General features: G+C 67.6%; 61 protein-coding genes and 1 pseudogene (1 of these 62 only partly in view). 56 read left to right on the top strand and 6 right to left on the bottom strand.

The window, feature by feature from the left end:
• From nusG to ABZ910_RS19750, 10 genes are all read left to right on the top strand, one after another.
• A protein-coding gene (gene nusG / locus ABZ910_RS19795) for a transcription termination/antitermination protein NusG (protein WP_361366427.1) crosses the window boundary here: on the top strand, window positions 1-287 show its 3' end. The gene continues 541 nt to the left of window position 1, outside the view; only the last 287 of its 828 coding nucleotides appear in the window; its start codon lies off the left edge, out of view; it ends in the stop codon at window positions 285-287.
• Between the two features lie 180 nt (window positions 288-467).
• Window positions 468-902, top strand: coding sequence for a 50S ribosomal protein L11 (gene rplK / locus ABZ910_RS19790; protein WP_033528316.1), 435 nt, complete (start codon window positions 468-470; stop codon window positions 900-902).
• Between the two features lie 99 nt (window positions 903-1001).
• Window positions 1002-1727: a 50S ribosomal protein L1 gene (gene rplA, locus ABZ910_RS19785; RefSeq protein ID WP_361366424.1), complete on the top strand. Its 726-nt coding sequence runs from the start codon at window positions 1002-1004 to the stop codon at window positions 1725-1727.
• A 186-nt stretch (window positions 1728-1913) separates the two neighbouring features.
• The gene (locus tag ABZ910_RS19780; protein WP_361366422.1) at window positions 1914-2819 is read left to right on the top strand and encodes a hypothetical protein; all 906 of its coding nucleotides are present in this window, start codon (window positions 1914-1916) and stop codon (window positions 2817-2819) included.
• A gap of 145 nt (window positions 2820-2964) precedes the next feature.
• Complete coding sequence (locus ABZ910_RS19775) at window positions 2965-3804, top strand: LppX_LprAFG lipoprotein (RefSeq protein ID WP_361366419.1); 840 nt, start codon at window positions 2965-2967, stop codon at window positions 3802-3804.
• Window positions 3805-4087: 283 nt separating this feature from the next.
• Window positions 4088-4618 (top strand): 50S ribosomal protein L10, encoded by a 531-nt coding sequence (gene rplJ / locus ABZ910_RS19770; RefSeq protein ID WP_361366416.1) that lies wholly within the window; start codon window positions 4088-4090, stop codon window positions 4616-4618.
• A gap of 113 nt (window positions 4619-4731) precedes the next feature.
• On the top strand, window positions 4732-5118 hold the full coding sequence (rplL, locus tag ABZ910_RS19765; RefSeq protein ID WP_361366413.1) for a 50S ribosomal protein L7/L12: 387 nt from the start codon (window positions 4732-4734) through the stop codon (window positions 5116-5118).
• A gap of 617 nt (window positions 5119-5735) precedes the next feature.
• Window positions 5736-9221: a DNA-directed RNA polymerase subunit beta gene (gene rpoB, locus ABZ910_RS19760; RefSeq protein WP_361366411.1), complete on the top strand. Its 3486-nt coding sequence runs from the start codon at window positions 5736-5738 to the stop codon at window positions 9219-9221.
• A 97-nt stretch (window positions 9222-9318) separates the two neighbouring features.
• Window positions 9319-13218, top strand: a complete 3900-nt coding sequence (locus tag ABZ910_RS19755) for a DNA-directed RNA polymerase subunit beta' (RefSeq protein WP_361366408.1) — start codon at window positions 9319-9321, stop codon at window positions 13216-13218.
• 140 nt (window positions 13219-13358) lie between these two features.
• The gene (locus tag ABZ910_RS19750; protein ID WP_361366405.1) at window positions 13359-13880 is read left to right on the top strand and encodes a DUF1707 and DUF4190 domain-containing protein; all 522 of its coding nucleotides are present in this window, start codon (window positions 13359-13361) and stop codon (window positions 13878-13880) included.
• Window positions 13881-13907: 27 nt separating this feature from the next.
• On the opposite strand, the gene ABZ910_RS19745 is transcribed toward ABZ910_RS19750, so the two are convergent.
• The gene (locus tag ABZ910_RS19745; protein ID WP_361366403.1) at window positions 13908-15248 is read right to left on the bottom strand and encodes a glycosyltransferase family 39 protein; all 1341 of its coding nucleotides are present in this window, start codon (window positions 15246-15248) and stop codon (window positions 13908-13910) included.
• A gap of 147 nt (window positions 15249-15395) precedes the next feature.
• On the opposite strand from ABZ910_RS19745, the gene ABZ910_RS19740 reads away from it, so the two are divergent.
• From ABZ910_RS19740 to tuf, 5 genes are all read left to right on the top strand, one after another.
• A complete protein-coding gene (locus tag ABZ910_RS19740) occupies window positions 15396-16403 on the top strand; it encodes a glycosyltransferase family 2 protein (RefSeq protein ID WP_361366401.1) in 1008 nt (335 codons plus the stop codon).
• Window positions 16404-16694: 291 nt separating this feature from the next.
• Entirely contained in the window at window positions 16695-17066 is a 372-nt protein-coding gene (gene rpsL / locus ABZ910_RS19735) for a 30S ribosomal protein S12 (RefSeq protein ID WP_003948652.1), read from the top strand.
• 2 nt (window positions 17067-17068) lie between these two features.
• Window positions 17069-17539 (top strand): 30S ribosomal protein S7, encoded by a 471-nt coding sequence (gene rpsG, locus ABZ910_RS19730; protein WP_003992340.1) that lies wholly within the window; start codon window positions 17069-17071, stop codon window positions 17537-17539.
• A gap of 39 nt (window positions 17540-17578) precedes the next feature.
• Window positions 17579-19705: an elongation factor G gene (fusA, locus tag ABZ910_RS19725; RefSeq protein WP_361366398.1), complete on the top strand. Its 2127-nt coding sequence runs from the start codon at window positions 17579-17581 to the stop codon at window positions 19703-19705.
• A gap of 155 nt (window positions 19706-19860) precedes the next feature.
• Window positions 19861-21054 carry an elongation factor Tu gene (tuf, locus tag ABZ910_RS19720; protein WP_361366395.1) on the top strand — a complete coding sequence of 398 codons (1194 nt, stop codon included), beginning with the start codon at window positions 19861-19863 and terminating at the stop codon, window positions 21052-21054.
• A 117-nt stretch (window positions 21055-21171) separates the two neighbouring features.
• Here the strand turns inward: tuf and ABZ910_RS19715 are convergent, their stop codons facing one another.
• Both ABZ910_RS19715 and ABZ910_RS19710 read right to left on the bottom strand, forming a co-directional pair.
• A complete protein-coding gene (locus ABZ910_RS19715; RefSeq protein WP_361366393.1) occupies window positions 21172-21621 on the bottom strand; it encodes a hypothetical protein in 450 nt (149 codons plus the stop codon).
• Window positions 21622-21809: 188 nt separating this feature from the next.
• A complete protein-coding gene (locus ABZ910_RS19710; RefSeq protein WP_361366390.1) occupies window positions 21810-22355 on the bottom strand; it encodes a hypothetical protein in 546 nt (181 codons plus the stop codon).
• 290 nt (window positions 22356-22645) lie between these two features.
• Here ABZ910_RS19710 and ABZ910_RS19705 point away from each other — a divergent pair, with 290 nt between their 5' ends.
• A complete protein-coding gene (locus ABZ910_RS19705) occupies window positions 22646-23488 on the top strand; it encodes a methyltransferase domain-containing protein (RefSeq protein WP_361366388.1) in 843 nt (280 codons plus the stop codon).
• Between the two features lie 55 nt (window positions 23489-23543).
• Here the strand turns inward: ABZ910_RS19705 and ABZ910_RS19700 are convergent, their stop codons facing one another.
• A complete protein-coding gene (locus tag ABZ910_RS19700) occupies window positions 23544-24014 on the bottom strand; it encodes a hypothetical protein (protein WP_361366385.1) in 471 nt (156 codons plus the stop codon).
• Window positions 24015-24560: 546 nt separating this feature from the next.
• Here ABZ910_RS19700 and ABZ910_RS19695 point away from each other — a divergent pair.
• Window positions 24561-25907, top strand: coding sequence for a sugar transferase (locus ABZ910_RS19695; RefSeq protein WP_361366383.1), 1347 nt, complete (start codon window positions 24561-24563; stop codon window positions 25905-25907).
• Here ABZ910_RS19695 and ABZ910_RS19690 read toward each other — a convergent pair.
• Window positions 25901-26878, bottom strand: a complete 978-nt coding sequence (locus tag ABZ910_RS19690; protein WP_361366380.1) for a GDP-L-fucose synthase — start codon at window positions 26876-26878, stop codon at window positions 25901-25903. The genes ABZ910_RS19695 and ABZ910_RS19690 overlap by 7 nt on opposite strands.
• A gap of 108 nt (window positions 26879-26986) precedes the next feature.
• Between ABZ910_RS19690 and ABZ910_RS19685 the strand changes: the two genes are divergently transcribed.
• The 5 genes from ABZ910_RS19685 (at window position 26987) to ABZ910_RS19665 (ending at window position 31823) form a co-directional block, all read left to right on the top strand.
• Entirely contained in the window at window positions 26987-27517 is a 531-nt protein-coding gene (locus tag ABZ910_RS19685) for a putative colanic acid biosynthesis acetyltransferase (RefSeq protein WP_361366378.1), read from the top strand.
• Entirely contained in the window at window positions 27514-28647 is a 1134-nt protein-coding gene (locus tag ABZ910_RS19680; protein ID WP_361366375.1) for a glycosyltransferase, read from the top strand. The genes ABZ910_RS19685 and ABZ910_RS19680 overlap by 4 nt, the downstream gene beginning before the upstream one ends.
• Before the next feature lie 131 nt (window positions 28648-28778).
• Window positions 28779-30005: a nucleotide sugar dehydrogenase gene (locus ABZ910_RS19675; protein ID WP_361366372.1), complete on the top strand. Its 1227-nt coding sequence runs from the start codon at window positions 28779-28781 to the stop codon at window positions 30003-30005.
• Window positions 30006-30092: 87 nt separating this feature from the next.
• The gene (locus ABZ910_RS19670) at window positions 30093-31115 is read left to right on the top strand and encodes an NAD(P)-dependent oxidoreductase (RefSeq protein ID WP_361366369.1); all 1023 of its coding nucleotides are present in this window, start codon (window positions 30093-30095) and stop codon (window positions 31113-31115) included.
• Between the two features lie 3 nt (window positions 31116-31118).
• Entirely contained in the window at window positions 31119-31823 is a 705-nt protein-coding gene (locus ABZ910_RS19665) for a CDP-alcohol phosphatidyltransferase family protein (protein WP_361366366.1), read from the top strand.
• A gap of 72 nt (window positions 31824-31895) precedes the next feature.
• Here the strand turns inward: ABZ910_RS19665 and ABZ910_RS19660 are convergent, their stop codons facing one another.
• Complete coding sequence (locus tag ABZ910_RS19660) at window positions 31896-33134, bottom strand: glycosyltransferase (protein ID WP_361366364.1); 1239 nt, start codon at window positions 33132-33134, stop codon at window positions 31896-31898.
• A 158-nt stretch (window positions 33135-33292) separates the two neighbouring features.
• On the opposite strand from ABZ910_RS19660, the gene ABZ910_RS19655 reads away from it, so the two are divergent.
• From ABZ910_RS19655 to ABZ910_RS19490, 34 genes and pseudogenes are all read left to right on the top strand, one after another.
• Window positions 33293-34711: a hypothetical protein gene (locus ABZ910_RS19655; protein WP_361366361.1), complete on the top strand. Its 1419-nt coding sequence runs from the start codon at window positions 33293-33295 to the stop codon at window positions 34709-34711.
• 10 nt (window positions 34712-34721) lie between these two features.
• Window positions 34722-36347, top strand: coding sequence for a hypothetical protein (locus ABZ910_RS19650; RefSeq protein ID WP_361366358.1), 1626 nt, complete (start codon window positions 34722-34724; stop codon window positions 36345-36347).
• Window positions 36344-37888 (top strand): oligosaccharide flippase family protein, encoded by a 1545-nt coding sequence (locus ABZ910_RS19645; protein ID WP_361366355.1) that lies wholly within the window; start codon window positions 36344-36346, stop codon window positions 37886-37888. Before ABZ910_RS19650 ends, ABZ910_RS19645 begins: the two co-directional genes overlap by 4 nt.
• 122 nt (window positions 37889-38010) lie before the next feature.
• A complete protein-coding gene (locus tag ABZ910_RS19640) occupies window positions 38011-39555 on the top strand; it encodes a fibronectin type III domain-containing protein (protein WP_361366352.1) in 1545 nt (514 codons plus the stop codon).
• Window positions 39555-40016, top strand: a complete 462-nt coding sequence (locus ABZ910_RS19635) for an adenylyltransferase/cytidyltransferase family protein (protein ID WP_361366349.1) — start codon at window positions 39555-39557, stop codon at window positions 40014-40016. Before ABZ910_RS19640 ends, ABZ910_RS19635 begins: the two co-directional genes overlap by 1 nt.
• 485 nt (window positions 40017-40501) lie before the next feature.
• Complete coding sequence (gene rpsJ / locus ABZ910_RS19630; protein ID WP_003948644.1) at window positions 40502-40810, top strand: 30S ribosomal protein S10; 309 nt, start codon at window positions 40502-40504, stop codon at window positions 40808-40810.
• Window positions 40811-40827: 17 nt separating this feature from the next.
• On the top strand, window positions 40828-41472 hold the full coding sequence (gene rplC / locus ABZ910_RS19625) for a 50S ribosomal protein L3 (protein ID WP_279548913.1): 645 nt from the start codon (window positions 40828-40830) through the stop codon (window positions 41470-41472).
• Between the two features lie 8 nt (window positions 41473-41480).
• On the top strand, window positions 41481-42134 hold the full coding sequence (rplD, locus tag ABZ910_RS19620; protein WP_361366346.1) for a 50S ribosomal protein L4: 654 nt from the start codon (window positions 41481-41483) through the stop codon (window positions 42132-42134).
• Window positions 42134-42553 (top strand): 50S ribosomal protein L23, encoded by a 420-nt coding sequence (gene rplW / locus ABZ910_RS19615; RefSeq protein WP_361366343.1) that lies wholly within the window; start codon window positions 42134-42136, stop codon window positions 42551-42553. The genes rplD and rplW overlap by 1 nt, the downstream gene beginning before the upstream one ends.
• A 40-nt stretch (window positions 42554-42593) precedes the next feature.
• Window positions 42594-43430, top strand: a complete 837-nt coding sequence (gene rplB / locus ABZ910_RS19610; RefSeq protein WP_020941674.1) for a 50S ribosomal protein L2 — start codon at window positions 42594-42596, stop codon at window positions 43428-43430.
• Window positions 43431-43442: 12 nt separating this feature from the next.
• Complete coding sequence (gene rpsS, locus ABZ910_RS19605) at window positions 43443-43724, top strand: 30S ribosomal protein S19 (protein WP_030619138.1); 282 nt, start codon at window positions 43443-43445, stop codon at window positions 43722-43724.
• Window positions 43725-43767: 43 nt separating this feature from the next.
• On the top strand, window positions 43768-44115 hold the full coding sequence (gene rplV / locus ABZ910_RS19600) for a 50S ribosomal protein L22 (protein WP_030619142.1): 348 nt from the start codon (window positions 43768-43770) through the stop codon (window positions 44113-44115).
• Entirely contained in the window at window positions 44115-44942 is an 828-nt protein-coding gene (gene rpsC / locus ABZ910_RS19595) for a 30S ribosomal protein S3 (RefSeq protein ID WP_361366339.1), read from the top strand. Before rplV ends, rpsC begins: the two co-directional genes overlap by 1 nt.
• A 5-nt stretch (window positions 44943-44947) precedes the next feature.
• Window positions 44948-45367: a 50S ribosomal protein L16 gene (gene rplP / locus ABZ910_RS19590; RefSeq protein WP_361366337.1), complete on the top strand. Its 420-nt coding sequence runs from the start codon at window positions 44948-44950 to the stop codon at window positions 45365-45367.
• On the top strand, window positions 45367-45591 hold the full coding sequence (rpmC, locus tag ABZ910_RS19585; RefSeq protein ID WP_007494763.1) for a 50S ribosomal protein L29: 225 nt from the start codon (window positions 45367-45369) through the stop codon (window positions 45589-45591). Before rplP ends, rpmC begins: the two co-directional genes overlap by 1 nt.
• Entirely contained in the window at window positions 45591-45872 is a 282-nt protein-coding gene (rpsQ, locus tag ABZ910_RS19580; RefSeq protein ID WP_361366334.1) for a 30S ribosomal protein S17, read from the top strand. Before rpmC ends, rpsQ begins: the two co-directional genes overlap by 1 nt.
• A gap of 98 nt (window positions 45873-45970) precedes the next feature.
• Window positions 45971-46339 (top strand): 50S ribosomal protein L14, encoded by a 369-nt coding sequence (gene rplN / locus ABZ910_RS19575; RefSeq protein ID WP_003992364.1) that lies wholly within the window; start codon window positions 45971-45973, stop codon window positions 46337-46339.
• Window positions 46340-46341: 2 nt separating this feature from the next.
• Window positions 46342-46665: a 50S ribosomal protein L24 gene (rplX, locus tag ABZ910_RS19570; RefSeq protein WP_361366332.1), complete on the top strand. Its 324-nt coding sequence runs from the start codon at window positions 46342-46344 to the stop codon at window positions 46663-46665.
• Window positions 46665-47222 (top strand): 50S ribosomal protein L5, encoded by a 558-nt coding sequence (rplE, locus tag ABZ910_RS19565; protein ID WP_019753095.1) that lies wholly within the window; start codon window positions 46665-46667, stop codon window positions 47220-47222. Before rplX ends, rplE begins: the two co-directional genes overlap by 1 nt.
• 5 nt (window positions 47223-47227) lie before the next feature.
• On the top strand, window positions 47228-47413 hold the full coding sequence (locus ABZ910_RS19560) for a type Z 30S ribosomal protein S14 (RefSeq protein ID WP_003948630.1): 186 nt from the start codon (window positions 47228-47230) through the stop codon (window positions 47411-47413).
• A gap of 212 nt (window positions 47414-47625) precedes the next feature.
• Complete coding sequence (gene rpsH / locus ABZ910_RS19555) at window positions 47626-48024, top strand: 30S ribosomal protein S8 (protein ID WP_007384075.1); 399 nt, start codon at window positions 47626-47628, stop codon at window positions 48022-48024.
• A gap of 24 nt (window positions 48025-48048) precedes the next feature.
• Entirely contained in the window at window positions 48049-48588 is a 540-nt protein-coding gene (gene rplF / locus ABZ910_RS19550) for a 50S ribosomal protein L6 (protein WP_361366328.1), read from the top strand.
• A 3-nt stretch (window positions 48589-48591) separates the two neighbouring features.
• Window positions 48592-48975 carry a 50S ribosomal protein L18 gene (gene rplR, locus ABZ910_RS19545; protein WP_361366326.1) on the top strand — a complete coding sequence of 128 codons (384 nt, stop codon included), beginning with the start codon at window positions 48592-48594 and terminating at the stop codon, window positions 48973-48975.
• Between the two features lie 41 nt (window positions 48976-49016).
• The gene (gene rpsE, locus ABZ910_RS19540; protein WP_003992370.1) at window positions 49017-49622 is read left to right on the top strand and encodes a 30S ribosomal protein S5; all 606 of its coding nucleotides are present in this window, start codon (window positions 49017-49019) and stop codon (window positions 49620-49622) included.
• Entirely contained in the window at window positions 49622-49804 is a 183-nt protein-coding gene (gene rpmD, locus ABZ910_RS19535; RefSeq protein ID WP_095748087.1) for a 50S ribosomal protein L30, read from the top strand. Before rpsE ends, rpmD begins: the two co-directional genes overlap by 1 nt.
• Before the next feature lie 2 nt (window positions 49805-49806).
• A complete protein-coding gene (rplO, locus tag ABZ910_RS19530; RefSeq protein WP_361366322.1) occupies window positions 49807-50262 on the top strand; it encodes a 50S ribosomal protein L15 in 456 nt (151 codons plus the stop codon).
• Between the two features lie 234 nt (window positions 50263-50496).
• Complete coding sequence (gene secY, locus ABZ910_RS19525) at window positions 50497-51810, top strand: preprotein translocase subunit SecY (RefSeq protein WP_361366320.1); 1314 nt, start codon at window positions 50497-50499, stop codon at window positions 51808-51810.
• Window positions 51810-52475, top strand: coding sequence for an adenylate kinase (locus tag ABZ910_RS19520; RefSeq protein ID WP_361366317.1), 666 nt, complete (start codon window positions 51810-51812; stop codon window positions 52473-52475). Before secY ends, ABZ910_RS19520 begins: the two co-directional genes overlap by 1 nt.
• A gap of 100 nt (window positions 52476-52575) precedes the next feature.
• Window positions 52576-53412: a type I methionyl aminopeptidase gene (gene map / locus ABZ910_RS19515; protein ID WP_361366314.1), complete on the top strand. Its 837-nt coding sequence runs from the start codon at window positions 52576-52578 to the stop codon at window positions 53410-53412.
• A gap of 179 nt (window positions 53413-53591) precedes the next feature.
• Window positions 53592-53813, top strand: coding sequence for a translation initiation factor IF-1 (gene infA, locus ABZ910_RS19510; protein ID WP_004927214.1), 222 nt, complete (start codon window positions 53592-53594; stop codon window positions 53811-53813).
• A gap of 60 nt (window positions 53814-53873) precedes the next feature.
• The gene (gene rpmJ, locus ABZ910_RS19505; protein ID WP_003998809.1) at window positions 53874-53987 is read left to right on the top strand and encodes a 50S ribosomal protein L36; all 114 of its coding nucleotides are present in this window, start codon (window positions 53874-53876) and stop codon (window positions 53985-53987) included.
• Window positions 53988-54176: 189 nt separating this feature from the next.
• Window positions 54177-54557 (top strand): 30S ribosomal protein S13, encoded by a 381-nt coding sequence (rpsM, locus tag ABZ910_RS19500; RefSeq protein WP_030811707.1) that lies wholly within the window; start codon window positions 54177-54179, stop codon window positions 54555-54557.
• Between the two features lie 65 nt (window positions 54558-54622).
• The gene (gene rpsK, locus ABZ910_RS19495; protein ID WP_003956432.1) at window positions 54623-55027 is read left to right on the top strand and encodes a 30S ribosomal protein S11; all 405 of its coding nucleotides are present in this window, start codon (window positions 54623-54625) and stop codon (window positions 55025-55027) included.
• A 123-nt stretch (window positions 55028-55150) separates the two neighbouring features.
• Window positions 55151-55356, top strand: a pseudogene (locus ABZ910_RS19490) (DNA-directed RNA polymerase subunit alpha); the annotation flags it as partial.

The raw sequence follows: 55356 nt of genomic DNA, 5'->3' as shown, positions 1-55356 counted from the left end.
TGACCCTGGACGAGATCGTCAAGATGCTCGCCCCGGAGGCCGAGGAGAAGGCCGCCCGCGAGGCCGCCGAGGCCGAGGGCAAGCCCGCCCCGCAGCGCAAGGTCGAGGTCCAGGTGCTGGACTTCGAGGTCGGCGACTCGGTCACCGTCACCGACGGCCCGTTCGCCACGCTCCAGGCGACCATCAACGAGATCAATCCCGACTCGAAGAAGGTCAAGGGCCTGGTGGAGATCTTCGGCCGCGAGACGCCGGTCGAGCTCTCCTTCGACCAGATCCAGAAGAACTAGTTCTCCGACTGTTCTCACTGGAACCATCGCTTCCGTGCAGGTCAGGCGGGCTCTCGCAGCCGGTCTGACCTGCACGGTTTTTGGCCGCGCATCTATACCCGTTATCGTTGTGCGGTATGCCTGCGTCCGGGTTGGTCCCCATACGCAGGCAGGACCCGAACCGAAAGGACCCGGAGAGCTATGCCTCCCAAGAAGAAGAAGGTCACGGGGCTCATCAAGCTCCAGATCCAGGCCGGTGCCGCCAACCCGGCTCCGCCGGTCGGCCCGGCGCTGGGTCAGCACGGCGTCAACATCATGGAGTTCTGCAAGGCCTACAACGCCGCGACCGAGTCGCAGCGTGGCTGGGTCATCCCGGTGGAGATCACGGTCTACGAGGACCGTTCGTTCACCTTCGTGACCAAGACGCCGCCGGCCGCGAAGATGATCCTCAAGGCCGCGGGCATCGAGAAGGGCTCCGGCGAGCCGCACAAGACCAAGGTCGCCAAGATCACCGAGGCGCAGGTCCGCGAGATCGCCACGACGAAGATGCCCGACCTCAACGCCAACGACCTGGACGCCGCCGCGAAGATCATCGCCGGTACCGCGCGTTCCATGGGCGTCACGGTCGAGGGCTGAACCGCACCTTCGTCAATCCAGCGGCCGTAGAAAGCCGCACGTGGTAGGGCCTGCTCGGCCCGTACACCACGACTCCTCACCGAACACACAGGAGCAGTTGTGAGCAAGCGCAGCAAGGCTCTCCGCGCTGCGGACGCCAAGATCGACCGGGAGAAGCAGTACGCCCCGCTCGAGGCCGTCCGTCTCGCCAAGGAGACCTCCACGTCCAAGTTCGACGGCACCGTCGAGGTCGCCTTCCGTCTGGGTGTCGACCCGCGCAAGGCCGACCAGATGGTCCGTGGCACCGTGAACCTTCCGCACGGCACCGGTAAGACCGCCCGGGTCCTGGTCTTCGCGACCGGTGACCGTGCCGAGGCCGCGCGTGCCGCGGGCGCCGACATCGTCGGTGCCGACGAGCTGATCGACGAGGTGGCGAAGGGCCGTCTGGACTTCGACGCCGTCGTCGCCACCCCGGACCTCATGGGCAAGGTCGGCCGCCTCGGCCGCGTCCTCGGCCCGCGTGGTCTGATGCCGAACCCGAAGACCGGCACCGTGACCCCGGACACCGCCAAGGCTGTGACCGAGATCAAGGGCGGCAAGATCGAGTTCCGCGTCGACAAGCACTCGAACCTGCACTTCATCATCGGCAAGACGTCGTTCGACGACACCAAGCTGGTCGAGAACTACGGCGCCGCGCTGGAGGAGATCCTCCGTCTGAAGCCGTCCGCCGCCAAGGGTCGCTACATCAAGAAGGCCGCCATCTCCACCACGATGGGCCCCGGCATCCAGATCGACCCGAACCGCACCCGCAACCTCCTCGTCGAGGAGGACCCGGCCGCCGTCTGAGCCCTGAGCTCACCCGGTAGCCGCGTCAGGCGCGCGTGAACGAGGGCGGGCCCCGCACCCTTTCGAGGTGCGGGGCCCGCCCTGTTTTTGTCACGACCTCTCCTGCGGCTGTCAGTGCGCTGCGTTAGCGTGCGAGCACCGGCTCGCACGCGGGCAGGGGCAGGACTCGTACAGGGGTGGGACGGGATGAAGAGCACGACCGTGCGCCGCGCGGCCCTCTCGATCACGGTGGCGACCGCCCTGGCGGGGATGGCTGCCTGCAGCTCACCGGGCTCCTCCGGTGACGCGGGCGACGAGGCGGGCGGGAGGAGCACGGCGCGCGTCAGCCCCCTGGCCGCCCTGCGCACCGCGGCGAGGTCCACGGACCGGGCCGGGTCGGTCCGGGTCCGCTCCACGACCACCCTGGGACCCCTGATGTCGCTGCGGGCCGACGGCCCCCTCGGCTGGCGCGACGGCGTCACCGGCACGCTCACCATCACGTACACCGGCGGCACGATGGCCCACGCGATGCGCCGCCTGGGTGCGACGTCGATGGAGGCCCGCTATCTGCCCGACGCCTACTACGCGCGGATGGGCGACGGATTCGCCGAGCGGGCGGGCGGCAGGCACTGGATCAGGTACGCGTACGACGACCTGGCCGGCCTCGGCGGCGGCTCCGGCGCACAGCTCAGGGACCAGATGCGCGACACCACGCCGAATCAGGCCGTACGGCTGCTGCTGGCCTCCGCGGACGCACGGAAGGTCGGCGAGGAGAGGGTCCTCGGTGCGCGCGCCGCGCACTACGCCGGCACGGTGGACGTCGCCCGCCTCGCCACCCGGAACTCCGGCCTCGACGCGGACGCCCTGGCCGGCCTGAAGAAGCGGCTCACCCGGGCCGGCGTCACCTCGGAGACCGTCGACATCTGGGTGGACGACCGGGACCTGCTGGTCAAGAAGGTCGAGCGGGCCGCCATGGCCACCGGCGCGACGACCCAGACCGTGTACTACAGCGACTACGGCGTGAAGGTTCCGGCCCAGGAGCCCCCGACGGGCGACACCGCGGACTTCCCGGACCTCGTGAGGAAACCGAACGGCGCCGAACGGACGTCCTGACTCCGGGAGGCCGGAAGAACCCGGAGGATCTTGTGAACCCCGCCCCGGGGTACGCTCGGCTCGGCTGTGAACCGTCCATGCGCTCCTTGAGTTCGTATTGCTGGTCTCCGTTGCCCTGTTTCTGCTGTGACCCTTGGGGGGATCGATGAAGTCTTCAGTGCGTGCCACCGCTCTCATCGCCGTGATCGTCGCCGGAGCCGCGGTGGGGTGCGGTCCGAACAAGGGGTCGGCCGAGGGGTCGCCCGCCCTGACGCCGGCGGCGGCCGTCGCCAAGGCCGCCAAGAACGCGGACGAGATCACCTCCCTCCACTACCGGATGACCGGCAAGGTTCCGGGGCAGGGCCAGGTCAAGGGCGACGCGCGGTTGAGCCTCAAGCCGCTGGCCATGAGCATGAAGATGACGGCCCCGGGCAAGGGCGCCGCCGGCCAGGTCGAGCTCCGGATGGTCGACAAGGTCATGTACATCGGCGGCAGCCCCCAGATGGCCGCCCAGATGCACGGCAAGAAGTGGCTCAAGTTCGACATGTCAGCCCTGGGCAAGGGGACGGACGCCAACCAGTTCGGCGCCGGCCAGGCCAACGACAACCCGGCCGCCCAGGCCACCTTCCTCAGCGGGGCCAAGGACGTGAAGAAGGTCGGCACCGAGACCGTCGAGGGCGTGAAGACCACGCACTACCAGGGCACGGTCACCCTCGACCAGCTCCGCTCCTCCCTCAAGGGCGGCGACAAGGCCGTCCGTGAGCAGCGCGAGAAGAGCATCGCGCAGTTCGAGAAGCTCGGCGTGAACAAGATGAACATGGACATGTGGATCGACGGCGGCGACCACGCCAAGCAGTTCCGCATGCAGGGCGCCGCCGACAAGGGCCCGCTCGACATGACCATCACCTTCCTCGACGTCAACAAGCCGGTGACGGTCACGGCCCCGCCCGCCAAGGAGACCACCGACCTGGCCGCGATGATGAAGGGTGCCGCCGCCGGCAACTGAGCCGTACGAGCGGATTTGCTCGACCGTGCCCCGTTCCCGTACTCTCCTACAGAAGCCAAAGACCGCTGGTCGTTGCCGCATCCTCGCAAGAGGGGCGGTGGCCGAAGGATCCGCTGATATGCGGACGACCCGCGCAGGTGACTGTGGAAGTGCTCCCGGAGTTCGCTGCCTCAAAGTGTGCGAACAGCCGGTCGAGCTACGCCCCGAGCGCCTGCGCCGGGGCGTTTCGTTTACCTCAGCCCCTTCCGAGCGGTCCCATCACCCGGAAGGAGGCCGACGCTCTATGGCAAGGCCCGACAAGGCTGCCGCGGTAGCCGAGCTCGCGGAGCAGTTCCGCAGCTCGAACGCCGCCGTGCTGACCGAGTACCGGGGTCTCACCGTGGCGCAGCTCAAGACGCTGCGTCGTTCGCTCGGTGCAGACGCCCAGTACGCCGTGGTGAAGAACACGCTGACCAAGATTGCGGCCAACGAGGCCGGGATCACTTCGCTCGACGACCTGTTCAACGGTCCGACGGCGGTTGCCTTCATCGCCGGTGACCCGGTGGAGTCGGCGAAGGGTCTTCGTGACTTCGCCAAGGAGAACCCGAACCTCGTCATCAAGGGCGGTGTCCTTGACGGCAAGGCGCTGTCCGCCGACGAGATCAAGAAGCTTGCGGACCTCGAGTCCCGCGAGGTTCTGCTCTCCAAGCTGGCGGGTGCCTTCAAGGGCAAGCAGTCCCAGGCTGCTTCGCTCTTCCAGGCGCTTCCGACGAAGCTCGTCCGCACCGTGGACGCTCTTCGCGCCAAGCAGGACGAGCAGGGCGGTGCCGAGTAACTCGGCTCGCTATCTGACCGCCGCCTGAGCGGCGACGGTCGCAGCGGGCCGAACGTACGCCCGCCTCACATGTACATCCGGCACCAGCCGAATTAGTGGAAGGATCGCCCATCATGGCGAAGCTCAGCCAGGAAGACCTGCTCGCGCAGTTCGAGGAGATGACCCTCATCGAGCTCTCCGAGTTCGTGAAGGCGTTCGAGGAGAAGTTCGACGTCACCGCCGCCGCCGCCGCGCCGGTCGTCGTCGCCGGTGGTGCCGCTGGTGGCGCCGCCGAGGCCGCCGAGGAGAAGGACGAGTTCGACGTCGTCCTCACCGGCGCCGGCGACAAGAAGATCCAGGTCATCAAGGTCGTGCGTGAGCTGACCTCCCTGGGCCTGAAGGAGGCCAAGGACCTCGTCGACGGCACCCCGAAGCCGGTCCTCGAGAAGGTCAACAAGGAGGCCGCTGAGAAGGCCGCCGAGTCCCTCAAGGCTGCCGGTGCGGCCGTCGAGGTCAAGTAAGACCTTTCGGAGCCTCCCAGGCTTCTCTGCGCGCTGATCACGGCCCCCGTAGGGCTGTAACGCGAACGCACCGAAGAGCGATCATCCATCCGGGTGGTCGCTCTTCGGCGTTTGCGAGGGCCCGGCGGCGGCTGCCTTGCGCCCACGGTCGTTGAGGGTATGGTGATCTTCGTCGTGCCCCTCCAGCGCCCCTGGTGGCAGGCCGTACGTGACGAGCGCGGCACCCGGTTTGAGCAAGGGGGCCTTGACGAACCGCACGCAGCGCGCAATTCTCAGGACGCGTCGTCACAAGGATCCGGAATCCGAGGCATGGATCGACGACGAAGAGGGCAGTATCACCGTGCGTTGAGGGCGGCAGGCATCCCGAGGGCGTTGAGAACAACGAGGGTCTCGAAAAACCCGCACTGGACATCAGTGTGCCAAGTGGCTACACTGACCCTTTGCGCTGCCTGTTAGCTGTCCCCTGCCCGTCACCAGGGGCATGCCCTCGCTTGAGCACAGACGACCGGATCATCCCTGACCTGGCCTTTTAGCCAAATCGGGAACTGTCTGTCTTCGTGCACGGGAGAGGGGCCGGTACGCGCGTAGTGAGTCCGAGCCCTCGGAAGGACCCCCTCTTGGCCGCCTCGCGCACTGCCTCGACCGCGAATACGAACAACGGCGCAAGCACCGCCCCGCTGCGCATCTCCTTTGCAAAGATCAAGGAGCCCCTCGAGGTTCCGAACCTTCTCGCGCTGCAAACCGAGAGCTTCGACTGGCTGCTCGGCAACGACGCGTGGAAGGCTCGCGTCGAGCAGGCTCTGGAGAACGGTCAGGACGTCCCCACCAAGTCCGGTCTGGAGGAGATCTTCGAGGAGATCTCCCCGATCGAGGACTTCTCCGGGTCGATGTCCCTGACGTTCCGGGACCACCGCTTCGAGCCGCCGAAGAACTCCATCGACGAGTGCAAGGACCGCGACTTCACGTACGCGGCCCCGCTCTTCGTCACCGCCGAGTTCACCAACAACGAGACCGGCGAGATCAAGTCCCAGACCGTCTTCATGGGCGACTTCCCGCTCATGACGAACAAGGGCACTTTCGTCATCAACGGCACCGAGCGTGTCGTGGTGTCCCAGCTGGTTCGTTCCCCCGGTGTCTACTTCGACTCCTCCATCGACAAGACGTCCGACAAGGACATCTTCTCGGCCAAGATCATCCCGTCCCGGGGTGCCTGGCTGGAGATGGAGATCGACAAGCGCGACATGGTCGGTGTGCGCATCGACCGTAAGCGCAAGCAGTCCGTCACCGTCCTCCTGAAGGCGCTCGGCTGGACCACCGAGCAGATCCTCGAGGAGTTCGGCGAGTACGAGTCCATGCGCGCCACCCTGGAGAAGGACCACACCCAGGGCCAGGACGACGCGCTGCTCGACATCTACCGCAAGCTGCGCCCGGGCGAGCCCCCGACGCGTGAGGCCGCGCAGACGCTGCTCGAGAACCTCTACTTCAACCCGAAGCGCTACGACCTGGCGAAGGTCGGCCGCTACAAGGTCAACAAGAAGCTGGGTGCGGACGCTCCGCTCGACGCGGGTGTCCTGACCGTCGAGGACGTCATCTCGACGATCAAGTACCTGGTGAAGCTGCACGCCGGTGAGACCGAGACGGTCGGCGACAGCGGCCAGTCGATCGTCGTCGAGACCGACGACATCGACCACTTCGGCAACCGTCGTCTGCGCAGCGTCGGCGAGCTCATCCAGAACCAGGTCCGCACGGGTCTGGCTCGTATGGAGCGCGTCGTCCGCGAGCGCATGACCACGCAGGACGTCGAGGCGATCACGCCGCAGACCCTGATCAACATCCGGCCGGTCGTCGCCTCCATCAAGGAGTTCTTCGGCACCAGCCAGCTGTCCCAGTTCATGGACCAGAACAACCCGCTGTCCGGGCTGACGCACAAGCGTCGTCTGTCCGCGCTCGGTCCGGGTGGTCTCTCCCGTGAGCGGGCCGGCTTCGAGGTCCGAGACGTGCACCCGTCCCACTACGGACGTATGTGCCCGATCGAGACCCCTGAAGGACCGAACATCGGTCTGATCGGTTCGCTGGCCTCCTACGGCCGGGTCAACGCGTTCGGCTTCGTGGAGACCCCGTACCGCAAGGTCATCGACGGCCAGGTCACCGACGAGGTGGACTACCTGACCGCCGACGAAGAGGACCGGTTCGTCATCGCGCAGGCCAACGCGCCGCTGACCGACGAGCTCCGCTTCGCCGAGAACCGCGTCCTGGTCCGCCGCCGTGGCGGCGAGGTCGACTACGTCGGTGGCGAGGACGTCGACTACATGGACGTCTCGCCGCGCCAGATGGTGTCGGTCGCGACCGCCATGATCCCGTTCCTCGAGCACGACGACGCCAACCGTGCCCTCATGGGCGCGAACATGATGCGTCAGGCCGTGCCGCTGATCAAGTCCGAGGCCCCGCTCGTCGGCACCGGCATGGAGTACCGCTCCGCCGTCGACGCCGGCGACGTGGTCAAGGCCGAGAAGCCGGGTGTGGTCCAGGAGGTCTCCGCGGACTACGTCACGACCGCGAACGACGACGGCACGTACATCACGTACCGCCTGCACAAGTTCTCGCGCTCCAACCAGGGCACCTCGGTCAACCAGAAGGTCATCGTCAACGAGGGCGACCGGATCATCGAGGGCCAGGTCCTCGCCGACGGTCCGGCCACCGAGAACGGTGAGATGGCCCTCGGCAAGAACCTGCTCGTGGCGTTCATGCCGTGGGAGGGTCACAACTACGAGGACGCGATCATCCTGTCGCAGCGCCTCGTGCAGGACGACGTCCTCTCCTCGATCCACATCGAGGAGCACGAGGTCGACGCCCGTGACACCAAGCTCGGCCCCGAGGAGATCACCCGGGACATCCCGAATGTCTCCGAGGAGGTCCTCGCCGACCTCGACGAGCGCGGCATCATCCGCATCGGCGCCGAGGTCACGGCGGGCGACATCCTCGTCGGCAAGGTCACCCCGAAGGGTGAGACCGAGCTGACGCCGGAGGAGCGCCTGCTGCGCGCGATCTTCGGTGAGAAGGCCCGTGAGGTCCGTGACACCTCGCTGAAGGTGCCGCACGGTGAGACCGGCAAGGTCATCGGCGTGCGCGTCTTCGACCGCGAGGAGGGCGACGAGCTGCCGCCGGGCGTGAACCAGCTGGTCCGCGTCTACGTCGCGCAGAAGCGCAAGATCACCGACGGTGACAAGCTCGCCGGCCGTCACGGCAACAAGGGTGTCATCTCCAAGATCAACCCGATCGAGGACATGCCGTTCCTCGAGGACGGCACCCCGGTCGACATCATCCTCAACCCGCTGGGTGTGCCGTCCCGAATGAACCCGGGACAGGTCCTGGAGATCCACCTCGGCTGGCTCGCCAGCCAGGGCTGGGACGTCTCCGGTCTCGGCGAGGAGTGGGCGAAGCGTCTCCAGGCGATCGGCGCCGACGACGTCGCCCCGCGCACCAACGTCGCGACCCCGGTCTTCGACGGCGCGCGCGAGGACGAGCTGGCCGGTCTGCTGGAGAACACCCGCCCGAACCGCGACGGCGACCGCATGGTCCTCCCGACCGGTAAGGCGAAGCTGTTCGACGGCCGCTCCGGTGAGCCGTTCCCGGACCCGATCTCGGTCGGGTACATGTACATCCTCAAGCTGCACCACCTGGTCGACGACAAGCTGCACGCCCGCTCGACCGGTCCGTACTCGATGATCACCCAGCAGCCGCTGGGTGGTAAGGCTCAGTTCGGTGGACAGCGCTTCGGTGAGATGGAGGTGTGGGCCCTCGAGGCCTACGGCGCCGCGTACGCCCTCCAGGAGCTGCTGACCATCAAGTCCGACGATGTCACCGGCCGCGTGAAGGTCTACGAGGCCATCGTCAAGGGCGAAAACATCCCCGAGCCCGGCATCCCCGAGTCCTTCAAGGTGCTCATCAAGGAGATGCAGTCCCTGTGCCTCAACGTGGAGGTGCTGTCCTCGGACGGCATGTCCATCGAGATGCGCGACACCGACGAGGACGTCTTCCGCGCTGCGGAGGAGCTCGGTATCGACCTGTCCCGGCGCGAGCCGAGCAGCGTCGAAGAGGTCTGACGGGAGTCCGGCAGGCCTTGAGCGATCAAGGCCTGCCGGCCCCAGGACCCCCGTATCAGACCCCAAGACTTACGACCCTGAGAGGGATTGACGCATAGTGCTCGACGTCAACTTCTTCGACGAGCTCCGGATCGGCCTGGCCACCGCTGACGACATCCGTCAGTGGAGCCACGGCGAGGTCAAGAAGCCCGAGACCATCAACTACCGCACCCTGAAGCCCGAAAAGGACGGACTCTTCTGCGAGAAGATCTTCGGTCCGACCCGGGACTGGGAGTGCTACTGCGGCAAGTACAAGCGTGTCCGCTTCAAGGGCATCATCTGTGAGCGGTGCGGCGTCGAGGTCACTCGCGCCAAGGTGCGCCGTGAGCGGATGGGCCACATCGAGCTGGCCGCTCCCGTCACCCACATCTGGTACTTCAAGGGCGTTCCGTCGCGTCTGGGCTACCTGCTCGACCTCGCCCCGAAGGACCTCGAGAAGGTCATCTACTTCGCGGCGTACATGATCACGTACGTCGACGAGGAGCGCCGTCAGCGCGACCTGCCCTCGCTGGAGGCCCACGTCTCCGTCGAGCGTCAGCAGATCGAGAACCGCCGCGACTCCGACCTCGAGGCCCGCGCCAAGAAGCTCGAGACCGACCTGGCCGAGCTCGAGGCCGAGGGTGCCAAGGCCGACGTGCGCCGCAAGGTGCGCGAAGGTGCCGAGCGTGAGATGAAGCAGCTGCGCGACCGTGCGCAGCGCGAGATCGACCGTCTCGACGAGGTGTGGAACCGGTTCAAGAACCTCAAGGTCCAGGACCTCGAGGGCGACGAGCTGCTCTACCGCGAGCTGCGCGACCGCTTCGGCACGTACTTCGACGGCTCGATGGGTGCCGCGGCGCTGCAGAAGCGCCTGGAGTCCTTCGACCTCGAGGAGGAGGCCGAGAAGCTCCGCGAGATCATCCGTACCGGCAAGGGCCAGAAGAAGACCCGTGCGCTCAAGCGCCTGAAGGTCGTCTCCGCGTTCCTGCAGACCAGCAACAGCCCCAAGGGCATGGTGCTCGACTGCGTGCCGGTCATCCCGCCGGACCTGCGTCCGATGGTGCAGCTGGACGGTGGCCGCTTCGCGACCTCCGACCTCAACGACCTGTACCGCCGTGTGATCAACCGCAACAACCGTCTGAAGAGGCTCCTCGACCTCGGCGCGCCCGAGATCATCGTCAACAACGAGAAGCGCATGCTTCAGGAGGCTGTTGACGCCCTCTTCGACAACGGTCGTCGCGGCCGCCCGGTGACCGGTCCCGGTAACCGCCCGCTGAAGTCCCTCAGCGACATGCTGAAGGGTAAGCAGGGTCGATTCCGTCAGAACCTGCTCGGTAAGCGTGTGGACTACTCCGCGCGTTCCGTCATCGTCGTCGGTCCGCAGCTGAAGCTGCACCAGTGCGGTCTGCCCAAGGCCATGGCGCTGGAGCTCTTCAAGCCGTTCGTGATGAAGCGCCTGGTCGACCTGAACCACGCGCAGAACATCAAGAGCGCCAAGCGGATGGTCGAGCGCGGCCGCACGGTCGTGTACGACGTCCTCGAAGAGGTCATCGCCGAGCACCCGGTTCTGCTGAACCGTGCGCCCACCCTGCACCGCCTCGGCATCCAGGCCTTCGAGCCGCAGCTGGTCGAGGGCAAGGCCATCCAGATCCACCCGCTCGTCTGCACCGCGTTCAACGCGGACTTCGACGGTGACCAGATGGCCGTGCACCTGCCGCTGTCCGCGGAGGCGCAGGCCGAGGCCCGCATCCTGATGCTGTCCTCGAACAACATCCTCAAGCCCGCCGACGGCCGTCCGGTGACGATGCCGACCCAGGACATGGTCCTCGGTCTGTTCTTCCTCACCACCGACGGCGAGCTGCGTGACACCAAGGGCGAGGGCCGGTCCTTCGGCTCCACGGCCGAGGCGATCATGGCGTTCGACGCCGGCGAGCTCGCGCTGCAGTCGCCGATCGACATCCGCTTCCCGGTGGGCACCATCCCGCCGCGCGGCTGGACCCCGCCGGCGCGCGAGGAGGGCGAGCCCGAGTGGCAGCAGGGTGACTCGTTCCGCCTGCGTACGACTCTGGGCCGCGCGCTCTTCAACGAGCTGCTGCCCGAGGACTACCCGTTCGTCGACTACTCGGTGGGCAAGAAGCAGCTCTCCGAGATCGTCAACGACCTGGCCGAGCGCTACCCCAAGGTCATCGTGGCGGCGACGCTCGACAACCTGAAGGCGGCCGGCTTCTACTGGGCGACCCGTTCCGGTGTCACCGTGGCCATCTCCGACGTCGTCGTTCCCGAGGCGAAGAAGGAGATCGTCAAGGGCTACGAGGCGCAGGACGAGAAGGTCCAGAAGCAGTACGAGCGCGGTCTGATCACGAAGGAAGAGCGCACTCAGGAGCTCATCGCGATCTGGACCAAGGCGACCAACGAGGTCGCCGAGGCGATGAACGAGAACTTCCCCAAGACGAACCCCATCTTCATGATGGTTGACTCGGGTGCCCGAGGAAACATGATGCAGATGCGGCAGATCGCCGGTATGCGTGGTCTGGTGTCGAACGCCAAGAACGAAACCATCCCGCGTCCGATCAAGGCGTCCTTCCGTGAGGGCCTGTCAGTGCTGGAGTACTTCATCTCCACGCACGGTGCCCGTAAGGGTCTCGCGGACACCGCCCTTCGTACCGCCGACTCGGGTTACCTCACCCGTCGTCTGGTGGACGTCTCGCAGGACGTCATCATCCGCGAGGAGGACTGCGGCACCGAGCGCGGTCTGAAGCTGCGGATCGCCTCGCGCGGCGAGGACGGCGTGCTGCGCAAGGCCGACGACGTCGAGACCAGCGTCTACGCCCGCATGCTCGCCGAGGACGTCGTCATCGACGGCAAGGTGATCGCGCCGGCCAACGTGGACCTCGGCGACGTCCTCATCGACCAGCTGGTGGCCCACGGCGTCGAGGAGGTCAAGACCCGTTCGATCCTGACCTGCGAGTCCGCCGTCGGCACCTGCGCCATGTGCTACGGCCGCTCGCTGGCCACCGGCAAGCTGGTCGACATCGGTGAGGCGGTCGGCATCATCGCCGCCCAGTCCATCGGTGAGCCCGGTACCCAGCTGACGATGCGTACCTTCCACACCGGTGGTGTGGCCGGTGACGACATCACCCAGGGTCTGCCCCGTGTCGTCGAGCTCTTCGAGGCTCGTACGCCGAAGGGTGTCGCCCCGATCTCCGAGGCCTCCGGCCGCGTGCGGATCGAGGAGACCGAGAAGACCAAGAAGATCGTCGTCACCCCGGACGACGGCAGCGACGAGACGGCGTTCCCGATCTCAAAGCGTGCCCGTCTGCTGGTCAGCGAGGGCGAGCACGTCGAGGTGGGCCAGAAGCTCACCGTGGGTGCCACCAACCCGCACGACGTGCTGCGCATTCTGGGTCAGCGTGCCGTCCAGGTCCACCTGGTCGGCGAGGTCCAGAAGGTCTACAACTCGCAGGGTGTGTCGATCCACGACAAGCACATCGAGATCATCATCCGGCAGATGCTGCGCCGTGTGACGATCATCGAGTCGGGCGACGCGGAGCTGCTGCCCGGCGAGCTGGTCGAGCGCTCGAAGTTCGAGACCGAGAACCGTCGGGTCGTGACGGAAGGCGGCCACCCGGCCTCCGGTCGTCCGCAGCTGATGGGTATCACCAAGGCCTCGCTGGCGACGGAATCCTGGCTGTCGGCCGCCTCCTTCCAGGAGACGACCCGAGTCCTGACGGACGCGGCGATCAACGCCAAGTCCGACAGCCTCATCGGCCTCAAGGAGAACGTCATCATCGGTAAGCTCATCCCGGCCGGTACGGGTCTGTCCCGCTACCGCAACATCCGGGTCGAGCCGACCGAGGAGGCCAAGGCCGCGATGTACTCGGCCGTCGGTTACGACGACATCGACTACTCGCCGTTCGGCACCGGCTCCGGCCAGGCCGTTCCGCTGGAGGACTACGACTACGGTCCGTACAACCAGTGAGTGGTTGACATGAGTTGAAGGGCGGTCACCCCGTGGGGGTGACCGCCCTTCGGCGTTTTCCGGTGCGTCGGCGGAACCGGAGGTGGATGCTGTGCGTTGGAGAGGGTGGACGCAGTCCGTGCCGTCCGGGGGAGGTGTTCGTGTCGTATCCGTCGCCATGGCAGCCGTGGCAGCAGCAGAGCAGCCCCTCGATGCTCGCCTCCCACGCGGACCGCGAGCGTGCCGTGGACGTGCTCCGGGCGGGGTTCAGTGAAGGCCGCCTTCAGCAGGCCGAGTTCGACCGGAGGGTGGGCCGGGCGTACGAGGCCCGGACGGTCGGTGAGCTGGCGCTGCTCGTCGCCGACCTGCCCCAGGGGCCGCTGGCGATACCGCCGTCGGTCTCGCCCCCGCAGCTCTTCGCGCCCGTGCCGCGCACCTTCCTGCCCGCCCCGCCCACCAACGGCAAGGCGGTCGGCGCCCTGGTGTGCGGTGTCCTCACGATGGTGACGGCGGGGCTCACCGGCATCCCCGCGGTGGTCCTCGGCCACTCCGCCCGCGCGGAGATACGCCGCACCGGCGAGGGCGGGGACGCGTTCGCCCTGGCCGGCCTCGTCCTGGGCTGGCTGTCCGTGGCGGGCTGGGCGGCGTTCCTGACGATCCTGATCCTCGCGGCGGCCCTGTAGCGCGGGCCGCGCCTCGGCGGTCGTCGTCTACGGAATCCCCAACTCGAAGATGACGTAGTGCGCGTACCAGCCCGACGCGAGCGCCGCCGTGGAGAAGAACACCGCCAGGCTCGGCCACTTCAGCCGGTTCATCGCGGCCGCCGGGGCCAGCAGTAGCGGGAAGGCGGGCAGCAGGTAGCGCATGGTGTTGCCGAACATCTGCTGAGTGCCCAGCACGGCGACGACGGTCGCCAGGGTGTACGCGGCCAGGACCAGCGGCGGCCGCCTGCGCAGCATCAGCACGACCAGGAACGGCAGTGCCAGCACCAGTTGTACGGAGAGCAGGTCCGAGGTGGCGAAGGCGAAGAGGTAGTCGTGGTGGCCGACCGCCTGGTTGGCCAGGACGTCGAAGGTGTAGGAGCCGAAGTCGAAGTAGTGCGCCCATCCTTCGCGCTGGAGCGTGAAGTACGCCATGGGCTCACCCGTGGCCCATCCGACCCAGGCGACATAGGCGATCAGGCCCAGGGGAGCGATGACCATGGCGAGAAGGGGCCCCGGTACGCCGTGCTCGCGCCGGCTCTCCCGCCGGAGCAGCGTCATCAGGGCGGCGAGGCCCACGGCGCCGATCAGCGCGGCGGACGTCGGCCGGTTGAGGCCGGCCAGCAGGGCGAGCAGTCCGGCCGTCTTCCAGCGCCGGGTCATCACGCAGTAGCAGGTCCAGGCGGCGAGGGCGACGTACAGGGACTCCGAGTACACCGCCCACTCGACGCCGGCGCCGGGGGCCACGGCCCACAGTCCGGCGGCGATGGTGCCCGCCCGGGCGCCCGCGAGCAGGCGGATCACGGCGAAGATCCCGGCGGCCGCGACGAACGACGCGAGCACCGAGACCAGGATCGCCGAGCCATACAGGCCGAGTCCGGTGATCCCGGAGGTCAGCCGGATCATCTCCGGGAACAACGGGAAGTAGGCCACCGAGTTCTGCTGGACCGTGAACAGCCCGCCCGAGGCGAGCCGTTCCAGCCGCGGGTGGTAGCCGTACTCGGCGACCTGGAGGTACCACCAGCCGTCCCAGGTGGCGAGGACGTCCCACCAGTGGGCGCCGCCGCCGAAGCGCGGAGGCTTCCCGTGGAAGTCCCCGGCGCTCTCCAGCAGGCCGGCGAAGACGGCGAGGCCGACGAGCTTCGTGACGCCGTACAGGACGAGCGGCGCCAGATACGGCCGCGCGCGCACCGCGAGCGGCCGGCGCCCGCCGCCGCGCGGCAGTTCTTCCCGCTCTTCCCGCCCCTCGGCAGGCACACCCGGCGACGTTTTGGCCGACGCCTCGGTGTCCTCTGCGTCCGTGGCCTCCGCGGATGCCTCGGTGTCCGCGTTTCCGGCAGTCGCGTTCATGGCCGACGCCCCCTGTCCCCTGACCCCCACAGGCCCCTCCGCCGCTCCCGAGTACGCAAGAGTCGGGAGGGACTGTGAGCTTCCTGTCATACGATCGAACCAGAGTCGCATATCCGTGCGCGCCGGGGGGCCCGGGGAGGGATAAGGGTGGGCGAAGTAGCGGAACCGACGACCGTGCTGTCGGTCGTCGTACCCATGTACAACGAGGAGGCGGCGCTGCCCGCCCTGGTCTGCCGGCTGCGTCCGGTGCTGTCGGACCTGGGGGTCGCCTACGAGGTCGTCGCGGTGGACGACGGCAGCAGCGACCGTACGGCCGAACTCCTCACCGCCTTCCGGCAGGGCTGGCCCGAGTTGCGTGTGATCACGCTGCGCCGGAACTCCGGCCACCAGGCCGCCCTCACCGCCGGCCTGGACCGCGCGGTCGGTGCCTATGTGGTGAGCCTGGACGCGGATCTCCAGGACCCGCCCGAGAAGATCCCGGACATGCTCGCGCTGGCCCGCGCCGAGGGCCTCGACATCGTCTACGGCGTCCGCGCCGACCGCAGCAGCGACACCCGGTTCAAGCGCTGGACGGCGGGCGGCTACTACCGGCTGATGCGCCGGCTCGCGGGCCACTCGGTGCCCGCACAGGCCGGCGACTTCCGGTTGCTCAGCCGCGCCGCCGTGGAGGCCCTGAAGGAACTGCCGCACCAGCAGCGGGTCTACCGCCTGCTCGTACCCTGGCTGGGCTTCCCGAGCGGCGAGGTGACCTACGAGCGTGCCCCGCGCTCCGCGGGCACCACCAAGTACCCCCTCAGCCGGATGGTCCGGCTCACCGTCGACAGCGTCACCGGCTTCTCCGCCGCGCCGCTGCGGCTGGCCACCTGGCTGGGCACCGGCGCCTTCCTGGTCTGCATGGCGCTGCTCGTCTACACCCTCGGCGCCTACGCCCTGGGCCTGACGGTGCCCGGCTGGACCTCGCTGTTCACCGGCATCGTGTTCATCGGGGCGGTCCAGCTGATCTGCCTCGGGCTGCTCGGCGAGTACGTCGCGCGGATCTACACGGCCGTGCAGAACCGGCCGGCGTACTTCGTCGGTCACGACTCGGCGGTGCCCCGGGCGGACCGCGTACCGGCGCCTGCTCGCCCGCGTGAGGACGTCCTGACGCGGGAGTGAACCGGACCTCCTGCCGCAATGGGTCATTCGGAGCAATCCGGGCGGGCCCCCCGGTCCCGCCCATTTGTTTTGACCGCAGCGAATGCGGTAGGTACGCTCAGACCTTGTGCCTGGGGTGTGCCCTGGCTCCCGTGCGTGCCTTCAACCGCAGGGCGAGCCGACACCGGCCACCGTGATCCGCGCCCTTTCTGCCTTGCGGCGGAGGTTTGCGGGATTCGACACACCCGACCGCGTGGGTCGGCGACGTTCCAGGTTAGCTTCACCATTCGGCACACAGAAACCGGAGAAGTAGTGCCTACGATCCAGCAGCTGGTCCGTAAGGGCCGGCAGGACAAGGTCGAGAAGAACAAGACGCCCGCACTTGAGGGTTCCCCTCAGCGTCGTGGCGTCTGCACGCGTGTGTTCACGACCACCCCGAAGAAGCCGAACTCGGCCCTGCGTAAGGTCGCGCGTGTGCGTCTGACCAGCGGCATCGAGGTCACGGCCTACATTCCGGGTGAGGGACACAACCTGCAGGAGCACTCCATCGTGCTCGTGCGCGGCGGCCGTGTGAAGGACCTGCCGGGTGTTCGCTACAAGATCATCCGCGGCTCCCTCGACACCCAGGGTGTCAAGAACCGCAAGCAGGCCCGCAGCCGCTACGGCGCCAAGAAGGAGAAGTAAGAATGCCTCGTAAGGGCCCCGCCCCGAAGCGCCCGGTCATCATCGACCCGGTCTACGGTTCTCCTCTGGTGACCTCCCTCATCAACAAGGTGCTGCTGAACGGCAAGCGCTCCACCGCCGAGCGCATCGTCTACGGCGCCATGGAGGGTCTGCGTGAGAAGACGGGCAACGACCCGATCATCACGCTGAAGCGCGCGCTGGAGAACATCAAGCCGACCCTCGAGGTCAAGTCCCGCCGCGTCGGCGGTGCGACGTACCAGGTTCCGATCGAGGTCAAGCCCGGTCGCGCCAACACGCTCGCGCTGCGCTGGCTCGTCGGTTACTCCCGCGCCCGTCGCGAGAAGACCATGACCGAGCGTCTGCTCAACGAGCTGCTCGACGCCTCGAACGGCCTCGGTGCGGCCGTGAAGAAGCGCGAGGACACCCACAAGATGGCCGAGTCCAACAAGGCCTTCGCGCACTACCGCTGGTAGTCGCTACCCACATCGAGACCGAGAGAAGACTGAAGCCTTATGGCTACCACTTCACTTGACCTGGCCAAGGTCCGCAACATCGGGATCATGGCCCACATCGACGCGGGCAAGACGACCACCACCGAGCGGATCCTGTTCTACACCGGCGTTTCGTACAAGATCGGTGAGGTCCACGACGGCGCTGCCACGATGGACTGGATGGAGCAGGAGCAGGAGCGTGGCATCACGATCACGTCTGCTGCGACCACCTGCCACTGGCCGCTCGAGGGCGACGACTACACCATCAACATCATCGACACCCCGGGTCACGTCGACTTCACCGTCGAGGTGGAGCGCTCCCTGCGCGTGCTCGACGGTGCCGTGACGGTGTTCGACGGTGTCGCCGGTGTCGAGCCGCAGTCCGAGACGGTGTGGCGTCAGGCCGACCGTTACGGCGTGCCGCGCATCTGCTTCGTCAACAAGCTGGACCGTACCGGCGCCGAGTTCCACCGCTGCGTGGACATGATCTCGGACCGCCTGGGCGCCCAGCCGCTCGTCATGCAGCTCCCCATCGGCGCTGAGGCCGACTTCAAGGGCGTCGTGGACCTGGTCCGCATGAAGGCGCTCGTGTGGTCCGCCGAGGCCGCCAAGGGCGAGATGTACGACACCGTCGACATCCCCGACACGCACGTCGAGGCTGCCGAGGAGTGGCGCGGCAAGCTGGTCGAGGCCGTCGCGGAGAACGACGAAGAGATCATGGAGCTCTTCCTCGAGGGCCAGGAGCCCACCGAGGAGCAGCTGTACGCCGCGGTCCGTCGCATCACCATCGCGTCCGGCAAGTCCAGCGACACCACGGTCACCCCGGTGTTCTGCGGTACCGCGTTCAAGAACAAGGGTGTTCAGCCCCTGCTCGACGCGGTCGTCCGCTACCTCCCGACGCCGCTCGACGTCGAGGCCATCGAGGGCCACGACGTCAAGGACGCCGAGGTCGTCGTCAAGCGCAAGCCGTCGGACGAGGAGCCCCTCTCCGCGCTCGCGTTCAAGATCATGAGCGACCCGCACCTCGGCAAGCTCACCTTCGTCCGGGTCTACTCGGGCCGCCTGGTGTCCGGCACCGCGGTGCTGAACTCCGTCAAGGGCAAGAAGGAGCGCATCGGCAAGATCTACCGCATGCACGCCAACAAGCGTGAGGAGATCGAGTCGGTGGGCGCCGGTGACATCGTCGCCGTCATGGGCCTGAAGCAGACCACCACCGGTGAGACGCTGTCCGACGACAAGAACCCGGTGATCCTGGAGTCCATGGACTTCCCGGCGCCGGTCATTCAGGTCGCCATCGAGCCCAAGTCCAAGGGTGACCAGGAGAAGCTGGGTGTCGCCATCCAGCGTCTCGCGGAGGAGGACCCCTCCTTCCAGGTCCACTCGGACGAGGAGACCGGCCAGACCATCATCGGTGGTATGGGCGAGCTGCACCTCGAGGTGCTGGTCGACCGTATGCGCCGTGAGTTCAAGGTCGAGGCCAACGTCGGCAAGCCGCAGGTCGCGTACCGCGAGACGATCCGCAAGGCCGTCGAGCGCGTGGACTACACCCACAAGAAGCAGACCGGTGGTACCGGTCAGTTCGCCAAGGTGCAGATCGCGATCGAGCCCATCGAGGGCGGCGACGCCAGTTACGAGTTCGTGAACAAGGTCACCGGTGGCCGTATCCCGAAGGAGTACATCCCTTCGGTGGACGCCGGTGCTCAGGAGGCCATGCAGTTCGGCATCCTGGCCGGCTACGAGATGACGGGCGTTCGCGTCACGCTCATCGACGGTGCCTACCACGAGGTCGACTCCTCCGAGCTCGCCTTCAAGATCGCCGGTTCGCAGGCCTTCAAGGAGGCCGCGCGCAAGGCCAGCCCCGTGCTGCTCGAGCCGATGATGGCCGTCGAGGTCACCACGCCCGAGGACTACATGGGTGAGGTCATCGGCGACATCAACTCCCGCCGCGGCCAGATCCAGGCCATGGAGGAGCGTCACGGTGCCCGCATCGTGAAGGGCCTCGTGCCCCTCTCGGAGATGTTCGGCTACGTCGGAGACCTCCGCAGCAAGACGTCGGGTCGCGCAAGCTACTCGATGCAGTTCGACTCCTACGCCGAGGTTCCGCGGAACGTCGCCGAGGAGATCATCGCGAAGGCCAAGGGCGAGTAACGCACCGCGTTTCCACGCTTTAGGCTTGACTCCGGAGCCTCAAGGGGTATTCAGCCGCATTCCCGGATGAATGCCCCGGGTTCCGGGCTTTCCAGCAAAGATCACCTGGCGCCGATGAAGTAAGGCGTACAGAACCACTCCACAGGAGGACCCCAGTGGCGAAGGCGAAGTTCGAGCGGACTAAGCCGCACGTCAACATCGGCACCATCGGTCACATCGACCACGGTAAGACGACCCTCACGGCCGCCATTACCAAGGTGCTGCACGACGCGTACCCGGACCTGAACGAGGCCTCGGCCTTCGACCAGATCGACAAGGCTCCTGAGGAGCGCCAGCGCGGTATCACCATCTCGATCGCGCACGTCGAGTACCAGACCGAGACGCGTCACTACGCCCACGTCGACTGCCCCGGTCACGCGGACTACATCAAGAACATGATCACGGGTGCCGCGCAGATGGACGGCGCCATCCTCGTGGTCGCCGCCACCGACGGCCCGATGCCGCAGACCAAGGAGCACGTGCTCCTGGCCCGCCAGGTCGGCGTTCCGTACATCGTTGTCGCCCTGAACAAGGCCGACATGGTGGACGACGAGGAGATCCTGGAGCTCGTCGAGCTCGAGGTCCGTGAGCTCCTCTCCGAGTACGAGTTCCCGGGCGACGACGTCCCGGTCGTCAAGGTCTCGGCGCTCAAGGCGCTCGAGGGCGACGCCGAGTGGGGCAAGTCGGTCCTGGACCTGATGAAGGCCGTCGACGAGTCGATCCCGGAGCCGGAGCGCGACGTCGACAAGCCGTTCCTCATGCCGATCGAGGACGTCTTCACGATCACCGGTCGCGGTACGGTCGTCACCGGCCGTATCGAGCGTGGTGTCCTGAAGGTCAACGAGACCGTCGACATCATCGGCATCAAGCCGGAGAAGACCACCACCACGGTCACCGGCATCGAGATGTTCCGCAAGCTGCTCGACGAGGGCCAGGCCGGTGAGAACGTCGGTCTGCTGCTCCGCGGCATCAAGCGCGAGGACGTCGAGCGCGGCCAGGTCATCATCAAGCCGGGCTCGGTCACCCCGCACACCGAGTTCGAGGCCCAGGCCTACATCCTGTCCAAGGACGAGGGTGGCCGCCACACGCCGTTCTTCAACAACTACCGTCCGCAGTTCTACTTCCGTACGACGGACGTGACCGGCGTTGTGACCCTCCCCGAGGGCACCGAGATGGTCATGCCGGGTGACAACACCGAGATGAAGGTGGAGCTCATCCAGCCCGTCGCCATGGAAGAGGGCCTGAAGTTCGCCATCCGTGAGGGTGGCCGCACGGTGGGCGCCGGCCAGGTCACCAAGATCAACAAGTGAGCCCAGCTCTCTTGAGGGTCTGACCCTCTGGGTCGACTGACCTGAAGAGGCCCGTACGACGATTTCGTCGTACGGGCCTCTTCGCATTCCGGTGCCGGACTATCGGCCTCCGCGCGGTCAGGCGGTGCCGGTGCCGGTGCCGTTGTACGGGCTCGGGATGATGCAGAAGTCGATGGACGTGATGTCGTAGAAGCCCCCCACGTTCCCGATCGGGGCGTGGAGATGCGTGTCGAACGCAACCCCGCTGGGGAAGCCGGTGCCCGCGTCGTACGTGTAGCGGTTGGCGGTGACGTTGCTGTGGACGATGACCTGGCGAGCGGCGAGGGGGCCGCTGATCGAGAAGTCGAACGTCTGGGTGTCACTGGTGAGGGTGACGACGATCTGTCCGACGGTGTCGACGTTATGAGCCGACTCCCCGTCCGGCACGGGCTTCACCAGAAAGCTGCTGGTGCCGACGGGGCAGGTGGTGTCGTTCCCCACTTCCTCGGGCAGTACGTCCTGACCGCTCGGGGGGCCCGGGTCCAGCTGCCGGGCCGACGCGGGGCTGCCGACGACGCCGAGAACCACGGCTGTGGTCAGGCCGGCGCCGAGGAGCCGGGCTCCCCATCTCGCGCGTCGCGGCTGTCTCCTTGCTCGGGTGGCTACTCGCATACGAATACTTCTCCCTGTTTCCTGGGTGTACCGGATTATTTGGGTCGACTGACCTGAAGAGGCCCGCACGGCGTGGTGCGGGCCTCTTCGCGTTCCCGGCGCGGTCAGGCGGTGCCGGTGCCGTGGCCGTTGTACGGGCTGTTGATGAGGCAGAACACGATGCTTGTGAGGTTGTTGAACGCGCCCCCGGCTTCCGCGCTCGGGGCGTGGAGAAGCCCGTCCTGGGCACGGCCGTTGGGGAAGCCGGTGCCCGCGTCGTAGCTGTACCGGTTGGCGCTGGGAGTGCTGTGGACGATGATCTGGCGGGCGGCGAGGGGGCCGGTGATCGAGAAGTTGAACGTCTGGGTGGTACTGGTGACGTCGACGGCGATGTGTCCGACGTCGAGGATCTCGAACTCGTTGTGCCCGGTCGGGATTGGGCTCAGCAGCGAGAAGGTGATGTCGGTGCCGTCGGGGCAGAACGTGCCGTTCCCGACTTCCTCGGGCTGCACGTTTCCGGGGCTGCTCGGGGCTCCCGGGTCAAGTTGCCGGGCCGACGCGGGGCTGACGGCGACGCCGAGCGCCACGACGGTGGTCAGGCCGGCGCCGAGGAGCCGGCCTCCCCATCTCGCGCGTCGCGTCTGTGTCCTTGCTCGGGTGGCTACTCGCATGGCGAGTACTCCTCCTTGTTTTCTGGGTGTACCGGACCTTGCCCGCGCGGACCCTCACGGCTTATCGGTCGGCAGTTTGAATGGTGAACATCTATCCGCAGCCGGGTTGCATTACATTCGCATGATCAGACCGCCGTGGCGCTGCACGACTCCCTGTTTCTGAGCCGTTCGGATTTCATAACGGGCCGGAAAGGTGACGCGCGCCGTCGCGGCGCGGTACCCCACACGTCCGCCGTTACGATGCCGAATTGTCAGCCTGTCCCGACGGCACCGAATGAGGTACTACATCGATGCAGGGGTACATCGAGGTCGACACCGAGATGGAACGCGCGATGACACAGGTCATCGATGCGTTTCCGTTCCGCGGTTATTTCGATCCGGCGATCTCCGGACACATCTCCATCGCCCAGACCGTTCAGCGGTTCCTCAAACCGGGATCGCGGATCCTGGACTTCGGTGCGGGCCCGGCGGACAAGACCGCTGTGCTCGCGGCGCTGGGGTACGAGTGCACCGCCGTCGACGACCTCCAGGACGAATGGCACAAGCGGGGCCGCGCCCGCCAACTCATCCTCGAATTCGCCGAGAAGATGGGCATCGAGTACATCCCTCTCGACGGCGGCCCTCTTCCCGACACCGAACCCTTCGACCTGGTGATGCTGCACGACGTACTGGAGCATCTGCACGACTCGCCGCGTGATCTGCTGAACGGCCTGCTGGAGCGGGTCCGCAACGAGGGCTATCTGTTCGTCACGGTCCCCAACCACGTCAACCTGCGCAAGCGCCTCGACGTACTGCGCGGCAGGACCAGCCATCCGCAGTTCGAGCTCTACTACTGGTACCCCGGCAACTGGCGCGGCCATGTGCGCGAGTACACCGAGGGCGACTGCGTGGGGCTCGCCAAGGCGCTGGGGCTGAAGCCGCGTGAGGTGCGCGGTGCCCACCACATGCTCTGCAAGGTGCCGCCGCGGTTCCGGCGGGCCTATCTGGCCGCGAGCCGGTTCATGCCGTCGACCAGGGACACGTGGTCGATGGTCGCGCAGAAGCCGCCGGGGTGGGTGGCCAAGCCGGAGCTCGACGACACGGAGTTCCGCGAGCTGACCGGCCTCAAGTCGTGGGGCGAACTGGCCCACTGAGGCGCGTTCGAGCGTGGGGGCCCGGGATGTTCCGGGCCCCCACGCTTCGTGTGGTTCAGCTGCCGTTCGACGGAATGAAGCAGAACCTGATGTGGTTGATGTGGGGATCTGAGTCGGGGGCGACGAGTTGCTCGTCCGACGCCATGCCGTTGGGCCGGTAGTCGTAGGCGTTGGTGTCCCTGCCGCCCTTGACGAGCACCACGCCGGCGACAAGCTGACCGTGGAAGTCGAACCTCTCCAGGGTGCGCCCGTCATCGCTGAGGTTGATGTCGAGGGTGCCGGTCAGCGTCCCGTCGTCGCTGGTGACCGGGATGCCGGTCGCGTCCTTGGGGGCCAGGTTGACGTCACCTACGAAGCCGTCCGGGACGTCGTCACACGTCGGGTTTCCCGAGAGGACGGTGGGGTCCACCACGGCCACACGCTGCTGCTGTGCCGCCGCGGGACCGGCGAGGCCGAGCGACAGCGCCGTGGTCAGGCCGAGGCCGATCGCCGCCAGCCGCGCCCCCCTGGACTGTGTCTTTCGCATGAAGATTGCTCCTTCTTTCTTCTGGGTCTACCGGGCCCTTGGTCCTGGGTGTACCGGAACGCGCCCTCGCGAACTCCCGTGCCTTTTCTGAGGCAGTCCGAGTGATGAACCTCTGTCCGTCGCCGGGCATTTATACGTTTGCATGACTGGACCGCCAAGGCGTGCCGCGGCTCCTCATTCCTCATCCATTCGGACTTCGTTAAGATCCGTAAAGGTGATTAATTCCGGGGCTGGGCCGAACGAGGGATTCCCATCTGACGTGTCGTCAGGCGTGTCGTGGTCAACTGCCGTGCTCCCGTGGGACGTCGCCCGCCTCTACCCAGTAGTAACTCCACAAAGTAGGACATGTGTATGTAAAAGTTGATATACACATCGCATGAGGCGCGCTCAGCGCCTACTTCGGGGTCACAGGGGAGAACCATGCGGCAGTCCACCCGTGCGGCATCACGGCAGGCGGTGCCTCACGCACCGAACCGGGCCGCAGCGCGTTCAGGTCCGTGGGCCGGGCGGTACGTTCCGGTCGCGGTCTGTGCCGACATCGCAGGAGTGACGCTGCCGACGGCGGCGGCCTTCCGGGTGATCGGCGAATCTCACTTCGTACACCAGGCCGTGGTGATCGGCCTCGTCTGGCTGCTCGTGCGCGTCGTCGCGCGGCGGTACGCGTCCTGGAGCTGGGACGAAGGCGCGCCGATCGGACCCGTCGTACGGGACTGGCTGGTGCTGTTCGGTGCCCTGGCCGCTCTGCACACCGTGTCCGGTTTCGGTGGCGCACCCGCTCCCGCGGCGGCCGCGCTGTGTCCGGCGCTGGTAGTCGCCGTGCTCTGCCGCAAGGCGGTTCACCGCCGTGTGCTGGCCGCGCGCCGACACGCCCGGGCGCTCCGACGCGTCCTCGTCATCGGCGAGGCCGGGACGGTGGACGCCGTGGTCGCCCAGTTGGCCGAGCGTACCGATCACGGGTACGTGGTGGTCGGGGCGTGTGCGGTGGGGGAGGGGGACGTGGCGTCCGGCGTGCGGGTCTGCGCCCGGCTGTCCGCCGACGAGCCGGACGGGCTCGACGCGGATGCCGTACCGGTGCGGGAAGCGGTCGAGTCGCTCGGTGCCGATCTGGTCTTCGTGGCCACGAGCCGGCGTCTGTCCGGCGCCCGGCTGCGACGGCTCTCCTGGGCCCTGCACGACCGGGGCTGCCCGCTGATGGTCCTGCCGGGCATCACCGAGGTGGCCCGGCGCCGGGTCAGGCTCACGTCGGCGGCGGGGCTGACCCTGCTGCACATCGCGCCGCCGGCGCGCCGCGGTACGGCGACGCTGCTCAAGGGCGCCACGGACCGGGCGGGTGCGCTGCTCCTGCTCCTCGCGCTGTCTCCGCTGTGCGCCGTCCTGGCGCTCGCCGTGCGCATGGGCTCGCCCGGGCCGGTGATCTACCGTCAGACGCGCGTCGGGCGGGACGGAGCGCCCTTCCCCATGTGGAAGTTCCGGACCATGGTCGTGGACGCGGACCGGATGAAGAGCGACCTGGCGGCGGTGAACGAGCACGACGGCCACATGTTCAAGATGCGCCGGGACCCGCGTGTCACGTCCGTCGGCCGCCTGCTGCGCCGCTCCTCGCTCGACGAACTGCCCCAGTTGGTCAACGTGCTGCTCGGCCACATGTCGCTGGTGGGCCCCCGCCCGCCGCTCCCCGAGGAAGTCGCCCGCTACGACGAGGTCGAGATGCGCCGGCTGAGCGTCAAGCCCGGCCTCACCGGGCTCTGGCAGGTGAGCGGACGGTCCGACCTGACGTGGCACGAGACCGTCTCGCTCGACCTGCGGTACGTGGACAACTGGTCGTGGACCTGGGACATGGCGGTCATGGCCCGCACGGTCCGGGCCGTGCTGGACGGGCGCGGGGCCTACTGAGCGGTGACGAGCGGGCGGGGCTCGGCCGCCTCGGATTCCTCCGTGCTCAGCCATGACGCGTAGGTGGACGCGATCCCGTCCCGCAGGGCGATCTTCGGCCGCCAGCCGAGCTCGGTCATGCGGGAGAGGTCCAGCAGCTTGCGCGGCGTACCGTCCGGCTTCGTGGTGTCGAAGGTGGTCCGGCCCCGGTAGCCGACGACCTCCCCGACGGTCCGGGCCAGTTCGCGGATCGTCAGGTCGTCGCCGCATCCGACGTTGACGGGCAGGTCATCGTCGTAGTGGCGCAGCAGCGTCACGCACGCGTCGGCGAGGTCGTCGACGTGCAGGAACTCCCGGCGCGGCGTGCCGCTTCCCCAGAGGACCACCTCGTCCTGGCCGTCCCGCTTCGCCTCGTGGAAGCGGCGGATGAGGGCCGGCAGGACGTGCGAGGACTCCGGGTCGAAGTTGTCGCCGGGGCCGTAGAGATTGGTCGGCATGGCGCAGATGTACGAGGCGTCGTACTGCCGTCGGTAGGACTGCACCTGGACGATGCCCGCGATCTTGGCCAGCGCGTACGGCTGGTTGGTCGGCTCCAGGGGGCCGGTGAGCAGGGCCTCTTCGCGGATCGGTTGCGGCGCGAGCCGGGGGTAGATGCAGGACGACCCCAGGAACAGCAGACGGCGTACACCGGCGGCGTACGCCGCGGAGATCACGCTCAGCTGGATGCGCAGGTTGTCCTCGATGAACTGCACCGGATGGGTGCTGTTGGCCATGATGCCGCCCACTCTGGCCGCGGCCAGGACGACGGCGTCCGGCCGGGTGTCATGCAGGAACGCGGCGGTGGCGGTCGCGTCGCGGAGGTCGAGTTCGGACCGGGTCCGGGCGAGGACCTCGTATCCGTCGGCCGTCAGGCGGCGGACCAGCGCGGAGCCGACGAGACCGCGGTGACCGGCGACGTACACACGGGCGGATGAGGGGAGTAGATCTTCCATGTGGGGCATTTTGCACCACATCGGCATGATTGCGGTGATTCTTTCCGACACTTCACGGAGACTCGCAGGGCTGGGCACGCACATGATCGACCTCAGGAGGACCACGCGATGGAGCGTTCCCTACGGGGATTCACGGGAGCCGGTTACGACAAGGGCCGTCCCCTGCTCGTTCAGGCGGCCTGGTTCGCCGTCCTCAACCTTGTCTTCGTCAAGTGGTGGTTCCCGGCCCGCTGGCGCCCGGCCCTGCTGCGGGCCTTCGGTGCGCGGATCGGGCAGCGCGTCCTGATCCGTCAGCGGGTGCGCGTGCACTGGCCGTGGCGGCTGGACGTCGGCGACGACGTGTGGATCGGCGACGGCGCCTGGCTGCTGAACCTGGAGCGGATCACGATCGGCAGCGACGTGTGCGTGTCCCAGGACGCGCTGCTGTGCACGGGAAGCCACCAACGGCTCAGTCCCACCTTCGAATTCGACAACGGGCCCATCCGGCTGGAGCCCGCGTCCTGGATCGGCGCGCGGGCCGTCGTCCTGCGCGGTGTCACCGTCGGCCGCGGGGCCGTGGTGGGCGCCGCGGCGGTCGCCCGCCGCGATGTCGCTGCGGGCTCGGTCCTCGCGAGGGAAGCGACAGGAGCGGCGGCATGAGGCTCGTCCATGTGGTGACGCTCGTCAGCGACGACGGCGCGTACGGCGGTCCCACGAGCGTGGCCACCGGGCAGCTCGAAGAGTGCGCCGCGCGAGGACATGACGTCACGCTCGTGTCCCTGTGGCAGGGCAACTCCCCGGCACCGGCCCGCATCGGCTCGGTGCCCCTGCGGACCCGCCCCGCGCGCTCCCTCCTTCCCGGGCGCTTCACCGGGCTCATGCACCCGCTGCTGGTGAGGGACATGTGGCGGGCCATGGGCGCGGCCGACGTGGTGCACATCCATGCCGGGCGCGACCTCGTCTCCCTCGCCGCGCTCACCGTCGCGACCCTGCGGCGCAAGAGGTTCCTGGCGCAGACGCACGGCATGGTGGCGCCCCGCCGCGCGGCCGCCGTCCGGCTCTTCGACCGCGTGTACGTGCCGCTCCTGCGCCGGGCGCGCGGCTGCCTGGTCCTCACCGAGCAGGAGCGGCAGGCGCTGGCCGAGGTCATCGGCCCGGGCGGCCCGTCGCTGCTGACGCTGCCCAACGGGGTGCGTGCGGCGGACGACGGCGGTGTGGTGCGGCGAGGGCGCGGCCGGGAGGTGCTCTTCCTCGCCCGGCTCCATCCGCGCAAGCGCCCCGAGGCGTTCGTCGAGATGGCCGCCCTGGTCCACCGGAAGCTGCCCGACGCCCGGTTCACCCTCCACGGGGCGGACGAGGGGTCGCTGCCGGCGGTGCGCAGGCTCATCGCCTCCCATGGACTCCAGGACGTCGTCTCCTACGGCGGTGCGCTGGAACACGCCGAGGCGGTACGGGCCTACGGCAGGGCGGACGTCTATGTGCTGCCCGCTGTCGACGAGCCGTTCGGGATGACCGTGATCGAGGCGCTGTCCGCGGGCACCCCGGTGGTGGTCACCGACGGCTGCGGCATCGCGGACGAACTGGCCCGCCGAGGTGCGGCGGTGGTCACCGACGGCAGTCCGCGCGAGCTGGCCGAGGCGGTGTGCGGGGTGCTCGCCGACGAGGAACGGGGCGATGCCCTGGCTAAAGCCGGTCGTCGCGTCGTGGCGGAGACCTATTCCATCCACGCGGTGACGGACCGGCTTGAGGAGATCTATCGGCGTACGTGTCATTTCGGCTGTCTGGAGTAACTGTCCCGTGCGGCGCCCTGTTTCCGGATTATTCTCGCCGGAGAACCCTTATAAGGTCCCTACATCATTGCCTGCTCACAGCATTGTCCGCCCCGCCACCGGTGAACTAACAACGGAGACGAGTTCTACGCATGATCCAGCAATTGCGTGGCGACACACAGAATGCGCGGCCCGCCACGGATGTGGTCATCATCGGGGGGTGCGGCCGGGTGGGACTTCCCCTCGGAATCGCGCTCGCCGCGCACGGAATGCTTTCGGTGACGCTCTACGACATCGACGCCGCCGCCGTCGACAAGGTCAATCGGGGAGAGCTTCCGTTCCTGGAGAAGGAGGCCGCCGAGCCGCTGCGCGCGAGCGTGCGCGACGGTCTGCTGCGGGCCACGACCGACGGCGCCAGCGTCGCCACGACGGAGAACCTCATCGTGGTGGTGGGGACGCCCGTGGACGAGCATCTCAACCCGGATCTCGGCGCCGTCCCCAGGGCGTTGGAGCGCTGCGCGGAGCATCTGCGCGACGGCCAGCTCGTCATGCTCAGGAGCACGGTGCATCCCGGGGTCACGGCGCTGACCGAGCGGCTGCTGGAGCGCCTCGGCCGCTCGGTGGACGTGGCCTTCTGCCCGGAGCGCATCGCCGAGGGCGCCGCCATGACCGAGCTGTTCGAGCTGCCGCAGCTGGTGGCGGCCCGCACGCAGCGGGCCGGTGACCGGGCCGAGAAGTTCTTCCGCACGCTCACGGACAGGATCGTCCGGGTGGAGCCGGAGGAGGCCGAGCTCGCCAAGCTGTTCGCCAACACCTGGCGCTACATCAAGTTCGCGACGGTCAACCAGTTCTGGATGATGGCGAACGATTTCGGGCTCGACTTCGAGCGCATCCGTCAGGCGATCACGTACGAATATCCGCGTGCCGCCGACATGCCGGGAGCGGGATTCGCCGCAGGCCCCTGCCTGCTCAAGGACACGCTGCAGTTGGCGGCGTTCACCGGCAACAATTTCGTGCTGGGGCACGCGGCCATGCTCGTCAACGAGGGACTGCCGCTCTATCTCGTGTCGCGTCTGGAAAACAGATTTCCGCTCGCGGACACGCGGGTCGGCGTACTCGGCATGGGATTCAAGGCCGGCAGCGACGATATGCGCGAAAGCCTGTCGTTCAAGCTGCGCAGAATTCTGATGGCCAAGGCACGGGAAACGCTCTGCACCGACCCGTACATCAGCGACGCGCGCTTCGTGGAGCTGAGCGAGGTCATGGACCGGGCCGACGTCCTGGTCATCGCCACACCGCACCGCGAGTACCGGGATCTGGCGACGGATAAACCGGTCGTGGACCTCTGGGGCGTCACCGGCAGAGGCGTTCGGGTCTGACCGGACGTACGGCGAAGGCAACCCCACACCAGGCCCGGTGCCCCGCCCGGGGCACCCGGCACGCACACCGCACCAGAAAGGTCACCCGTGAAGGTTCTCGTCACCGGCGCGTCCGGTCTGATCGGCAGTTACCTCGTCCGGGAGCTGCTCCACCAGGGGCACACCGTCGTGGGCCTGGACAACTTCTCCAAGTACGGCGCCGCCCGCCGCACCGCGGTCGAGGATCCGCGCTACCGGCTGGTCGAGGGGGACGCCCGCGACACGGACCTGCTGGCGGACCTGCTGGCCGACTGCGATCACTTCGTCGCCGGGGCAGCCATGATCGGCGGAATCTCCTACTTCCACACCTACGCCTACGACCTCCTGGCCACCAACGAGCGCATCACCGCCGCCGCCTGCGACGCCGCGATCCGGGTCCACGGCAACGGGCCGCTGCAGAAGGTGACGTACCTGAGCTCCTCGATGGTGTACGAGAACACCGACACCTGGCCGTCCCGGGAGGGCGACGAGCAGCGCATCCCGCCGCCGTCGTCGTCGTACGGCTTCCAGAAGCTGGCGGTGGAGTACTTCGCGAGGGCCGCCTACGACCAGCACGGCCTCCCGTTCACCATCGTGCGGCCCTTCAACTGCGTGGACGTCGGGGAGGAGCGGACCGTCGGGCAGAGCGAGGAGCGCTCCGGCGACCTCAAGATCAGCATGTCGCATGTCGTTCCCGACCTGGTGCAGAAGGTGCTGAAGGGGCAGGACCCCCTCCACGTCCTCGGCAGCGGCGCCCAGGTGCGGCACTTCACCTACGGCGGGGATCTGGCCCGCGGCATCTGCGCGGCGATCCTCCACCCCGAGGCGACGGGCGAGGACTTCAACCTGGCGAGCGCGGAGCCGACCAGCGTGCTGGAGCTGGCGGAGCGGATCTGGCACAAGGTCAAGGGGCCCGACGAGCCGTTCCGGTACACGACCGACCGGCCCTTCGAGCACGATGTGCAGCGCCGTACCCCCGACGTGTCCAAGGCCAGGGACGTCCTCGGCTTCACCGCGACGACCACGCTGGACGAGATCCTCGACAAGGTCATCCCCTGGGTGCGCCAGGCGATCGTCGAAGGCCGGCTCTGACACATGGACTTCTCCAGCGCACTGAGGGAGCTCTCGCAGGTGCAGAAGCCGGCCCGCGGAGCTCCCTTCTACGCGCGGTTCGTCAACCGGCCGGCCGGCCGGGTGCTCGCGGCCACGGCGCACCGTATAGGGCTCTCGCCCAACCAGGTGACCGTGGCCAGTGCGACGGTCACCTTCTCGGCCCTCGCCGCGACCGCCGTGTGCCCCCCTACCCACGCGCTCGGCGCCTGGGTCACCCTCGCCCTGCTCCTCGGCTTCGCGCTCGATTCCGCGGACGGCCAGCTCGCCAGGCTGCACCGGTCGGCCAGCCCGTCCGGTGAGTGGATGGACCATGTCGTCGACTGCGCGAAGCTCCTCGGCATCCACGCGGCGCTGCTGATCTCGTTCTACCGCTTCTTCGACCTGCCGCGTCCCACCGCGCTGTTCGCCCCGATCGGCTTCCAGTTCGCCGCTGTCGTGCTCTTCTTCGGGGGAACCCTGAAGGACCAGCTGAGACGGCGAGGGGCCGACGCGCCTGCCGGTCCCGGGGCGCAGCCCTCCGCCGTGCGCGGGCTCGCGCTGCTCCCCGTGGACTACGGCCTGCTGTGCCTGATCTTCCTGTTCCTGGGCAACCACAAGCTGTTCCTCGCGCTGTACCTCGCCCTGCTCGCGGCGCACGTGGTGCTGGTGCCGGCGTGCCTCGCCAAGTGGTTCTGGGAGCTCTCCTGACGGAGCCGGGCCCGCCGAGGAGTCGGCGGGCCGCTTCCCGGGCCGGTCGTCACCGGATTCCCCGGCCGGCCGTCACCGGGCCAGAGCCTCCGACAGCATCGCGGTGATCCGGCCCAGCCCGGCCTCCGGGCTCAGCCGCTCTCGTACGTAGGCGGGTCCGTGTGCGCCGAGCTCGGCCGACCGCTCGCGATCCCGCATCAGTTCCGATACGGCACCGTGCAGCGCGTCGGCGTCCTCCGCGCGGACGACGACTCCGGCACCCGAGCGCCGTACCTCCTGCGCCGTGCCGCCCTGTGGGGCCACCGAGGCCACGACGGGACGTCCGCTCGCGAAGTACGACGTCAGCTTGGAGGGCAGGCTCATGTCGAGCACGGACGCCCGCTGCGTGACCGCGAGGACGTCCGCCGCGGCCAGCACGTCGGGGAAGTCCGCGTCGGACGCGGGCGGCAGGAAGCCGAGGTTCGGCAGGCCCGCGGCGAGGCGCTCCAGGTGGCTGCGGCAACTGCCGTCGCCCATGAGGAGGATGCGCAGGCGCGGGGTGGCGCGGGCCGCGAGGCGAGCGGTCTCGACCAGCACCTCCAGGCCCTGCTTGAGCCCCATGTTGCCCGAGTGCAGCAGGACGAACTCCTCGTCCTTCCAGCCGAGTTGCGCCCGTACCGCCTGGCGGTCGCCGGACGGGGGCGTCACGTGGGTCCAGTTGGGGACGACCCGGACGCGCGGCTTCGGCACGCCCATGGCGGTGACGCGGTCCACGAACGACTCGTGCACCACGCCGATCAGCGCGGCCGTGCGCAGGATCCGCGACTCCGCTCCGGCCACCAGGGACGCCACATGGCCGCCGCCCCTGATCCCGCTCTGCGCGGCCGCCGCACCCATGAGGTCCTGCACCACGACCACGTGCGGCACCCTGTGGCGGCGGGCGATCCGGCCGCCGAGCACGCCGCCCGCGAGCGTGGGGATCTGACTCAGCACCAGGTCGGGCCGTGCGGCCGGCGGCCGGATCGAGCCGTGCGCCAGGAAGGTGGCCTCGTAGGCCGCCCTCAGCAGTGCGGTCTGGCGTGCGGGGACGAAGCCGCGGCGCCGATGGACCCGGACACCTCCCCGGTTCTCCACCATGCGCCAGCGCCCTCGGTAGTCACCGTGGACCCGCCAGCCCGGATAGTGCGGCATTCCCGCCAGGACGTCGACGTCGGCGCCGCGAGCCGCGAGGTGTTCCGCGGTCAGCGTCGAGTAGGGCGCGATCCCGGCGTGCTCGGGCGCGTAGTTGGTCGACACGAGGAGAACGCGGCGACCTTCGAACGTTTCAGTCATTTGAGGAAAATACGGCACAAATGTGGAAACTCTTGGCGAGAAACGCCCTCGGTCTCGCCCTTTATGTCTGTTAAGTGAGCTATAAATCGGTCTGCTGATTCATTCGGTTTGCTGCCTTGGATGAGGGGATGCAGGTGCAGGACGGTCAAGTCCGTTGCATGGCCGCGGTCTGGTTCTGGGCCCTGGTGCTACTCGTCCTTCTGCCGGGGCTGGTGCTGCAGAACCCGGGGGCGCGCTCCGAGGTGGTGCTCGCGGGACAGTGCATCGTCGTGGCGCACGCCGGCGGAGCGCTCACCCGCCTGCTCACCGCTCCGTCGGTCAGGCTCGTCGCCCTGGGCTTCTGGCTCTTCGCCTACGTCTGGCTCGGGCTGGCGCCGCTCGCGATGCTCGCCACCGACACCTACCCCCTCGGCTACCGGACCAGCGACACCACGGCGCTCGCCGCCGTCGCCCTGACCGAGCTCGGGCTCCTCGCCTACAGCGCCGGAACGGTGCTCGCCGCCCGGCACGCGGGCGGCCGGTCGCTCGTCCTCGAACCATTGCTGTCGCGCAGGTTCGCCCCCATGCCGGTGCTGGTGCTGTGCGGACTGGCGCTCGTACTCGCGGTCGTGCTGATCCCCGAGCAGGAAGGGGGCTGGCACGCCTTCTTCGCCAGCAGGCAGGCCGTACGGCAGTCGGGAGTCGCCTCGGACGTGTCGCGTGTGATGCGCGTCTGGGTCCTGTCCGTCCCCGCCTTCTGGGCCCTGGTGGGACTGGTCCTGCTGGCCCGCCGGGCCAAGGGCGACCGGCTGCTGCGTTGGCTGCGCTGGGCGCTGCTCCCGTTCCTCGCCCTCGTCAACGTCATCGTCAACAACCCGATCAGCAGGCCGCGTTTCTGGGCCGGAACCGTCCTGCTGGTGCTGCTCTTCTCCTGGCGCCGGTTCAACACCCGCCGCGCCTTCCGCGTCACCGCCGCGGCGATGACGGTCGCCCTGCTGCTGGTCTTTCCGTACGCCGACTACTTCCGTTACGACAAGCGGGAAGCCATCCATGTGGTGTCGGTGACGGAACAGCTCACCACGAACATGGACTACGACGCCTTCCAGCAGATGCAGACCGGCGTCGACGCCGTGCGGGAGACCGGCTTCTCGCCGTCGGCCGCACTCGGCGCGGCCCTGTTCGTGGTGCCGCGCTCCGTGTGGCCGGACAAGCCTGAAGACACCGCCATCAGACTCGCCCGGTACGCGGGCTACAAGTTCGACAACCTCTCGGCCCCGCTGTGGATCGAGAGCTACCTCTGGGGCGGCCCTCCCTGTGTGATCGCCGTCTTCTGTCTGCTGGGAGCGGCCGGCCGTCGTATGGACGACATCCGGGAACGGCTGGGGGACAGGCAGGCCGTGCTGGCCGTGCCGCTGATCCCGGCCTTCGCCTTCTACCAGCTGATCCTCCTGCGCGGCAGCCTCATGGCGATCATCGGGCCGCTGCTGCTGCTCCTGACCATTCCGCTCTTCCTCACCACCCGTGCCGCCCGGCCATCCCGTGTCCCTGTACCGGTGCAGCCGTCCGCGACCGCAGGCCACGCACCCATCCCCGGATAAGGAGGCATCCGTGACCAGCCCCGCAAGCCTCGATGACCGGTACGACGAGCCGGACCAGCTCCGCGACCAGTTGCGCCGACTGCTCAGGTACCGCGTGACCCTCGCGCTCGGGATCGTCCTGGGGCTGCTCGGCGGCCTGCTGCTGGTGCAGCTGCGCACGAACGGTTACGCCGCCACCAGTGATGTGCTCATCCGCACCCGGTCGGATCCGTCGTTCGGCACGTCCAGCGACAACCAGGTGGCCATGGGCACGGAGCGGCGGATGGCGCTCAGCGCCGCCGTCGCGGCCCGCGCGGCCGAGGCACTGCACGAGCCGTCCCGGGCCGGCGCGTTGCTGACGGACCTGTGCGTCACGAATCCACCGAACACGCAGGTGCTCCGGTTCGAGTACACGGCGAGCACCGCGAAGCGGGCGGCCCGGGTGAGCAACGTGTTCGCGGACGCCTACCTCGCCGACCGCCAGGTCAGGACCAAGACTCTGGTGACGCGGATGACGAGCGGGCTGGAGCAGCAGATCGCGGGGCTGGACAAGCAGATCGCCGCGATGGACGAGAGCGACAGCGACGCCAAGTCCGGGACCACGGCGGATCAGGCCACGTCCGCGGCGAACAAGGCCGCGACCGCAAGTCTGCAGGGCCAGATCGAGGCGCTGAACAAGCGGATCGCGGAGATCAGGTCCTACGACACCGCCGGCGGCGACCTCGTCGTGCACCGGGCCGAGCCGCCCGCGCTGCCCTCGGGACCGGGCCGTGTCTGGCTGATCGGCCTCGGCCTGCTGATCGGCCTCCTCGTGGGCATCGTCCTCGCCTGGCTGCGGTCCGCGCTGGATCCACGGGCACGCTCGGTCGGCGAGATCCAGGGGGCGCTGGGCGCTCCGGTGCTGGGGCTCCTCCCGCGCTCCGGCAAGAGGGGCGAACTGCTGGAGGTCGGCCGGTCCGGCGGCACCCGCGCGGAGGCGTACCGGGCGCTCGCCTTCCGCCTGCGCCGGGACGAGGGCCGTACGCCCTGCGGCACGCTCCTGGTCGTGGCGCCGAAGCGGGACCGCAGGGCCGAGGCCGCCGCGGTCAACCTCGCCGCCGCGTTCGCCGAGTCCGGTGACGACGTACTGCTGGTGGACGCCGCCTCGAGCACCCGCGGCCTGGCGACGCGGCTGCCGCTCGCCGCCGAGGCCGCCGACACGGCGGGCGGCCGGGTCGTCGTCGACGCGGGCAAGGCCGGACGCTTCCGGCTCCTCCCCGACACGCGCGCCGCCGCCGACGGCTCCCCGGAGCCCGCCATGGTGACACGCGCGCTGCCCGGCGCCGATTCCGGAATCTCGGCGCTTGTCCTCGCTCCGCCTCTCCTCGAACACGCCGACGGCCTCGCGATCGCCCCCCGCGTCGACGGTGTCCTCGTGGTGGGCGGACTGAAGGACATGAGGCGCGACGACCTCAAGCGGGTGCGCGAGCTGGTCGGCTGCTCGGGCGGACGCATCGTGGGCGTGGTGCTCGACGGCGGGAAACGGCGGGGCCGACAGCGCCGGATGAAGAGCACGGGCCTGGCCACGAGGCCGGTCGCGTCCCTGCAGCACGCGGACGGCACGGCGCAGGAGGAACTCGGCCGGCCGCAGGACGACTCGCTCACCGCCTCCCGATGACGAACGCCACCGAAACCGCCCCCGCCCCCGCGGTCGCGCCTGCCCCGAGTGGAGTGGCGGCGACCGCGCGCGGCGGGTGGTGGGGCTTTCTGGGTTCGACGGTCAACGCCGTCTTCGGCTACCTCCTGGTCACCCTGGTCACCCGGGCCCTGGGGGCGCACGGATCGGGGGCGGTGTTCACCGGCGTCGCCGCCTTCACCATCCTCAGCAACACGTGCAAGCTCGGCGCCGACACCGGGCTGGTGCGCTTCGTCTCCCGCGACATGGCCACCGCCGGCGGCCACCGCGTGGGCGCACTCCTGCGCAGCGCCCTCGTACCGGGAGCCGCGGCGAGCACCGCGGCCGCCGCGCTGCTCTTCCTGACCCCCTCGACGGCCACCTCCCTGCTGCCGACCCTCGCGCCTCACGACGCCGTCACCCTGGTCCGGCTCTTCGCCGTCTTCCTCCCCGTGGCCACGGTCACCCTGATCCTGCTCGGCGCGACCCAGGGCTACGGCACGGTGGTGCCGTTCGTCGGCGTCGAACAGGTCGTCAAACCGGTCCTGCGCGTGATGATCGCCGTACCCGTGGTGCTGCTGGCCCCGGGGGTGCTGAACCTGGCCGCCGCCTGGCTCGTCCCCTCCCTGGCCGGCGCCCTCATCGCCTGGCTCGCGCTGCGCCGGTGCCGTAGTACGAGCCATCGGCGTACGCCCGGAGCCGACGCGGCCGATGCGCGCCGGGGGTTCTGGGCGTTCGCCGCACCCCGGGCCGTCTCCGCCATCTTCGACATCAGCTCGGTCTGGGTGGGGGTGATCCTGCTGTCGTGCCTGGGCACGAGCGACGAAGCGGGCATCTACACCGCCGTCAGCCGGGTCATCGTCGCGGCCACGCTGCTCCAGCTCGCCGTCCGCCTGGCCTTCGCCCCGGAGATCAGCCGCCTCCTGGCCGTCGACGAGAGCCAGCAGGCCTGCCAGCTGCACCGCATCTCGACGCGCTGGATCGTGCTCTTCTCCTGGCCGTTGTTCGTGCTCCTCGGGAGCTTCCCGGGCACGGTCCTGTCCCTCTTCGGGCCGGAGTTCGTCCAGGGATCGGACGCCCTGGTCGTCCTCTGTGTCGCCTCCGCGATCAACGTCGGCGTCGGCAACGCCCAGACCGTGCTGCTCATGGCCGGCAAGAGCTCCTGGCACCTGGGGGCCACCGCCGCCGCGTTCGCGGTCCAGTTGACCGTCGGCATCCTCGCCGTTCCCCGCATCGGTGTCCTGGGAGCCGCGGTGTCGTGGGGAGCGGCCATCGTCGTCGAAAACCTCATGGCGGCCGTTCTGGTACGGCATCATCCGGGATTCACAACCGTGGACCGCGGATATCTCGCCGCGACCGGAGTAGGTCTGTTTCTCACCGCGGTTCTGGTTATTCCCGCCCGACTCGTGGCCGGTGATACTGTCATTGGACTCGCCGCCGGAATTGCCTTGGGAATCGCCGTGCTCGGTATAAGTTTGAGCCGTTTTCCGGACGTGCTGGGAGTTCACGATCTGATCGGCATCCTCCGTAAACGGGCCGCATGACACGCGACACCGGACATGGAAACCGGATACGGAACCGAATTCGCCGTAAAACTCTCGCTCCGTTCCTCTCCCCCGTACCACCTCCCTCCCTGAGGTATCGCATGCGTCTGAGAAATCGCACGATGAGGGTCATCACCACAGCGTCCACCGCGGCCCTCCTCGCAGCCGCCTCGCTCGTCACCGCCGCCAACTCGGCCGCCGGCGACCAGAAGACCACCCGCAAGATGCTGACCGCCCACCCGCTGTCGACCTGGCAGACGGACGGGATCGTCTGGTCGGTGGAGTACGTGCGCGGTGTCGTGTACGTCGGCGGTACCTTCGACAGCGTCCGGCCGCCGGGCGCGAAGCCCGGCGAAAAGACGGTCGCCCGCAAGAACTTCGCCGCGTTCGACGCCGTCACCGGCAAGCTGCTGCCGTGCACGCACTCCTTCACGGGCATCGGCGACACCGTGCGGGCGCTCAAGGCGTCGCCCGACGGCAAGAGGCTGTACGTCGGCGGCTCGTTCAACTACGTCGACAAGGCCCACGTGCACAACGCGGTCGCCCTCAACACCGGCAAATGCTCGCTGCGCAAGGACTTCCGCCCGGGCGTGTCGGCGACCGTCCGGACCTTCGAGACCACGGGCAAGACGGTCTACGTGGGCGGCGACTTCACGGTCGTCAACCACAAGACCAGGAACCGCATCGCGGCGCTCACGACCAGCGGCGAAGTGCTGCCGTTCAAGCTGGACCTCGACCGCGGCGTCCGGGCCATTCTGGCGGTACCGGATCACAACGAGGTCATCATCGGCGGCGATTTCCGTCATATCGACGGAAGGCTGGAGCGTTCGCTGGTCGCCGTGGACCCCAAAACAGGCAAGACCGTCATCGCCTTTCCGAACTGGATTCCGCCCAGGTCGGTGGTGAAAACGCTGGCGCGCGACCAAGACAACTTCTATCTGGGAGCCGAGGGCACGGGTACGGGAATCTTCGACGGCCGTATCGCCGCGCGTCTGTCCGACGGCAAGATGCTCTGGAGGGACGGCTGCGAGGGCGCCACCCAGTCCGTTCTCGTGTACAAGGGAGTCCTTTACAGCGGATCCCACGCGCATTATTGCGGCACCACACCGGGTGGTTTCCCCGAAGGGCGCCGTCGGCATTTCCTGGCGCAGTCGCCCGGTGACAAACGCATCCTGCACTGGTTCCCCGACACCAACGACGGACTCGGTGAGGGGGACGGCCCCCGGTCGATGGTCATGGCCGGCGACATCCTGTGGGCGGGTGGCGAGTTCACCGAGGTCAACGGCAAACCCCAGCAGAGCCTGACGCGCTTCGGGACGAGCCGCAACGCGGCCCCGCAAGCGGCTCCCGACCTCATCAGGGTCGACGACTCCCGCTCCGGCCACGTCACGCTCACCTGGCGCGCCGCATGGGACAGGGACGACGCGAACCTGACGTACCTGATCTACCGGGACGGCGTCCTCGTGGGCAAGAAGAAGCAGCAGTCGGCCGAGTGGGACCGCCCCGACATGACGTACACGGATTCCGCCACCACCGGCGGGACCCACCGCTACACGATCGCCGTCACCGACGGCAAGAACACCACGCCCCAGTCGAAGGCGGTGAAAGTGAGCACGGACGACCGAAGCCAACCGCTCACAGCCCCTGTAGACGTCGGAGCGATGTGATGGGGGAACGTCTCGGCTATGCGCCGGGGGCCTTCGACCTCTTCCATGTCGGGCACCTGAACATCCTGCGCCGCGCCCGGGAGCAGTGCGACCGGCTCATCGCGGGCGTCTGCTCCGACGACCTGGTCATGCAGCTCAAGGGACGGCCGCCCGTCGTACCGCTCGCCGAGCGACTGGACATCGTCCGCAGCGTCCGGTACGTGGACGAGACCTACGTCGCGACCGTGGACGACAAGCTGGAGATCTGGAAGGAGGTGGGTTTCGACGTCATCTTCAAGGGCGACGACTGGCTCGGCACGGACCTGTGGACGACGCTCGAAGCCGAATTCGCGAATGTGGGGGTGACGGTCGTCTTCTTCCCGTACACGGCGCACACCTCCAGCACGCTGCTGCGCAGCGCGCTCGGTCTCCTCGTCCCGGGCCATCACGCCGGGCCGGAGGTCCTGACCGCCCAGGAGTAGCCTCGACCCCTCGCAGGACGGCCCGCCGGTCTCGCCGGCGGGCCGTTTTCCGCGTTCTGCACCGGGCCGTGTTTGACCTGCGTCACCGCCGGGGTAAGGTCTTCGGCTCGATTGGCCAGGGCCATGCCCCGTATGGCAGACTGTCCGAGTTGCTCGGTCGAGTGTTGATGCTGCACGTCTCCCGCCGGGAGGACCGGAAGCGAGTCCCACAGTACTCGTCGCCCTAACTGCCTGATGGCAGCACTGGGGCGGACGTACGGGAATCTTCCGGGAAGTGTGGGCGCGGCACCGGCCAGGCGCCCGGTGGGCCTTCCGTCCCCGGTCCGCGGTTTCCGGAAGGGCCGTGTGCATTCCCCACAGGGGTGTTCCGACAAGGGACATTCATGTCAGCGGGAGCGCGACACGCCCGACCGCGTGGGTCGGAGGGAAGGCATAGGGAAACCACCGGGTTCCAGAGCGTTGAGAGACAGGACTACTGAGTAGCCATGGCGGGACAGAAGATCCGCATCCGGCTCAAGGCCTACGACCACGAGGTCATCGACTCCTCGGCGAAGAAGATCGTCGAGACGGTGACCCGCACTGGTGCGTCGGTCGCGGGCCCGGTGCCGCTGCCCACTGAGAAGAACGTGTACTGCGTCATCAAGTCGCCGCACAAGTACAAGGACTCGCGCGAGCACTTCGAGATGCGCACGCACAAGCGCCTGATCGACATCCTCGACCCGACGCCCAAGACCGTTGACTCTCTGATGCGACTCGACCTCCCGGCCGGTGTCGACATCGAGATCAAGCTCTAAGGGTCGGTGATCTGAGAATGGCTAAGCAGATCAAGGGCATCCTGGGCGAGAAGCTCGGCATGACGCAGGTGTGGGACGAGAACAACCGTGTTGTTCCGGTCACCGTCGTCAAGGCCGGTCCGAATGTCGTGACCCAGGTTCGCACGAACGACGTCGACGGCTACGAGTCCGTCCAGATCGCGTTCGGCGAGATCGACCCGCGCAAGGTGAACAAGCCCCTCAAGGGCCACTTCGCGAAGGCCGACGTCACCCCCCGTCGCCACCTCGTCGAGATCCGTACCGCTGACGCCAGCGAGTACACCCTCGGCCAGGAGATCACCGCTGAGGTGTTCGAGGCCGGCATCAAGGTCGACGTGACCGGCAAGAGCAAGGGCAAGGGCTTCGCCGGTGTCATGAAGCGCCACAACTTCCGTGGCCTCGGCGCCGGACACGGCACCCAGCGCAAGCACCGCTCCCCCGGTTCCATCGGTGGCTGCGCCACCCCGGGCCGTGTGTTCAAGGGCCTCCGCATGGCGGGTCGCATGGGCAACGAGCGGGTCACCACCCAGAACCTGACCGTCCACGCCGTTGACGCGGAGAAGGGTCTGCTGCTCATCAAGGGCGCGGTTCCTGGTCCGAACGGCGGCCTCGTCCTGGTCCGCACCGCGGCCAAGGGGGCCTGAGGTAACCGATGAGCACTGTTGACATCCTTTCGCCGGTGGGCGACAAGGCCGGTACCGTCGAGCTCCCCGCGGAGATCTTCGACGCCAAGGTCAGCGTTCCGCTGATCCACCAGGTCGTCGTCGCGCAGCTGGCCGCTGCCCGCCAGGGCACCCACAAGACGAAGACGCGTGGCGAGGTCCGTGGTGGCGGCAAGAAGCCGTACCGCCAGAAGGGCACCGGTCGCGCCCGCCAGGGTTCGACCCGCGCGCCGCAGTTCGCCGGTGGTGGCGTCGTGCACGGTCCCGTGCCGCGTGACTACTCGCAGCGGACCCCGAAGAAGATGAAGGCCGCCGCCCTCCGCGGAGCCCTCACCGACCGGGCGCGTCACAACCGCATCCACGTCGTCTCCGGCGTGGTCGAGGGTGCGAACCCGTCCACCAAGGCCGCCAAGACGCTGTTCGGCAAGATCTCGGAGCGCAAGAACCTGCTCCTGGTCGTCGACCGCGCCGACGAGGCCGCGTGGCTGTCCGCCCGCAACCTGCCCCAGGTCCACATCCTGGAGCCGGGCCAGCTGAACACGTACGACGTTCTCGTCTCGGACGACGTGGTCTTCACCCAGGCCGCGTTCGAGTCCTTCGTGTCTGGCCCCAAGGCCGCTGACACCGAAGGGAGCGAGGCCTGATGGCTACGCGTCACCCGAGCATTGCCTCGAAGGCTGCCAAGGCCGCCAAGGCCGCGCGCGTCGCCAAGGCGCGTCGCCACGCCACCGAGGGCAAGAACACCGTCGAGACCCCGCTGAGCAAGTCGTACACGGACCCCCGTGACGTCCTGCTGAAGCCGGTCGTCTCGGAGAAGAGCTACGCGCTCATCGACGACAACAAGTACACGTTCATCGTCGACCCGAACGCCAACAAGACCCAGATCAAGCAGGCCGTCCAGGCGGTCTTCTCGGTCAAGGTCACCGGGGTCAACACGATCAACCGCCAGGGCAAGCGCAAGCGCACGAAGACCGGCTTCGGTCAGCGTGCCGCCACCAAGCGCGCGATCGTGACCCTCGCTGAGGGCGACCGTATCGACATCTTCGGCGGTCCGACCGCCTAAGGGCGGTCCGGATCGTCCGATATCGGACGAGGACTGAGAAATGGGAATCCGCAAGTACAAGCCGACTACGCCGGGCCGTCGTGGTGCCAGCGTCGCCGACTTCGTCGAGGTCACGCGGTCCACGCCGGAGAAGTCGCTGGTCCGCCCCCTGCACAGCAAGGGCGGCCGTAACAACGCCGGTCGTGTGACCGTTCGCCACCAGGGTGGCGGACACAAGCGCGCCTACCGAGTGATCGACTTCCGTCGTCACGACAAGGACGGCGTGCCGGCGAAGGTCGCGCACATCGAGTACGACCCCAACCGCACCGCGCGCATCGCGCTGCTGCACTACGCCGACGGCGAGAAGCGCTACATCCTCGCCCCGCGCAACCTGCAGCAGGGTGACCGCGTCGAGAACGGTCCCGGGGCCGACATCAAGCCGGGCAACAACCTGGCCCTCCGCAACATCCCGGTCGGTACCACGATCCACGCGATCGAGCTCCGTCCCGGTGGCGGTGCCAAGTTCGCCCGCTCCGCCGGTGCCTCCGTGCAGCTGCTCGCGAAGGAGGGCGCCTACGCCCACCTGCGCATGCCGTCCGGTGAGATCCGCCTGGTCGACGTCCGCTGCCGCGCCACCATCGGCGAGGTCGGCAACGCCGAGCAGAGCAACATCAACTGGGGTAAGGCCGGCCGTAAGCGGTGGCTGGGCGTTCGCCCGACCGTCCGTGGTGTCGTCATGAACCCGGTTGACCACCCGCACGGTGGTGGTGAGGGCCGGACCTCCGGTGGTCGCCACCCTGTGTCCCCGTGGGGCAAGAAGGAAGGCCGTACTCGTTCGCCCAAGAAGGCGTCGAACAAGTACATCGTCCGCCGCCGCAAGACGAACAAGAAGCGCTAAGGACGGGTTGAGATGCCTCGTAGCCTGAAGAAGGGGCCCTTCGTCGACGACCACCTGATCAAGAAGGTGGACGTCCAGAACGAAGCCGGCTCCAAGAACGTCATCAAGACCTGGTCCCGTCGCTCGATGATCGTCCCGGCCATGCTCGGCCACACGATCGCGGTGCACAACGGCAAGACCCACATCCCGGTGTTCGTCACCGAGTCGATGGTCGGCCACAAGCTCGGCGAGTTCTCGCCGACCCGCACCTTCCGGGGCCACGTCAAGGACGACCGGAAGTCGAAGCGCCGCTAGTAGCGGATCGCATTCAGACACGTAAGAAACTGAAGGGACAACCATGGAAGCCAGGGCCCAGGCGCGGTACATCCGCGTCACGCCCATGAAGGCCCGCCGCGTGGTGGACCTCATCCGTGGCATGGACGCCACGGAGGCCCAGGCCGTCCTGCGATTCGCTCCGCAGGCAGCCTCCGTGCCGGTCGGCAAGGTGCTCGACAGCGCCATCGCCAACGCCGCGCACAACTACGACCACACCGACGCCGACAGCCTCGTCATCTCTGAGGCGTACGTCGACGAGGGCCCGACCCTGAAGCGGTTCCGTCCGCGTGCCCAGGGCCGTGCCTACCGGATCCGCAAGCGGACCAGCCACATCACTGTGGTCGTCAGCAGCAAGGAAGGAACCCGGTAATGGGCCAGAAGGTAAACCCGCACGGGTTCCGGCTCGGTGTCACGACCGACTTCAAGTCGCGTTGGTACGCCGACAAGCTGTACAAGGACTACGTCAAGGAAGACGTCGCCATCCGTCGGATGATGACGTCCGGCATGGAGCGCGCCGGCATCTCGAAGGTTGAGATCGAGCGCACCCGTGACCGCGTGCGGGTGGACATCCACACCGCGCGTCCCGGCATCGTCATCGGCCGCCGTGGCGCCGAGGCCGACCGCATCCGCGGCGACCTCGAGAAGCTCACGGGCAAGCAGGTCCAGCTGAACATCCTCGAGGTCAAGAACCCCGAGACCGACGCTCAGCTGGTTGCCCAGGCCGTTGCCGAGCAGCTGTCCTCCCGCGTCTCCTTCCGCCGCGCCATGCGCAAGAGCATGCAGTCGGCCATGAAGGCGGGCGCCAAGGGCATCAAGATCCAGTGTGGTGGCCGTCTCGGCGGCGCCGAGATGTCCCGCTCGGAGTTCTACCGCGAGGGCCGTGTGCCCCTGCACACGCTCCGCGCGAACGTCGACTACGGCTTCTTCGAGGCCAAGACGACCTTCGGCCGCATCGGTGTGAAGGTCTGGATCTACAAGGGCGACGTCAAGAACATCGCCGAGGTCCGCGCCGAGAACGCTGCTGCCCGCGCCGGCAACCGCCCGGCCCGTGGCGGCGCTGACCGCCCGGCCCGTGGTGGCCGCGGTGGCGAGCGTGGCGGTCGCGGTCGTAAGCCGCAGCAGGCGCAGGCTGCCGAGGCCCCCAAGGCCGAGGCCGCTGCCGCCGCTCCGGCTGAGAGCACCGGAACGGAGGCCTGACCGAAATGCTGATCCCCCGTAGGGTCAAGCACCGCAAGCAGCACCACCCGAAGCGCAGTGGTATGTCCAAGGGTGGAACGCAGGTTGCGTTCGGCGAGTACGGCATCCAGGCGATGACCCCGGCCTACGTCACGAACCGCCAGATCGAGGCGGCTCGTATCGCGATGACTCGCCACATCAAGCGTGGCGGCAAGGTCTGGATCAACATCTACCCGGACCGCCCGCTGACGAAGAAGCCGGCCGAGACCCGCATGGGTTCCGGTAAGGGTTCTCCGGAGTGGTGGATCGCCAACGTCAAGCCCGGACGCGTCATGTTCGAGCTGTCGTACCCCAACGAGAAGATTGCGCGTGAGGCCCTCACTCGTGCGGCTCACAAGCTGCCGATGAAGTGCCGGATCGTCAAGCGCGAGGCAGGTGAAGCGTGATGTCGGCCGGTACCAAGGCGTCCGAGCTGCGCGAGCTGGGCAACGAGGAGCTTCTTGCGAAGCTCCGCGAGGCCAAGGAAGAGCTGTTCAACCTCCGTTTCCAGGCGGCGACGGGACAGCTCGAGAACCACGGCCGTCTGAAGGCGGTCCGCAAGGACATCGCGCGGATCTACACCCTGATGCGCGAGCGTGAGCTGGGCATCGAAACGGTGGAGAACGCCTGATGAGCGAGAAGAACGTGACTGAGCAGACCGAGCGCAACGCGCGGAAGACCCGTGAGGGTCTCGTCGTCAGCGACAAGATGGACAAGACCGTCGTCGTCGCCGTCGAGGACCGCGTGAAGCACGCGCTGTACGGCAAGGTCATCCGCCGTACGAACAAGCTCAAGGCGCACGACGAGCAGAACGCTGCCGGCGTCGGTGACCGCGTCCTCCTCATGGAGACGCGCAAGCTGTCCGCCTCGAAGCACTGGCGCATCGTCGAGATCCTCGAGAAGGCCAAGTAATTCCTGCGGGGCAAACCCCGCAGGTCAGTTCCGCCAGGCTCCAACGGGGCTGAGCAATCAGCCCCGTTGGGGAACCGGCAGACGATCAGGAGATAGACGTGATCCAGCAGGAGTCGCGACTGCGTGTCGCCGACAACACTGGTGCGAAGGAGATCCTTTGCATCCGTGTGCTCGGTGGCTCCGGTCGCCGCTACGCGGGCATCGGTGACGTCATCGTCGCCACCGTCAAGGACGCGATCCCCGGCGGCAACGTGAAGAAGGGTGACGTCATCAAGGCGGTCATCGTTCGCACCGTCAAGGAGCGCCGTCGTCCGGACGGCTCGTACATCCGCTTCGACGAGAACGCCGCCGTCATTCTGAAGAACGACGGCGACCCTCGCGGCACCCGTATCTTCGGCCCCGTCGGCCGTGAGCTGCGCGAGAAGAAGTTCATGAAGATCATCTCGCTCGCGCCGGAGGTGCTGTAAGCATGAAGGTCAAGAAGGGCGACCTGGTCCAGGTCATCACCGGCAAGGACAAGGGCAAGCAGGGCAAGGTCATTGCCGCTTTCCCGCGCGACGAGCGTGTCCTGGTCGAGGGTGTCAACCGGGTCAAGAAGCACACCAAGGCCGGTCCGACCGCCAGCGGTTCGCAGGCGGGCGGCATCGTCACGACCGAGGCGCCGATCCACGTCTCCAACGTCCAGCTGGTCGTTGAGAAGGACGGCAACAAGGTCGTCACGCGTGTCGGCTACCGCTTCGACGACGAAGGCAACAAGATCCGCGTTGCCAAGCGGACGGGTGAGGACATCTGATGGCTACCACCACGACCCCGCGTCTGAAGCAGAAGTACCGCGAGGAGATCGCGGGCAAGCTGCGTGACGAGTTCAAGTACGAGAACGTCATGCAGGTTCCCGGCCTCGTCAAGATCGTGGTCAACATGGGTGTGGGCGACGCCGCCCGCGACTCCAAGCTGATCGAGGGCGCCATCCGCGACCTCACCACGATCACCGGTCAGAAGCCGGCCGTCACCAAGGCCCGCAAGTCCATCGCGCAGTTCAAGCTGCGTGAGGGTCAGCCGATCGGTGCCCACGTCACGCTCCGTGGCGACCGCATGTGGGAGTTCCTGGACCGCACCCTGTCGCTCGCGCTGCCGCGCATCCGCGACTTCCGTGGTCTGTCCCCCAAGCAGTTCGACGGCCGTGGCAACTACACCTTCGGTCTCACGGAGCAGGTCATGTTCCACGAGATCGACCAGGACAAGATCGACCGCGTCCGGGGTATGGACATCACCGTGGTCACCACGGCGACCAACGACGCTGAAGGCCGTGCCCTTCTCCGTCACCTCGGCTTCCCGTTCAAGGAGGCGTGAGCGAGATGGCGAAGAAGGCTCTGATTGCCAAGGCCGCTCGTAAGCCCAAGTTCGGTGTGCGTGGCTACACCCGCTGCCAGCGCTGCGGCCGCCCGCACTCCGTGTACCGCAAGTTCGGCCTGTGCCGCGTGTGCCTTCGTGAGATGGCTCACCGTGGCGAGCTGCCGGGCGTGACCAAGAGCTCCTGGTAATCCCCCTCAACAGGGATTCCTTTAGCTCTCGGTAAGCATCTGGGTCGGCAGGGGCCCTTCACCGCATGCCTTAGGCTTGTGGGGTTGGGCGTCTGTCGCGCCCGTACGACTTACTACGCCGTAGGTCCACCGCGCCGCACCCGCCCCGTCTCGGATCGGGGAGAGGGATGGCGCACCAGGAAACCCCGGCGAGAGAGGCCGAAGGCCAATTCATGACCATGACTGATCCGATCGCAGACATGCTTACGCGTCTGCGTAACGCGAACTCGGCATACCACGACTCCGTGACGATGCCGGCGTCCAAGATCAAGTCGCACATCGCGGAGATCCTCCAGCAGGAGGGCTTCATCACGGGCTGGAAGGTCGAGGACGCCGAGGTCGGCAAGAACCTCGTTCTCGAGCTGAAGTTCGGCCCGAACCGTGAGCGCTCCATCGCGGGCATCAAGCGGATCTCCAAGCCCGGTCTCCGGGTGTACGCGAAGTCCACCAACCTGCCCAAGGTGCTGGGTGGCCTCGGCGTGGCGATCATCTCCACGTCCCACGGGCTCCTCACCGACAAGCAGGCCGGCAAGAAGGGCGTAGGCGGAGAAGTTCTCGCCTACGTCTGGTAACGGAAGGGAACGGAGGAAACAGCTATGTCGCGTATTGGCAAGCTCCCCATCACGGTTCCCGCCGGCGTGGACGTCACCATCGACGGCCGTACGGTCTCGGTCAAGGGTCCCAAGGGCTCGCTGACCCACACCGTCGTCGCGCCGATCGACATCGTCAAGGCTGAGGACGGCACTCTCGCGGTGACCCGTCCCAACGACGAGCGTCAGAACAAGGCCCTCCACGGCCTGTCCCGCACGCTGGTGGCGAACATGATCACCGGCGTGACCCAGGGTTACGTGAAGAAGCTCGAGATCAGCGGTGTCGGTTACCGCGTCGTGGCCAAGGGTTCGAACCTCGAGTTCGCGCTCGGCTACAGCCACCCGATCGTCGTCGAGGCGCCCGAGGGCATCACCTTCAAGGTGGAGACCCCGACCCGCTTCCAGGTCGAGGGCATCGACAAGCAGAAGGTCGGCGAGGTTGCGGCCAACATCCGCAAGCTGCGCAAGCCCGACCCGTACAAGGCCAAGGGCGTCAAGTACGAGGGCGAAGTCATCCGCCGCAAGGTCGGAAAGGCGGGTAAGTAAGCCATGGCATACGGACAGAAGATCCTCAAGGGCGACGCCTACAAGCGCGCCGCGATCAAGCGCCGCCACATCCGGATCCGGAAGAACCTTTCCGGTACGGCGGAGCGTCCCCGTCTGGTCGTTACCCGCTCGAACCGCCACATCGTCGCCCAGGTGATCGACGACATCAAGGGTCACACCCTTGCGTCGGCGTCCACCCTGGACACGTCGATCCGCGGTGGCGAGGGCGACAAGTCCGCGCACGCCAAGCAGGTCGGCGCCCTGGTCGCCGAGCGTGCCAAGGCCGCCGGTGTCGAGGCTGTCGTGTTCGACCGTGGTGGCAACCAGTACGCCGGGCGCATCGCCGCCCTGGCGGACGCCGCCCGCGAAGCCGGACTCAAGTTCTGAGTCGGTTCCGTAGCTAGCGGAAACAGAGAGAGGTAATTCCAATGGCTGGACCCCAGCGCCGCGGTGGCGGTGCCGGTGGCGGCGAGCGGCGGGACCGGAAGGGCCGTGACGGCGGCGCTGCTGCCGCCGAGAAGACCGCGTACGTTGAGCGCGTCGTCGCGATCAACCGCGTCGCCAAGGTTGTGAAGGGTGGTCGTCGCTTCAGCTTCACCGCGCTGGTCGTGGTGGGCGACGGTGACGGCACCGTGGGTGTCGGTTACGGCAAGGCCAAGGAGGTGCCGGCCGCCATCGCCAAGGGTGTTGAGGAGGCCAAGAAGCACTTCTTCAAGGTCCCCCGTATCCAGGGCACCATCCCGCACCCGATCCAGGGTGAGAAGGCTGCCGGCGTCGTGCTGCTCAAGCCCGCGTCCCCCGGTACCGGTGTTATCGCCGGTGGCCCGGTGCGTGCCGTGCTCGAGTGCGCCGGTATCCACGACGTGCTGTCGAAGTCGCTCGGCTCCGACAACGCGATCAACATCGTGCACGCGACCGTGGCGGCCCTCAAGGGCCTGCAGCGTCCCGAGGAGATCGCGGCACGCCGTGGTCTGCCGCTCGAGGACGTCGCCCCCGCGGCTCTGCTTCGTGCGCGTGCCGGGGCTGGTGCGTAATGGCGCAGCTCAAGATCACGCAGACGAAGTCGTACATCGGCAGCAAGCAGAACCACCGTGACACCCTGCGGTCGCTTGGTCTCAAGGGGATCAACACCGTGGTCGTCAAGGAGGACCGCCCCGAGTTCCGCGGCATGGTGCACACCGTCCGCCACCTCGTGACGGTCGAGGAGGTCGACTGATCATGGCGGAGCAGAACCCGCTCAAGATCCACAACCTCCGTCCCGCCCCGGGCGCCAAGACCGCCAAGACCCGTGTCGGTCGTGGTGAGGCGTCGAAGGGTAAGACGGCCGGTCGTGGTACCAAGGGCACGAAGGCCCGTTACCAGGTTCCGGAGCGCTTCGAGGGTGGCCAGATGCCCCTTCACATGCGTCTTCCGAAGCTGAAGGGCTTCAAGAACCCGTTCAAGACCGAGTACCAGGTCGTGAACCTGGACAAGCTGGCCGCGCTCTACCCGCAGGGTGGAGAGGTCACCGTCCAGGACCTCGTGGACAAGGGTGCCGTTCGCAAGAACAGCCTCGTCAAGGTCCTGGGCCAGGGCGAGATCTCCGTGGCGCTGCAGGTGACGGTCGACGCCGTCTCCGACTCCGCCAAGGAGAAGATCACCGCCGCGGGCGGTACGGTCACCGAGCTCGTCTGATTCCCTCAGGCGTCTTGATGACATGAGCGAACCCGACCGGGGATACTCCACAAAAGGGGTATCCCCGGTTGGTCGTTCCAAGGGGGGCGGTCTCGCCGGTAAGGTGGCCTGCACTGCCCACTTTCATTGGGTGCTTCCCATGGGGCACTCTTGGCGGCAGTTGACCGTTACGTATTTGTCGAATCCTCAGACCGTCACCCTTGACGCACTTGCGCGGGGGTCGCAGGAGGCACCGTGCTCACCGCGTTCGCCCGGGCGTTCAGGACGCCCGACCTGCGCAAGAAGCTGCTCTTCACGCTGGGCATCATCGTGGTCTACCGGGTCGGTACCCACATTCCGATCCCCGGCGTCAATTACAAAGCCGTGCAGACGTGCGTGCACGAGGCCTCGGGCAACCAAGGCCTCTTCGGTCTCGTCAACATGTTCAGCGGCGGCGCACTGCTGCAGATCACGGTCTTCGCGCTCGGCATCATGCCGTACATCACGGCCAGCATCATCCTTCAGCTGCTGACCGTGGTCATCCCGCGCCTGGAAGCCCTCAAGAAGGAGGGCCAGTCCGGCACGGCGAAGATCACGCAGTACACCCGCTACCTGACCGTGGCGCTCGCCATCCTGCAGGGCACCGGCCTCGTCGCCACCGCCCGCAGCGGCGCCCTGTTCTCCGGCTGCACGGTCGCCTCGAGCATCGTTCCCGACCAGGCGATCTTCACGACCATCACGATGGTCATCTGCATGACCGCCGGTACGTGTGTCGTCATGTGGCTCGGTGAGCTCATCACCGACCGCGGCATCGGCAACGGCATGTCGATCCTGATGTTCATCTCGATCGCCGCGACCTTCCCGTCCGCGCTGTGGGCCATCAAGAAGCAGGGCACCCTGGCCGGCGGCTGGATCGAGTTCGGCACCGTCATCCTGGTCGGCCTGGTCATGGTCGCCCTCGTCGTCTTCGTCGAGCAGGCCCAGCGCCGCATCCCGGTGCAGTACGCGAAGCGCATGATCGGCCGCCGGTCCTACGGCGGTACGTCCACGTACATCCCGCTGAAGGTCAACCAGGCGGGTGTCATCCCCGTGATCTTCGCCTCGTCGCTGCTGTACATTCCGGCACTCGTCGCGCAGTTCGCCGGCGGCAACTCGGGCTGGAAGCAGTGGGTCACGCAGAACCTGACCAAGGGTGACCACCCGATCTACATCACCCTGTACTTCTTGCTCATCGTTTTCTTCGCGTTCTTCTACGTGGCGATCTCCTTCAACCCCGAGGAAGTCGCCGACAACATGAAGAAGTATGGTGGCTTCATCCCGGGAATCCGGGCTGGCCGACCGACCGCTGAGTACCTGAGCTACGTGCTCAACCGGATCACCTGGCCGGGTTCGCTGTATCTGGGTCTGATCGCTCTCGTCCCGACAATGGCGTTGGTGGGCTTCGGAGCAAGCCAGAACTTCCCGTTCGGTGGGACCAGCATCCTGATCATCGTGGGTGTCGGCCTCGAGACGGTGAAGCAGATCGAGAGCCAGCTCCAGCAGCGCAATTACGAAGGGTTCCTCCGCTGATGCGAATCGTCCTCGTCGGGCCGCCCGGTGCCGGTAAGGGAACGCAGGCCGTGCGCCTCGCCGAGAAGCTGCGCATTCCGCACATCTCCACGGGTGATCTGTTCCGCGCCAACATCAGCCAGCAGACGGAGCTCGGGAAGCTCGCGAAGTCCTACATGGACGCCGGCAACCTCGTCCCGGACGAGGTCACCATCGCGATGGCGAAGGACCGCATGGAGCAGCCGGACGCCGAGGGCGGCTTCCTGCTCGACGGCTTCCCGCGCAACGTCAAGCAGGCCGAGGCGCTCGACGAGCTGCTCACGACCGAGGGCATGACGCTCGACGCCGTGCTGGACCTCGAGGTCCCCGAGGACGAGGTCGTCAAGCGCATCGCGGGCCGCCGCGTCTGCCGCAAGGACTCCAGCCACGTCTTCCACGTGACGTACAGCCCGGCGAAGCAGGAGGGCGTCTGCGACGTCTGCGGCGGCGAGCTGTACCAGCGCGACGACGACTCCGAGGAGACGGTCCGCAAGCGGCTCGAGGTCTACCACACGCAGACCGAGCCGATCATCGACTACTACAAGGCGCAGGGCCTGGTCGTCACGATCTCGGCCATGGGCCCCGTGGACGAGATCACGCAGCGGGCGCTCGAGGCGCTCAAGCGTGACGAGGACGACAAGAAGTAGTCCTCGGGCCGTACTGGCCGCGGCGCCCTGGTGGGTGTCGCGGCCGTACTGTTGTGTGTACGTAACCGGTTGTCGTGAGTGATGGAGAGCGCAGGCCCCCATGGTGCAGATCAAGAGCCCCGAGCAGATCGCCAAGATGCGTGAGGCGGGGCTGGTCGTCGCCGCGATCCACGCGGCCACCCGGGAGGCGGCGGTCCCCGGCGCCAGCACCAAGGATCTGGACGAGGTCGCCCGCAAGGTGCTCGCCGAGCACGGCGCGAAGTCGAACTTCCTCGGTTACGGCGGCTTCCCCGCGACGATCTGCACCTCCGTCAACGAGGTGGTCGTCCACGGCATCCCCTCGGAGGACGTCGTCCTCAAGAACGGGGACGTCATCTCCATCGACTGCGGCGCCATCGTCGACGGCTGGCACGGCGACGCCGCCTTCACCGCCTTCGTCGGCTCCGGGCACGCTCCCGAACTGGTCGAGCTGTCCCGGGTGACCGAAGAGTCCATGTGGGCCGGCATCGCCGCCATGAAGCTGGGCAACCGGCTGGTCGACGTCTCCCGCGCCATCGAGACGTACATCCGCCGTCAGCCGAGGCCCGGCGGCGGCCGCTACGGCATCATCGAGGACTACGGCGGCCACGGCATCGGCACCGAGATGCACATGGACCCGCACCTGCTGAACTACGTCGAGCGTCGCCGCGGCAAGGGGCCCAAGCTGGTGCCGGGCTTCTGCCTGGCCATCGAGCCGATGGTCTCCCTCGGCACCCCGAAGACCGAGGTCCTGGAGGACGACTGGACGGTCGTCACCACCGACGGCACCTGGTCCTCCCACTGGGAGCACTCCGTCGCCCTGACCGATCAGGGCCCGCTGGTCCTCACCGCCGTCGACGGCGGCAAGGCCAAGCTGGCGGAGTACGGCATCACGGCCGCCCCCGACCCGCTGGTCTGAGAACTCGCCCGCCGGCCACCGCGTAACGATCGCGCTATTGGGGCAGACTTCCCCGATTCGTCTTTCCGGGTGCGCTGACGTAGACTGACTCGTCGGCTCTCGTGCACCCGCATGTCCGCATGCGCCCGCAAGGGAAAAGTGCGGGAGTCGATCAAGGTAGTCGATTCGAAGGGCGAAGCGTGGCCAAGAAGCAAGGTGCCATCGAGATCGAGGGCACTGTCGTCGAGTCTCTTCCGAACGCCATGTTCAGGGTCGAGCTCCAGAACGGCCACCAGGTTCTGGCACACATCAGCGGCAAGATGCGCATGCACTACATCCGCATCCTCCCTGACGACCGGGTCGTGGTGGAGCTGTCTCCGTACGACCTGACGCGTGGCCGGATCGTCTACCGCTACAAGTAGATCTTGTCTTCGCCTCGCTCTTTTGCGGGGTGGTGGCACTGACCCGGAGAACCTCACCTAATGAAGGTCAAGCCGAGCGTCAAGAAGATCTGCGACAAGTGCAGGGTGATCCGCCGTCACGGTCGGGTCATGGTCATCTGCGAGAACCCGCGCCACAAGCAGCGCCAGGGCTGACGCACGACCGAACCTTCTGCACCCGCAGAAATTCGCGCGACGCAAGCTGAATATGTTCATACGCAGAACCCAGGCGGCGAGCGTCGCCTGACACCCCCGGCTCGGAGGCCGGGGACCCAGTTCGTACCTCGTACGGCGGCTGGGGTCCGGTTCTGCAGAAGACCTCCGAATATCACCAGGAGCCATTGAATGGCACGCGTTTCCGGTGTTGACATCCCGCGCGAAAAGCGCGTGGAGGTCGCCCTCACCTATGTGTTCGGCATCGGCCGGACCCTCTCGCAGGAGACGCTGGCTGCGACCGGCGTCGACCCGAACACCCGCGTTCGCGACCTCTCCGAGGAGCAGCTCGTCGCGATCCGCGAGTACGTCGACAACAACATCAAGACCGAGGGTGACCTCCGTCGCGAGATCCAGGCCGACATCCGCCGCAAGGTCGAGATCGGTTGCTACCAGGGTCTCCGTCACCGTCGCGGTCTGCCCGTCCGCGGTCAGCGCACCAGCACCAACGCTCGTACCCGCAAGGGCCCGCGTCGCGCCATCGCCGGCAAGAAGAAGCCGGGCAAGAAGTAGTCCGCAGCGGACACCTGTCCACGGTCTTCGCTGTAGGACCGACCACCTCCCGTAGGAGTTAGTAGATGCCCCCCAAGGGTCGTCAGGGCGCTGCCAAGAAGGTGCGCCGCAAGGAAAAGAAGAACGTCGCTCACGGCCACGCGCACATCAAGAGCACGTTCAACAACACGATCGTCTCGATCACGGACCCGTCCGGCAACGTGATCTCCTGGGCCTCCGCCGGCCACGTCGGCTTCAAGGGCTCCCGGAAGTCCACGCCGTTCGCCGCGCAGATGGCCGCCGAGTCGGCCGCCCGCCGCGCCCAGGAGCACGGCATGCGCAAGGTCGACGTGTTCGTGAAGGGTCCGGGTTCCGGTCGTGAGACCGCGATCCGCTCCCTGCAGGCCACGGGCCTCGAGGTCGGCTCCATTCAGGACGTCACCCCGACCCCGCACAACGGCTGCCGCCCGCCGAAGCGCCGCCGCGTCTGACGCACGGCTGCTACAGCTGGCTGGTTTCGGGCGGTACGGCACCGTAAGGGCCGTACCGCCCGTACCCTTGCAGTACATGGTCGGGCGTCAAATAGCGGGCGCCCCTGACTGAAGGATCTCAATATGCTGATCGCTCAGCGTCCCTCGCTGACCGAAGAGGTCGTCGACGAGTTCCGCTCCCGGTTCGTGATCGAGCCGCTGGAGCCGGGCTTCGGCTACACCCTCGGCAACTCCCTCCGCCGCACCCTCCTGTCGTCGATCCCCGGCGCTGCTGTCACCAGCATCCGCATCGACGGTGTCCTGCACGAGTTCACCACCGTGCCGGGCGT

Source organism: Streptomyces sp. NPDC046805, from assembly GCF_040645355.1.
Lineage (GTDB): Bacteria > Actinomycetota > Actinomycetes > Streptomycetales > Streptomycetaceae > Streptomyces.
The sequence above is the reverse complement of the archived record's forward strand: the minus strand, read 5'-3'. Positions and strand labels throughout refer to the sequence as shown.

Bases quoted from the DNA above. Each gene is read 5' to 3' on its own strand.
- rplK (WP_033528316.1), top strand. From the start codon at position 468: ATGCCTCCCAAGAAGAAGAAGGTCACGGGGCTCATCAAGCTCCAGATC.
- ABZ910_RS19780 (WP_361366422.1), top strand. From the start codon at position 1,914: ATGAAGAGCACGACCGTGCGCCGCGCGGCCCTCTCGATCACGGTGGCG.
- ABZ910_RS19775 (WP_361366419.1), top strand. From the start codon at position 2,965: ATGAAGTCTTCAGTGCGTGCCACCGCTCTCATCGCCGTGATCGTCGCC.
- rplJ (WP_361366416.1), top strand. From the start codon at position 4,088: ATGGCAAGGCCCGACAAGGCTGCCGCGGTAGCCGAGCTCGCGGAGCAG.
- rplL (WP_361366413.1), top strand. From the start codon at position 4,732: ATGGCGAAGCTCAGCCAGGAAGACCTGCTCGCGCAGTTCGAGGAGATG.
- ABZ910_RS19745 (WP_361366403.1), bottom strand. From the start codon at position 15,248: ATGAACGCGACTGCCGGAAACGCGGACACCGAGGCATCCGCGGAGGCC.
- rpsG (WP_003992340.1), top strand. From the start codon at position 17,069: ATGCCTCGTAAGGGCCCCGCCCCGAAGCGCCCGGTCATCATCGACCCG.
- fusA (WP_361366398.1), top strand. From the start codon at position 17,579: ATGGCTACCACTTCACTTGACCTGGCCAAGGTCCGCAACATCGGGATC.
- ABZ910_RS19710 (WP_361366390.1), bottom strand. From the start codon at position 22,355: ATGCGAGTAGCCACCCGAGCAAGGACACAGACGCGACGCGCGAGATGG.
- ABZ910_RS19705 (WP_361366388.1), top strand. From the start codon at position 22,646: ATGCAGGGGTACATCGAGGTCGACACCGAGATGGAACGCGCGATGACA.
- ABZ910_RS19700 (WP_361366385.1), bottom strand. From the start codon at position 24,014: ATGCGAAAGACACAGTCCAGGGGGGCGCGGCTGGCGGCGATCGGCCTC.
- ABZ910_RS19690 (WP_361366380.1), bottom strand. From the start codon at position 26,878: ATGGAAGATCTACTCCCCTCATCCGCCCGTGTGTACGTCGCCGGTCAC.
- ABZ910_RS19685 (WP_361366378.1), top strand. From the start codon at position 26,987: ATGGAGCGTTCCCTACGGGGATTCACGGGAGCCGGTTACGACAAGGGC.
- ABZ910_RS19680 (WP_361366375.1), top strand. From the start codon at position 27,514: ATGAGGCTCGTCCATGTGGTGACGCTCGTCAGCGACGACGGCGCGTAC.
- ABZ910_RS19675 (WP_361366372.1), top strand. From the start codon at position 28,779: ATGATCCAGCAATTGCGTGGCGACACACAGAATGCGCGGCCCGCCACG.
- ABZ910_RS19665 (WP_361366366.1), top strand. From the start codon at position 31,119: ATGGACTTCTCCAGCGCACTGAGGGAGCTCTCGCAGGTGCAGAAGCCG.
- ABZ910_RS19660 (WP_361366364.1), bottom strand. From the start codon at position 33,134: ATGACTGAAACGTTCGAAGGTCGCCGCGTTCTCCTCGTGTCGACCAAC.
- ABZ910_RS19655 (WP_361366361.1), top strand. From the start codon at position 33,293: ATGGCCGCGGTCTGGTTCTGGGCCCTGGTGCTACTCGTCCTTCTGCCG.
- ABZ910_RS19645 (WP_361366355.1), top strand. From the start codon at position 36,344: ATGACGAACGCCACCGAAACCGCCCCCGCCCCCGCGGTCGCGCCTGCC.
- ABZ910_RS19640 (WP_361366352.1), top strand. From the start codon at position 38,011: ATGAGGGTCATCACCACAGCGTCCACCGCGGCCCTCCTCGCAGCCGCC.
- ABZ910_RS19635 (WP_361366349.1), top strand. From the start codon at position 39,555: ATGGGGGAACGTCTCGGCTATGCGCCGGGGGCCTTCGACCTCTTCCAT.
- rpsJ (WP_003948644.1), top strand. From the start codon at position 40,502: ATGGCGGGACAGAAGATCCGCATCCGGCTCAAGGCCTACGACCACGAG.
- rplC (WP_279548913.1), top strand. From the start codon at position 40,828: ATGGCTAAGCAGATCAAGGGCATCCTGGGCGAGAAGCTCGGCATGACG.
- rplD (WP_361366346.1), top strand. From the start codon at position 41,481: ATGAGCACTGTTGACATCCTTTCGCCGGTGGGCGACAAGGCCGGTACC.
- rplW (WP_361366343.1), top strand. From the start codon at position 42,134: ATGGCTACGCGTCACCCGAGCATTGCCTCGAAGGCTGCCAAGGCCGCC.
- rplB (WP_020941674.1), top strand. From the start codon at position 42,594: ATGGGAATCCGCAAGTACAAGCCGACTACGCCGGGCCGTCGTGGTGCC.
- rpsS (WP_030619138.1), top strand. From the start codon at position 43,443: ATGCCTCGTAGCCTGAAGAAGGGGCCCTTCGTCGACGACCACCTGATC.
- rplV (WP_030619142.1), top strand. From the start codon at position 43,768: ATGGAAGCCAGGGCCCAGGCGCGGTACATCCGCGTCACGCCCATGAAG.
- rpsC (WP_361366339.1), top strand. From the start codon at position 44,115: ATGGGCCAGAAGGTAAACCCGCACGGGTTCCGGCTCGGTGTCACGACC.
- rplP (WP_361366337.1), top strand. From the start codon at position 44,948: ATGCTGATCCCCCGTAGGGTCAAGCACCGCAAGCAGCACCACCCGAAG.
- rpmC (WP_007494763.1), top strand. From the start codon at position 45,367: ATGTCGGCCGGTACCAAGGCGTCCGAGCTGCGCGAGCTGGGCAACGAG.
- rpsQ (WP_361366334.1), top strand. From the start codon at position 45,591: ATGAGCGAGAAGAACGTGACTGAGCAGACCGAGCGCAACGCGCGGAAG.
- rplX (WP_361366332.1), top strand. From the start codon at position 46,342: ATGAAGGTCAAGAAGGGCGACCTGGTCCAGGTCATCACCGGCAAGGAC.
- rplE (WP_019753095.1), top strand. From the start codon at position 46,665: ATGGCTACCACCACGACCCCGCGTCTGAAGCAGAAGTACCGCGAGGAG.
- ABZ910_RS19560 (WP_003948630.1), top strand. From the start codon at position 47,228: ATGGCGAAGAAGGCTCTGATTGCCAAGGCCGCTCGTAAGCCCAAGTTC.
- rpsH (WP_007384075.1), top strand. From the start codon at position 47,626: ATGACCATGACTGATCCGATCGCAGACATGCTTACGCGTCTGCGTAAC.
- rplF (WP_361366328.1), top strand. From the start codon at position 48,049: ATGTCGCGTATTGGCAAGCTCCCCATCACGGTTCCCGCCGGCGTGGAC.
- rplR (WP_361366326.1), top strand. From the start codon at position 48,592: ATGGCATACGGACAGAAGATCCTCAAGGGCGACGCCTACAAGCGCGCC.
- rpsE (WP_003992370.1), top strand. From the start codon at position 49,017: ATGGCTGGACCCCAGCGCCGCGGTGGCGGTGCCGGTGGCGGCGAGCGG.
- rpmD (WP_095748087.1), top strand. From the start codon at position 49,622: ATGGCGCAGCTCAAGATCACGCAGACGAAGTCGTACATCGGCAGCAAG.
- rplO (WP_361366322.1), top strand. From the start codon at position 49,807: ATGGCGGAGCAGAACCCGCTCAAGATCCACAACCTCCGTCCCGCCCCG.
- ABZ910_RS19520 (WP_361366317.1), top strand. From the start codon at position 51,810: ATGCGAATCGTCCTCGTCGGGCCGCCCGGTGCCGGTAAGGGAACGCAG.
- map (WP_361366314.1), top strand. From the start codon at position 52,576: ATGGTGCAGATCAAGAGCCCCGAGCAGATCGCCAAGATGCGTGAGGCG.
- rpmJ (WP_003998809.1), top strand. From the start codon at position 53,874: ATGAAGGTCAAGCCGAGCGTCAAGAAGATCTGCGACAAGTGCAGGGTG.
- rpsM (WP_030811707.1), top strand. From the start codon at position 54,177: ATGGCACGCGTTTCCGGTGTTGACATCCCGCGCGAAAAGCGCGTGGAG.
- rpsK (WP_003956432.1), top strand. From the start codon at position 54,623: ATGCCCCCCAAGGGTCGTCAGGGCGCTGCCAAGAAGGTGCGCCGCAAG.